Origin of the sequence: Peptoniphilus faecalis (assembly GCF_012976305.1) — a bacterium.
Classification (GTDB): Bacteria; Bacillota; Clostridia; order Tissierellales; family Peptoniphilaceae; genus Peptoniphilus_A; species Peptoniphilus_A faecalis.
Window position 1 is genome coordinate 115,344 of record NZ_JABDSR010000005.1, and the last position, 48,039, is coordinate 163,382.

General features: G+C 29.9%; 47 protein-coding genes and 1 pseudogene (1 of these 48 cut by a window edge). 12 read left to right on the top strand and 36 right to left on the bottom strand.

Annotated features, from left to right (window positions below; translation table 11 throughout):
- A protein-coding gene (locus tag HKO22_RS04730; RefSeq protein ID WP_169968909.1) for an MATE family efflux transporter crosses the window boundary here: on the bottom strand, nt 1–799 show its 5' portion. It extends 554 nt beyond the left edge of the window; 799 of the gene's 1,353 nt are visible here — the first part of the coding sequence; it begins with the start codon at nt 797–799; the stop codon falls past the left edge of the window.
- A complete protein-coding gene (locus HKO22_RS04735; protein ID WP_169968911.1) occupies nt 792–1,415 on the bottom strand; it encodes an NAD(P)H-hydrate epimerase in 624 nt (207 codons plus the stop codon). Before HKO22_RS04735 ends, HKO22_RS04730 begins: the two co-directional genes overlap by 8 nt.
- Nucleotides 1,416–1,778: 363 nt before the next feature.
- Here HKO22_RS04735 and HKO22_RS04740 point away from each other — a divergent pair, with 363 nt between their 5' ends.
- The 5 genes from HKO22_RS04740 (at nt 1,779) to HKO22_RS04760 (ending at nt 6,520) form a co-directional block, all read left to right on the top strand.
- Nucleotides 1,779–2,414 (top strand): helix-turn-helix domain-containing protein, encoded by a 636-nt coding sequence (locus HKO22_RS04740; RefSeq protein WP_075660033.1) that lies wholly within the window; start codon nt 1,779–1,781, stop codon nt 2,412–2,414.
- A gap of 56 nt (nt 2,415–2,470) precedes the next feature.
- On the top strand, nt 2,471–3,910 hold the full coding sequence (locus tag HKO22_RS04745) for an MBOAT family O-acyltransferase (RefSeq protein ID WP_169968913.1): 1,440 nt from the start codon (nt 2,471–2,473) through the stop codon (nt 3,908–3,910).
- 8 nt (nt 3,911–3,918) lie between these two features.
- On the top strand, nt 3,919–4,947 hold the full coding sequence (locus HKO22_RS04750; RefSeq protein ID WP_075660031.1) for a hypothetical protein: 1,029 nt from the start codon (nt 3,919–3,921) through the stop codon (nt 4,945–4,947).
- A 174-nt stretch (nt 4,948–5,121) separates the two neighbouring features.
- Entirely contained in the window at nt 5,122–5,994 is an 873-nt protein-coding gene (locus HKO22_RS04755; protein WP_075660030.1) for a LysR family transcriptional regulator, read from the top strand.
- A 1-nt stretch (nt 5,995) separates the two neighbouring features.
- Nucleotides 5,996–6,520: a phosphatase PAP2 family protein gene (locus tag HKO22_RS04760; protein WP_169968915.1), complete on the top strand. Its 525-nt coding sequence runs from the start codon at nt 5,996–5,998 to the stop codon at nt 6,518–6,520.
- A 36-nt stretch (nt 6,521–6,556) separates the two neighbouring features.
- Here the strand turns inward: HKO22_RS04760 and HKO22_RS04765 are convergent, their stop codons facing one another.
- The 22 genes from HKO22_RS04765 to HKO22_RS04865 form a co-directional block, all read right to left on the bottom strand.
- Nucleotides 6,557–7,255 carry a hypothetical protein gene (locus HKO22_RS04765; RefSeq protein WP_075660028.1) on the bottom strand — a complete coding sequence of 233 codons (699 nt, stop codon included), beginning with the start codon at nt 7,253–7,255 and terminating at the stop codon, nt 6,557–6,559.
- Between the two features lie 41 nt (nt 7,256–7,296).
- Nucleotides 7,297–7,893 carry a C39 family peptidase gene (locus tag HKO22_RS04770; protein ID WP_169968917.1) on the bottom strand — a complete coding sequence of 199 codons (597 nt, stop codon included), beginning with the start codon at nt 7,891–7,893 and terminating at the stop codon, nt 7,297–7,299.
- A gap of 69 nt (nt 7,894–7,962) precedes the next feature.
- The gene (locus HKO22_RS04775) at nt 7,963–8,685 is read right to left on the bottom strand and encodes a TIGR03915 family putative DNA repair protein (RefSeq protein WP_169968919.1); all 723 of its coding nucleotides are present in this window, start codon (nt 8,683–8,685) and stop codon (nt 7,963–7,965) included.
- Between the two features lie 10 nt (nt 8,686–8,695).
- Complete coding sequence (locus HKO22_RS04780; RefSeq protein WP_169968921.1) at nt 8,696–9,922, bottom strand: putative DNA modification/repair radical SAM protein; 1,227 nt, start codon at nt 9,920–9,922, stop codon at nt 8,696–8,698.
- Nucleotides 9,923–10,066: 144 nt separating this feature from the next.
- Nucleotides 10,067–11,665, bottom strand: coding sequence for a Na/Pi cotransporter family protein (locus HKO22_RS04785; RefSeq protein ID WP_169968923.1), 1,599 nt, complete (start codon nt 11,663–11,665; stop codon nt 10,067–10,069).
- A gap of 140 nt (nt 11,666–11,805) precedes the next feature.
- The gene (locus HKO22_RS04790) at nt 11,806–13,020 is read right to left on the bottom strand and encodes an MFS transporter (RefSeq protein WP_169968925.1); all 1,215 of its coding nucleotides are present in this window, start codon (nt 13,018–13,020) and stop codon (nt 11,806–11,808) included.
- A gap of 341 nt (nt 13,021–13,361) precedes the next feature.
- Entirely contained in the window at nt 13,362–13,952 is a 591-nt protein-coding gene (locus HKO22_RS04795; RefSeq protein ID WP_169968927.1) for a hypothetical protein, read from the bottom strand.
- 57 nt (nt 13,953–14,009) lie between these two features.
- Nucleotides 14,010–14,495 carry an acyl-CoA thioesterase gene (locus tag HKO22_RS04800; protein WP_169968929.1) on the bottom strand — a complete coding sequence of 162 codons (486 nt, stop codon included), beginning with the start codon at nt 14,493–14,495 and terminating at the stop codon, nt 14,010–14,012.
- 133 nt (nt 14,496–14,628) lie between these two features.
- A complete protein-coding gene (locus HKO22_RS04805) occupies nt 14,629–15,933 on the bottom strand; it encodes a cation:proton antiporter (RefSeq protein ID WP_169968931.1) in 1,305 nt (434 codons plus the stop codon).
- Nucleotides 15,934–15,983: 50 nt separating this feature from the next.
- Nucleotides 15,984–16,625, bottom strand: a complete 642-nt coding sequence (locus tag HKO22_RS04810; RefSeq protein ID WP_169968933.1) for a TetR/AcrR family transcriptional regulator — start codon at nt 16,623–16,625, stop codon at nt 15,984–15,986.
- Between the two features lie 416 nt (nt 16,626–17,041).
- Nucleotides 17,042–17,560 (bottom strand): ClbS/DfsB family four-helix bundle protein, encoded by a 519-nt coding sequence (locus HKO22_RS04815; RefSeq protein ID WP_075660019.1) that lies wholly within the window; start codon nt 17,558–17,560, stop codon nt 17,042–17,044.
- 317 nt (nt 17,561–17,877) lie between these two features.
- On the bottom strand, nt 17,878–18,375 hold the full coding sequence (locus HKO22_RS04820) for a hypothetical protein (protein ID WP_144015210.1): 498 nt from the start codon (nt 18,373–18,375) through the stop codon (nt 17,878–17,880).
- Nucleotides 18,376–19,063: 688 nt separating this feature from the next.
- Nucleotides 19,064–19,336, bottom strand: coding sequence for a type II toxin-antitoxin system RelB/DinJ family antitoxin (locus HKO22_RS04825; RefSeq protein ID WP_075660016.1), 273 nt, complete (start codon nt 19,334–19,336; stop codon nt 19,064–19,066).
- Between the two features lie 430 nt (nt 19,337–19,766).
- On the bottom strand, nt 19,767–20,696 hold the full coding sequence (locus HKO22_RS11065) for a helix-turn-helix domain-containing protein (RefSeq protein WP_075660015.1): 930 nt from the start codon (nt 20,694–20,696) through the stop codon (nt 19,767–19,769).
- Nucleotides 20,689–22,089, bottom strand: a complete 1,401-nt coding sequence (locus HKO22_RS04835) for an ATP-binding cassette domain-containing protein (protein WP_075660014.1) — start codon at nt 22,087–22,089, stop codon at nt 20,689–20,691. The genes HKO22_RS11065 and HKO22_RS04835 overlap by 8 nt, the downstream gene beginning before the upstream one ends.
- Nucleotides 22,083–22,778 (bottom strand): energy-coupling factor transporter transmembrane component T, encoded by a 696-nt coding sequence (locus HKO22_RS04840; protein WP_075660013.1) that lies wholly within the window; start codon nt 22,776–22,778, stop codon nt 22,083–22,085. The genes HKO22_RS04835 and HKO22_RS04840 overlap by 7 nt, the downstream gene beginning before the upstream one ends.
- Nucleotides 22,778–23,359, bottom strand: coding sequence for an MptD family putative ECF transporter S component (locus HKO22_RS04845; protein WP_075660012.1), 582 nt, complete (start codon nt 23,357–23,359; stop codon nt 22,778–22,780). Before HKO22_RS04845 ends, HKO22_RS04840 begins: the two co-directional genes overlap by 1 nt.
- A gap of 9 nt (nt 23,360–23,368) precedes the next feature.
- A complete protein-coding gene (locus HKO22_RS04850) occupies nt 23,369–25,090 on the bottom strand; it encodes an ABC transporter ATP-binding protein (RefSeq protein WP_169968935.1) in 1,722 nt (573 codons plus the stop codon).
- Entirely contained in the window at nt 25,087–26,835 is a 1,749-nt protein-coding gene (locus HKO22_RS04855; protein WP_169968937.1) for an ABC transporter ATP-binding protein, read from the bottom strand. The genes HKO22_RS04850 and HKO22_RS04855 overlap by 4 nt, the downstream gene beginning before the upstream one ends.
- Before the next feature lie 461 nt (nt 26,836–27,296).
- The gene (locus HKO22_RS10985) at nt 27,297–27,425 is read right to left on the bottom strand and encodes a hypothetical protein (protein ID WP_268935709.1); all 129 of its coding nucleotides are present in this window, start codon (nt 27,423–27,425) and stop codon (nt 27,297–27,299) included.
- A 100-nt stretch (nt 27,426–27,525) separates the two neighbouring features.
- Entirely contained in the window at nt 27,526–27,960 is a 435-nt protein-coding gene (locus HKO22_RS04860) for a RidA family protein (RefSeq protein WP_169968939.1), read from the bottom strand.
- Nucleotides 27,960–29,177, bottom strand: a complete 1,218-nt coding sequence (locus HKO22_RS04865; protein WP_169968941.1) for a pyridoxal phosphate-dependent aminotransferase — start codon at nt 29,175–29,177, stop codon at nt 27,960–27,962. The genes HKO22_RS04860 and HKO22_RS04865 overlap by 1 nt, the downstream gene beginning before the upstream one ends.
- A gap of 115 nt (nt 29,178–29,292) precedes the next feature.
- Here HKO22_RS04865 and HKO22_RS04870 point away from each other — a divergent pair, with 115 nt between their 5' ends.
- Both HKO22_RS04870 and HKO22_RS04875 read left to right on the top strand, forming a co-directional pair.
- Entirely contained in the window at nt 29,293–30,234 is a 942-nt protein-coding gene (locus HKO22_RS04870; RefSeq protein ID WP_169968943.1) for a LysR family transcriptional regulator, read from the top strand.
- 122 nt (nt 30,235–30,356) lie between these two features.
- Complete coding sequence (locus HKO22_RS04875; protein WP_169968945.1) at nt 30,357–30,518, top strand: hypothetical protein; 162 nt, start codon at nt 30,357–30,359, stop codon at nt 30,516–30,518.
- Nucleotides 30,519–30,683: 165 nt separating this feature from the next.
- Here the strand turns inward: HKO22_RS04875 and HKO22_RS04880 are convergent, their stop codons facing one another.
- Together HKO22_RS04880 and HKO22_RS04885 are read right to left on the bottom strand one after the other, a co-directional pair.
- Entirely contained in the window at nt 30,684–31,544 is an 861-nt protein-coding gene (locus HKO22_RS04880) for a MerR family transcriptional regulator (protein WP_075660005.1), read from the bottom strand.
- 172 nt (nt 31,545–31,716) lie between these two features.
- Nucleotides 31,717–31,872, bottom strand: a complete 156-nt coding sequence (locus HKO22_RS04885; RefSeq protein ID WP_169968947.1) for a hypothetical protein — start codon at nt 31,870–31,872, stop codon at nt 31,717–31,719.
- Nucleotides 31,873–32,097: 225 nt separating this feature from the next.
- On the opposite strand from HKO22_RS04885, the gene HKO22_RS04890 reads away from it, so the two are divergent.
- From HKO22_RS04890 to HKO22_RS04900, 3 genes are all read left to right on the top strand, one after another.
- Nucleotides 32,098–33,231 carry a cation diffusion facilitator family transporter gene (locus HKO22_RS04890; RefSeq protein ID WP_169968948.1) on the top strand — a complete coding sequence of 378 codons (1,134 nt, stop codon included), beginning with the start codon at nt 32,098–32,100 and terminating at the stop codon, nt 33,229–33,231.
- 942 nt (nt 33,232–34,173) lie between these two features.
- The gene (locus HKO22_RS04895; RefSeq protein ID WP_169968950.1) at nt 34,174–35,142 is read left to right on the top strand and encodes a hypothetical protein; all 969 of its coding nucleotides are present in this window, start codon (nt 34,174–34,176) and stop codon (nt 35,140–35,142) included.
- 15 nt (nt 35,143–35,157) lie between these two features.
- On the top strand, nt 35,158–35,628 hold the full coding sequence (locus HKO22_RS04900) for a hypothetical protein (protein WP_169968952.1): 471 nt from the start codon (nt 35,158–35,160) through the stop codon (nt 35,626–35,628).
- 624 nt (nt 35,629–36,252) lie between these two features.
- Here HKO22_RS04900 and HKO22_RS04905 read toward each other — a convergent pair.
- The 10 genes and pseudogenes from HKO22_RS04905 to HKO22_RS04950 all read right to left on the bottom strand — a co-directional run bounded on the left by HKO22_RS04905 (nt 36,253) and on the right by HKO22_RS04950 (nt 46,836).
- Nucleotides 36,253–36,927: a DNA alkylation repair protein gene (locus HKO22_RS04905; RefSeq protein WP_169968954.1), complete on the bottom strand. Its 675-nt coding sequence runs from the start codon at nt 36,925–36,927 to the stop codon at nt 36,253–36,255.
- A gap of 68 nt (nt 36,928–36,995) precedes the next feature.
- Nucleotides 36,996–38,750 (bottom strand): recombinase family protein, encoded by a 1,755-nt coding sequence (locus HKO22_RS04910; protein WP_169968956.1) that lies wholly within the window; start codon nt 38,748–38,750, stop codon nt 36,996–36,998.
- Nucleotides 38,751–38,805: 55 nt separating this feature from the next.
- Complete coding sequence (locus HKO22_RS04915; RefSeq protein ID WP_169968958.1) at nt 38,806–38,943, bottom strand: hypothetical protein; 138 nt, start codon at nt 38,941–38,943, stop codon at nt 38,806–38,808.
- A gap of 410 nt (nt 38,944–39,353) precedes the next feature.
- Nucleotides 39,354–39,765: pseudogene (locus HKO22_RS04920) on the bottom strand (sigma-70 family RNA polymerase sigma factor).
- Between the two features lie 217 nt (nt 39,766–39,982).
- Nucleotides 39,983–41,404 carry an ABC transporter ATP-binding protein gene (locus HKO22_RS04925; RefSeq protein ID WP_019118516.1) on the bottom strand — a complete coding sequence of 474 codons (1,422 nt, stop codon included), beginning with the start codon at nt 41,402–41,404 and terminating at the stop codon, nt 39,983–39,985.
- Nucleotides 41,392–42,144: an energy-coupling factor transporter transmembrane component T gene (locus HKO22_RS04930; protein WP_456238486.1), complete on the bottom strand. Its 753-nt coding sequence runs from the start codon at nt 42,142–42,144 to the stop codon at nt 41,392–41,394. Before HKO22_RS04930 ends, HKO22_RS04925 begins: the two co-directional genes overlap by 13 nt.
- Nucleotides 42,074–42,664: an MptD family putative ECF transporter S component gene (locus HKO22_RS04935; RefSeq protein ID WP_019118518.1), complete on the bottom strand. Its 591-nt coding sequence runs from the start codon at nt 42,662–42,664 to the stop codon at nt 42,074–42,076. The genes HKO22_RS04930 and HKO22_RS04935 overlap by 71 nt, the downstream gene beginning before the upstream one ends.
- A 10-nt stretch (nt 42,665–42,674) precedes the next feature.
- Nucleotides 42,675–44,408, bottom strand: a complete 1,734-nt coding sequence (locus HKO22_RS04940; protein ID WP_019118519.1) for an ABC transporter ATP-binding protein — start codon at nt 44,406–44,408, stop codon at nt 42,675–42,677.
- Nucleotide 44,409: 1 nt separating this feature from the next.
- The gene (locus tag HKO22_RS04945) at nt 44,410–46,140 is read right to left on the bottom strand and encodes an ABC transporter ATP-binding protein (protein WP_169968962.1); all 1,731 of its coding nucleotides are present in this window, start codon (nt 46,138–46,140) and stop codon (nt 44,410–44,412) included.
- Nucleotides 46,141–46,197: 57 nt separating this feature from the next.
- A complete protein-coding gene (locus HKO22_RS04950; RefSeq protein WP_019118521.1) occupies nt 46,198–46,836 on the bottom strand; it encodes a TetR/AcrR family transcriptional regulator in 639 nt (212 codons plus the stop codon).
- Between the two features lie 295 nt (nt 46,837–47,131).
- Here HKO22_RS04950 and HKO22_RS04955 point away from each other — a divergent pair, with 295 nt between their 5' ends.
- A complete protein-coding gene (locus HKO22_RS04955; RefSeq protein ID WP_169968964.1) occupies nt 47,132–47,488 on the top strand; it encodes a plasmid mobilization protein in 357 nt (118 codons plus the stop codon).
- A 1-nt stretch (nt 47,489) separates the two neighbouring features.
- Nucleotides 47,490–48,039, top strand: a 550-nt coding sequence (locus tag HKO22_RS04960; protein WP_169968966.1) for a relaxase/mobilization nuclease domain-containing protein, incomplete at its 3' end; no start/stop codon positions are given.

Genomic DNA, 48,039 nt, shown 5'->3' on the forward strand with positions numbered 1-48,039 from the left:
TCTTTGCTTGAAAAATTACATTTGTAAAGGATAAAAGTGCTGTTTGAACTCCCGTCGGTATTCCAACTTCAAAAATTCTCTTTGCTTCAAACTTGTGAAGTTTTATTTCTTCTTTTCTAAGTTTGTAAGAGCCATCTGTTTTTAAAAGTGAATAAGTAACAAGAGCTGCTGATGCTACTTGTGATGCAAGAGTTGCAATACCAGCACCTAGTACAGACATTTGAAGCCATCCTACTAAAATTAAGTCGAGAACAATATTTACAACGGCAGAAACGCATAGAAAGTTAAAAGGTCTCTTTGAGTCGCCTGTTGCCCTTAAAATAGATGCACCCATGTTGTAAATCAGAATTGGAATAGTTCCCAAAAAGAAAACTCTCATGTAAATTATTGCATCCCTAAAAATCTCTTGCGGCGTGTCCATTATCCTAAGAAAGAAGGGCGTCGTGAAATAACCAAAAATTGTTATAAAAAGCCCTGACATTAGTCCAAGAAAATAAGAAACGCCAACAGATTTTTTTAATCCATCCCTATCATTTGAGCCATAATAAAGGGATATTATTACAGACGCACCAGTAGTAAGCCCTAAAAAAAGTCCAATTAATAGATTTGAAACTGGTCCCGTTGCACCAACTGCTGCCATAGGGTTTTTCCCTGCAAATCTTCCTACAATCATAAGGTCTGCTGTATTATATAATTGTTGCAAAAAATTTGTAAGAAGAAGGGGAATTGCAAATTTTATAAGTCCCTCTGCAATAGAGCCTTCTGTCAAATTTATATTTCTGCTGATTTTTTTACTCATCTTTGTACCTCACAATTCCAATATATACTTTTTTAAGCTCTCCCACATTGCTATTTAAAAGCTCTCCCTTTTTTATATCAGATATTGCATAGGTAACATTGCAAGCCACACAATTTCCATATTCTTCACCTGTATCTGCATCCATTCCAGAAGGTATATCCACGCCAATTATATAATTTCCATGAATATTTATAATATCAATTAAACTTCTGTAGAATTTATTTAATTTTCTATTAAGTCCTGTGCCAAAAATTGCATCCACAGTAATTTCATTTACTTCAATAGATTCAATTAATTCATTAAAATTATCGCCTTCAATGTATTTTACATCTGTAAGTTTTTTTATAATCTCTAAATTTTTGGAAAAATCCTCTGTTTCTTTGTCTCCAACTACAAAGACTTCAACAGTTTTTCCATTAAGTATTAAATGTCTTGCGATTACAAGTCCATCACCGCCGTTATTTCCCTTACCGCAAATTATTGTAAAGGAATCGTACTGATTAATTTCACGAAAAATCCCCATACCTGCATTTTCCATTAAAATAAGAGAATCAATTTTAAACTCCTCTATTGTTCTCTTTTCTAGTTCAATCATCTTGTTTTTTGAAATTGTCACAGTAATCCCTCCCTGTGTTTATTATATGCTATTTATTAAAAATTGACACCACATTATGATAATTTTTGAACTTTATTTTATTCTCTTTAATTTCTAAATTATATAGCAATTAATTATTTATTTATCCTTAATAATAAATTTTTGCAAGGAGAATATAATACAACAAAACTCTCGCAATTGCAAAAATCTTTCCATTTTTTTCAAAAATTATTTTTATACCCTTAATAAAAATATTTAAATAAAAATAATTTTATTAGTTGATATTTAATATCAATTGAGTTATAATTAAATTAAATTTTTAATGAATAAATAATTAAGTTAAGTTTTTATAGAAAAAATAAAATTATATTAATAGGAGGAATTATGACAAATTATCTTAAAATTGCAGAGAAAGCAAAGCCAGAGTGCATAAATTGTGCCCAAGAAATTTTTGAAGCTATTTCAAAAAATTCTACTACAAAGTCTCTTGATAAGGTTAAAAAACAAATGGACAACTTAAATACATTCTTATATACATACTTTCTCATTACTTATAATAAAGACCTCACAAATATTCACGACGATTTTACTTTAAAAATCAAAAATGTCCATGATAAATCTTCTTTAAAAAATATTGCAAATCAGTTGATTGAAGCTTATTCCAATTCTCTACTTGATGAAATGGAATTTTCTAGAAATGAAATTATAGACAATGCCCTAAAGATCATTAATAAAGAATACGCAACGGGGTTAAATTTAGAAGATCTTGCAAAAAAACTTCACCTTTCCAAAAATTACCTTTGTTCACTTTTTAAGGAAGAAACAGGCTTTACATTTTGCCAATATTTAAATACATTAAAGACTAATAAGGCAAAAAAACTTCTTTTAGAAGATAAAAAGACTTTAGAATACATTAGTTATGAATGTGGGTTTTCTTCACAACCTCATTTTACTATGACCTTTAAAAAGTATACTGGTAAAACACCTCGTGAATACAAAATGAGCCTAGTGTCCCAATAATCTAATTATTGAAATCCTCCATGCTTTGCTATATTATATAGTAATTGGAGGATTTTATGCTTTTTAACTCATTTGAATACTTGATTTTCTTGCCCATAGTTGTGTTTTTTTACAACTTATTACCAAGAAAATTTAAAAATATATTTTTGCTATTGGCAAGCCTCGCATTTTATAGTTTTTGGAATGTTAAATACACATTCCTAATGCTCCTTTCAATATTTATAACCTACATAACTGGAATATATATTGAAAAAAATAGGGCAAATGTAAAAAAAATGAAGCTTGCTGTCTTTTTATGCTTTTTTATAAATTTGGGCATACTCTTTATTTTTAAATACTTTAATTTTTTTGCCAATATTATAAATAGTTTTTCTGACAGTAATTTTAATATTGCAATAGATGTGCTACTTCCAGTTGGGATTTCCTTTTACACTTTTCAGGCACTTGGCTACACCATTGACGTGTATAGAGAAGACCTTCACGCAGAAAAAAATCTCGTGAACTACGCCCTTTTTGTATCTTTCTTTCCACAACTTGTGGCAGGACCCATTGAGAGAAGTGTAAATTTACTACCTCAATTAAAAAGCCCAAAAAAATTTAGCTACGACAATCTCATTAGTGGTCTAATCCTATTTACCTATGGAATGTTTTTAAAATTAATTATCGCCGATAGAGCTGCAATTCTCGTAAATGAAGTCTTTGGAAATTATGAAAGCTTTTCAAGAGAAATTTTAATTATTTCAGGCATTTTATTTACACTACAAATTTATTGCGACTTCTATTCCTATTCTATAATGGCAAAGGGATCGGCAAAAATCCTCGGCATCGATCTAATGGATAATTTTAAGGAGCCACTCCTTTCTAAATCCATTACTGAGTTTTGGAGAAGATGGCATATTTCTCTATCCACTTGGTTTAAGGACTACCTATACATTCCCCTTGGTGGAAATAGAAGGGGCAAGATGAGGAAATATTTTAATTTAATTGTTGTTTTTTTAGTGAGTGGACTTTGGCACGGCGCAGAACTTTCCTTTGTGCTATGGGGTCTTATCCACGGAATTTTTAATGTACTTGAAAATATTTTTGGTCTTAATAAAAAAAGCCTTCATAAAAATATTTTTGTAGATACCTTTAAAAGAATTGTAACTTTTATAATAGTTGTCTTTGCCTTTATTTATTTTAGAGCAGAAAATATTCACCAAGGCAACGAATATCTACTTGCAATTTTAAATAATGAGAAAAGCCTTGATTTATTAGGAGAATTGTCAAAAACTTCCTTTGGAATTTCAAATATTTATCCTCTAACCTTTGGTGTAATTATTTTATTCATCTTCGACATTTTAAAGTACAACAAAATAAATTTAAGTGAAGGTCTTTTAAAAATAATTCTTCCAATAAGGTGGTTAATTTACCTCGCCTTTATCTTTATAATAATAATTTTTGGCGTATATGGTCCAGAGTTTTCTGAATCCGCCTTTATATATTTTCAATTCTAGGTGATAAAATGAAAAAATTTCTAAAATTTTTAAAATCAATAATATTTATTGCCATAGTAATTTTTGGCATCATAGAACTAAATAGCCTTTTCATGAGAAAATCTCTTTCAAAGCCTTGGGATATGGGAAATAAAATAGGCGGCTTTTTTAACGAAGCTGAAGACTATAATGCGATGTTTTTTGGTTCAAGTCATACTTACTGCTCCTTTGAACCCCTTGTAATTTATGAAAATACTGGTGTTAAATCCTATGTATTGGGGTCTCAAAAACAGCCTCTACAAGTTACTGCAAGTTATGTAAAGGAAGCCCTCAGAATAAAAAATCCCAGCGTGATTTTTGTCGACATACAATCATCAATTTATAAAATTCAAGAAGATTCTAGCGTCGTAAATTCTTATTCAGACTATTTGCCAATGTCTAAAAATAAATTAGAAATGATCCTTAAAAAAGTTCCTAAGGAGTTTAAGGCAATGTCCATTCTTCCCCTCATTAGCTATCATAGCAGATGGGATGAGTTAAAGTATGAGGATTACAACTTCGACAAAACTTCCTACAAAGATTACCTAAAAGGCTATGTACTTTTAAAGGGTCAAAGTAAAGATTTTAGAGAAAATATATTTGAAGATGAAGATAATTATTTAAATTCAATTACTTCCTTTGATGAAAAAAATTATTTAAAGGAAAACCTAAAGGCCTTTGACGAAATCATAGACCTAGCAAATAGAAATGGTGTAAAATTATATTTTGTCAAGACGCCCGTTTACGATTATAATTTGTATAAAAAAAATATAAATACAATTGAAAAATATTTAGAGAAAAGAGACGCAACCTTTATCGACTTCAACAAATTTTATGACGAAATAAAATTAACTAAAGATGATTTCTACGATCCTCATCACTTAAATGTTCAAGGTGCAGAAAAATTTAATTTGTTTTTTATCGACTACATGAAAAAAGAAGGCATCTTCCAAGAAAATTTGGCTAATGATAAAGCTTGGCAAGAAAATATTAAAATTTATGATATAAATAAATCTTGATAGACAGAGGTTTTTATCTTCTGTCTCTTTTTTTGAAAATCTTTTTTAATATTGATAAGCACATTTATTTGTAATATTATATAAAATGAGTTTAATAAATAAAATTATAACCTTTTTTCTATATTTCTTGCTTTTTATTAAAAATAATAATAAAATATGCTTAAGGAGGCTAATATGACTATAAGGGATTTGGAAATATTTATTGAAGTTGTTAAGACGAAAAATATGTCAAATGCTGCTAAAAATCTAGAAATTTCGCAGCCTACCGTCTCTCATGCAATTTCACAAATAGAAAATGAGTATAATGTAAGACTATTCGATAGGGTTTCTAAAAAATTGTACATAACTGATGTTGGCTTAAGGCTTTATGATTTTGCCCTAAATATATTGGAACAATTTGAAAACACTTTGATTTTTTTGCAAAGTTCATCTACCGCCCACAATATTAATCTAGGTGTGAGTTCAAATTTTAGTTCTCAATTTTTGCTTGAAATAGTAGATGAGTATGAAAAAAAGGAAAACGATGTTAGTATAAGAGTATATGTTGACTCTCGTGAAAAAATAATTGAAAAATTAAATGCTGGTATAGTAAACCTTGCGATAATAGACGGAGATTCTGGAGTTGAAAATAATCTAGTCGAGCCCTTTTTTAAAGATGAGATTTTTATAATTTCTTCGAAAGATTCTGAAATAAAAGACAAAAAAGTACTTGAACCAGATGATTTAAAAAACAAAAAATTTGTATTTGGAGATTTAGACAGTGTTTCTAAAAAAATACTTTTGGGTTATCTTCGTGAAAAAAATATTCCAATAGATTTAAAATTTATTTGTCAAAATAAAGACATGGTTTTAAATATTGTAAAAAATAGTGATGTACTTTCCATTGGTGCAAATTCATCCTTTAATGACGATAATATAATTAAGCACAGAATTTTAAATTTCTCTATGAGTAGAACTTATTACTTAGTTTATCATAGTGATTCTTTTCTTAAAAATAATTTGAAAAATTTTGTGAATTTTATAAAATACAAATTTAAAACAAAATAGCATGGAAATTAAATTTTTAGAAGCTTTACAAATTCTCTACTCTCCAATTTTAAATTATCTCATGATTTTTATAACTTATCTGGGCAATGGAGGATTTATTTGGATTGTTGCTGCAATATATTTGCTCTTTCAGAATAATAATAAGTTGAAAAGAGAGGCTTTTACCTTAGCATTAGCGCTAATTATTTTTTCAATCTTTGGTCTTCTAATTTTAAAACCAATAATAGCAAGACCAAGGCCTTTTACAGTATCTGATGTAAATCTTTTAATAAAAGAACCGCTGGGATTTTCTTTTCCATCAGGACACACTGGATCGTCTTTTGCAGCAGCATATGTGATTTATTTTTACAACAAAAAAAAAGGTGTGCTCGCACTTATTTTGGCAGCACTCATTGCCTTCTCTAGAATGTATCTCTTTGTTCATTATCCAACGGACATAATCGCCGGAATAATTCTTGGATTAATATCTGGAAAATTGGCAACAAATTGCACAAATAATCTTTTAAAAAGGGCGTATAATAATTAAAAAATTTAAATTCTTTGCAAAATACCCCGTAAACTTTTACGGGGTAGAATATTTTTCTGCAATTTTTATATTTAGTTCTTCACCAAGACCTCCATAGATCTCCTGGTACTCTTCGTAAACATTTTTTAGTCTAGTTAAATTAAAATCAATTGCTTCTTTATCATCTAACATATCCAGTTGATTTAGTGGAAATCTGTCAAACATCATTGAGATTTCTATCTCTAGGTCATCTCTCATAAACTGCAATTTTTCGCTACTTATGCGAAGTTCTCTCGGCCTTTCTCTATTTAAAAATTTCAAAAGTCCCTCTTTGTCACAATTTTTGAAAAGTTCTTCTGCCCTGTCAAATTCTTCCACAGGAAAATCGTAAAAAGCTGGACTATAATAAAATATTACTTCTCTAAAAATATCCTCAATTTCTTTTCTCTTTTCATCAGTAATTATAATTTCATCTTCTCGTGTGAAGTTTTTTTTATCTTCCAATTCAAGTTCTTTAAACTCTTTTGCAAATTCTTCTTGAGCCTTATTTTTTGCATCTACGGGAGAAAGTTTGTCCAACAATTTTATATTTCTTCTAAGTTTTCTAATATTTAAATTTAAAGTATCTACATAATTTTCCAATTCGCCAAAAATCTCATTATATCTCTCATAAGTCTTTGGAATTAAATTTATAATTGTGTCTTCTTTTACAAAAATTAGCTCCGACACTAAAAATTTCAAATAATTTCTCTCCATAACATCACCTTTTCCTTTAGGCCTAAACTTTATTATATTCATCACAATAAGTCAATGTTAAAAATATTGTAAGAAAAAATAGGAAAGTTCATCAATCCTTTTAAGTCATTGTAATCTATATAGGAAGGAGTTTTATTCCAACCGTCATAGACATGTAAAATTTTGATTTTCATACCCTTAAATTTATAAATTGAATATCCAAAAATAACCAAAGAATGTCTTTTATAATATCCGTTCCCGAGATTCATGAGAACTGGGCGAAAATTATCTATTTCATCTTTTACATGGGAATAAAAATTACCCATGTAAATTCCCCTTGATTTTAGATTCATATTATTTTTTCTAAAATAAGTATTTGCAATGCGTGAAATAAAAAAGGGAATCGTGCCAATATTTTTGAAATAGCCATTTTTATTTGCAATTTTAAAAACCTCTTTGTAAATTTCAAATTTATCAAGGTCCTTAAAACAATAACTAATAATTCTCGTCAAACTTGCAATAGTACAATTATTGCTTCCATCTTTAAAATCTCTTTGCAAAAAGTTTTGCATTTCAATTTCCCTTGATTCCACAAAAACTGCCTTGGGATAGTTTTTTTCTATATAGTCCTTTAGATTTGCAATTCTATTCTTTTTCATCTCTTCCCCCAATCTTTATATACCCAGTTTACAATAAAAAAAGCTTTATGAAAAATTCATAAAACTTTCTCAAAGTCTATTTATCTCTGGAAGGTAATTCCAATATTTTTTAGGCATATTCTGTACCCTAAGCCTTTCATTTTTCCGTTCCTTAATAGCAATTGCATCGTAAAAAATTCGCCAAAGGTCTACATAATCGTCTTCAATTTTAAAATCTTCTTTCATTTCATAATCAAAAAATTCTGCCCTAACTCCATTGTAAATTACTCCTCGATTTCTCTTTATGTCTACAATTATAAATTTTGTTTTTACAAGTCTTCTTTTAAAATGATTAAAGATATAATACAAGATATCATTTTCTGGACTAAATTTTGCAAATAAAAAGCCATCTTTTTCATCGAATCGAAGAAGTCCCTTGTATGAATGAATTTCCCCTAAAACTCTTTTTAAAATATTTCTAAATAAAACTACATAATCATCGGCACTTTCGATGTAATAAAATCCCTTTACATATAATTTTTTCAACGTCTTGGCAATGGCAATTTCCTTTTTTTCATTATTTGATGAAAAAACCATAAAGATATTTTCGTAAAAGGAATAGGAAAAATTTTTTATTATGGAATTTTTTACACGTTCTGCCTTGTCCTTTTCTGTTACACATTTTATTCTATCATTAATAAAATCCTCTTGTTCAGTTTTTTTGACAATATCTTTCACTTCTTCCAAAACTTTATAAGAATCAAAAATTACTGTGAGAAGTCCCTGGAAACTTCCATCATATACATAAATCATATTTCCCTCTCTATAAAAATGTGAGCTGCTCTGAATTTTCTCTCTCCAAAATTATGGAGCGAAGAGATTCCCTTGAGTCAAACTTTTTGCCATAATATTTCCCCGAAACTGTTATAAAATTTATAGCCCTTTTTGTAGAAATTCTAAGCTTCTTTAAATCTTCAAAATTTAGAGCAAAGACCCTTCGTGCTTCAATAATTTTTTTCACAGTTTTTGGACCAAACCCTGGAATTTTTAAAAGTTCATCTGCCCTCGCCTTATTTATTTCAATAGGCTCTACAAAATTTTCAATTGCCCAATCCATTTTTGGATCCATATTTAAATCAAAATCTTTTTTTCTCTCGCTTAAAAGTTCTGTCGCACGAAAACCATAAAATCTAATCAAAAAATCTGCCTGATAAATCCTGTGTTCTCGCAGAAGTGGTGTAGCAAACTTTGGCAAATTAGAATTTTCACGAACTGGCACATAGGCAGAATAATAAACTCTTTTTAGAGAATAGTCATCGTAAAGAGATTGAGACCTCATCATTATATCTCTGTCGTGAATGTCGCCTGTACCAACAATCATCTGCGTAGTTTGTCCCGCTGGCAAAAACAAGTTTTTTCGCCCAAAATTTTTATATTTTTTCTTTTCAAGGAAATTTATCTTTAATGTTTTTGACACAAAATCCATGGGCTTAGTTATTTCAGCAATTTTCTTTTCTGGTGCAAGAAGTGCAAGGCTTTTTTCAGTTGGAAGCTCAATATTTATACTCATCCTATCCACATATCGCCCAAGTTCTTTGATTAAATATTCACTAGCACCTGGTATTGCCTTCATGTGAATATAGCCATTAAAATTTTCATCTTCGCGCAACCTTTTTGCAACTTCAATTAATTTTTCCATTGTGTAGTCACAGGATTTAAAAATTCCAGAAGATAAAAACAGTCCTTCAATGTAATTTCTCTTGTAAAAATTAACTGTAAGATCTACTACTTCCTCCACTGTAAAAGCTGCTCTCTTTGAGTCGACGCTCCTTGCGTTTACACAATACTTGCAGTTATAGATGCAATGATTTGTAAAAAGTATTTTTAACAGTGATATGCATCTACCATCTTCGCTCCAAGAATGACAGATTCCACTCACATCTGCGTTACCAAGTCCTCCCCTATTCTTTCTATTTGAACCAGAAGAGGAACAACTAACATCATATTTAGCGGCGTCTGATAGTATTCTTAGTTTTTCCATTAATTCCATATTACCACCAAATCCATTCTATCATTAAAACCCATGTTTTGTAAACATATATTTTTATTACAAAATAGTTTTTCTATTTCTCTGTTTATACAAGCTAAAAATTCACATAAAAAAATCTGCTACCATGAGCAGATTTTTAAAATATTAAATTGCAAGTTTTCCTGCATTAGAAATATAAGATGAAATTCTTTCCAATGCTGCGAGAGTCTTTTCATATAAAAGTCCACTTTCAGGATTGCAGATTTTTTCTCTCATCCTAATCATGTGATTGTTTCTAAATTGAGAAGCGTCTTTTTGCACTAATTCGTTGGATTCACGCAGAAAAGCAACCCTTTCGTCTTTATCCAATTCTGCAATTGCCGAGTTAAACATTTTTTCGATTATTTCATTTATTTCCTTTAATTCTTCAAAGGTTTTATCTGTAAATTCAAGTTTTTGATCTTCTTTTAATTTAGCAACTTCGGCGATGTTTTTGGAATGGTCTCCAATTCTTTCCATGTCTCTAGATATCCTTAGATATGCCGCAAAATTTGCTGAAGTCTTTTCATTCATTGCAAGTCCAAGAGAGTCAATTATAAAGGCTGAAATTTCTTTGTTTAAATAATTTATTACTTCTTCCCGTCTAAATATTTTATCATATACTTCTTCGTTAAAATTTTTGAGTAAAGCAACTGAACTTTTATAATTCTCATTGCAAATTTCAAAAAGTCTTTTTATTTCTGCTTTTACATCAGTAAAGGTTGCAGGTGCGTCTTTGACAATATTTTTGTTTATATATTGTAAAGACATTTCTTCTTGTTCCTTATCTATACCAGGAATTAGTTTAAAGGATAGGTCTGCAAGCTTTTTAGAGAAGGGAAAAAGCATAAGTGTAGTAGCCACGTTAAAAGCTGTGTGCAAGTTGGCAATTTGTGCTGCTGGCAGATCTCTTGAAAAATTCATTATTATTTTATCAATAGGAACGACAAAGGAAATTGTTACAAATATTATTGTACCAATAATATTAAATAGCACGTGGACTAATGCAGTTCTTTTTGCATTTTTAGATGATCCAACTGATGACAAAACAGATGTAATACATGTACCAATGTTAAATCCAAAAATTATATACATTGATGATTTAAGTGGTATTACTCCTTGATTTGCTATTGCCTGCAAAATACCAAGAGATGCAGATGATGACTGAATTATTGCAGTAATAATTGTACCAGCAAGTACGCCAAGTATTGGATTATCAAATTTTGTCATTAGAGTTACAAAGCCAGGATACTCTCGTAGAGGCTCCATGGAATCACTCATAAATTGCATTCCCATAAATAAAAATCCAAGTCCAATTATTGCTTGACCAATGTATCTTTTCTTTTTATTTTTTGAAAATGTATTTAACAAAAACCCAACAAAGGCAATTATAGGTGCAATTGTAGAAATATTTAGTGCAACTAATTGTCCCGTTATTGTTGTACCAATGTTTGCCCCCATTATAATTCCAACTGCTTGATAGATTGTCATGAGTCCAGCATTTACAAAACCCACAACCATTACCGTAGTTGCAGAAGACGACTGAATTATCGCAGTTACAAAGGTTCCAACGAGTATTGCCTTAAAAAAACTCGATGTCATTTTCTCTATAACAATGCGAAGTCTGTCACCTGCAACTAGCTCGAGGCCGCTGCTCATCATTTCCATACCATATAAGAATAAAGCAAGACCTCCCAATAGTTCAATAAAGTAATTAATTGACATAAATCCTCCCAATTTTTTATTCAATTTAATCTTACAATATAATTGAACTTTTTTAAAGAAAAAGTAAAAAAAATGTAAATCTTTAGTAAAGATTTTAGAGTATTTATGCAATAAAAAGGCGATTCCTCGCCTAATTAAAATTATTTTGTATTTACAACTTTTAAATATAGTGGAAGGGCAAGAAGCTGCGTCGTCATAGAAATAATTATCATAATAGGAATAGAAATGCTATACACTACGCCAAGTAACCACGAACCCAAGAACCAGAAAAATCCAAAAGAAGACTCAAAAATTCCATATCCAGTGGCTCTATTTTCCTTTGGTACCATGGAAGTTACTGCCGCCTTTAAAATTGATTCCTGTGCACCCATGCCAATTCCCCAAAGGACCAATCCAAATAAAAGTGCAGGAATACTTTTAAATCCAAAGATAAAAATTGAAAAAGGTGCAGAAATAATTGTGGAAATTACTAGAGCCTTTACTCCATTTTTGTCGTATATATGACCGAAAATCAGTGCTGCAATGGCATCCACAAGCATTGCTCCTGCATAAAGTAGTGGAATTGTTCCACTGTTAATTAAATTTGATGTTTGTATATTTCCTGCTGTAAAATTTTTAGTTATGTGCATAATTATTATTGAATAGTCGATGAAACCAAAGGCAAAAAAAGAAATTCCCGCAATATAATATATAAAGGACTTTTTCATTTTAAAGGGTTCTTCCCTTTTTGACTCTGGCTCAAAACGCTCTGGGTTTGGAAATTTCATCTTCGTATAAAATAAAAAAAGGATTGTAATGAAACCAGGAATTACCAAAAATGCAAAGCAAGTTCTATAAATTTCAAAAATGCTGCCCTCTGTTTTAAATAACATAACTAGATATAGAAAAACTGGACCTAGAAATGCACCAATTTGATCTAACATCTCTTGTATTCCAAAGGACTTTCCCACGCCTTCCTGCGATGCAGCAAAGGACATAATAGTATCTTTAGCTGGTTTTTTTATTGCTTTCCCCATTCTTTGCACCACAAGTAAAAGTGATGCAGCAAGCCAACCATTTTCGCCCACAAGTGCAAGAGCAGGAACAGCCAAAATATCTAGTACATAACCAAAAATTACCATTGTCCAATATTTTTTAGTCTTGTCAGTAATTTTTCCAAAAACATATCTCATAGAATAGCCAACTAGTTCGCCAAGCCCCGAGATAAAACCAATAGTCCCTGCCGATGCTCCAAGTACAGTGAGATAAGCTCCTCTAATGCTCGATGCACCTTCATGTGTCATGTCTGAAAATAAGCTTACAATGCCAAATAAAATTATAAATAACATTGCAGTAGAAATTCCTTTTTTCTTCAAAATAATCTCCCCTCAAAGTCTTAGTTTTATTATTATATCATCATATTATAAATTTTCTTCAAAAAATAAAAAAAGTTTGCAAGTTTAATTTGCAAACATAGATTAATTTTTATCAAAATTTGTAAGACTTTTATTAAATTTATGCAATTATATAAATAGATAGAGCAAATATTATCGTCAGTATAGTGTCAATGTACAAAAATGTCTTTCTTATTTGTATCTTTTCAATTTAACCAATCAATAATATTTTTTCGCAAAATATTGCAATAATTTAAAAATAATGACCACACTTTTCCTTTATTTTAAAGTTTCAAAATCTTTTAAAGTTTCATTTTTATTTTCTATATTATTTGAAAATTATTAGAAAAATTTTTATGTTTAATACTTTCACTTTGATAATTAAAATTTTCTTCTGTATTTTTAATAGAAATTCCATTTCTGCCATAAATTAGAAATTTTAAAATTTCTCTAGTTTCTTTATTTTCTATTTTATTTAAATCACAAAGAACATCGCCAAGTTTACCATTATCCAATTTATTCATAGTAATTAAATTTTTCTTGTAAATTTCATAATTTGGATCCAGCCAACCTACATTTAAAACATAATATTTTTCTCCGTCATAAATTAAACTTCTGTCATCTTTTGCCGAAAACACAGATGCTAAAAAGATAAAAAAAGAAGAAATACAAGCACAAATTATTAGAAAAATCAATAGTATGACTTTTATATATCTATTAAGCTCAATTCTTGTCAATTTATAGAATGAAAAAATTTGAAGTCCTATAAAAAATAAAAAATTAAATCCAAGTATAAGATTATTAATTATTGGAATTAGTTCGACTCTTTTAATAATTGCAAAAACACCAAAGCTAATAACAAAGGATGTAAAATATATTAAAATGCCTATAATATTTTTGTTTTTTAAATCCATAATAACCTCGAAACTTTTAAATTTTAAAAAAAGAGATTTAAAGCAATTTCTTTTAAACTACATATTGTCCTTTACTCCAACTGCAACCATCCTTGCCTTTGCACGAACTTCTCCATCAGCTTCCATTACCATATTTACTATGACTTTTCTTTCGCCAATTTCCTCAGCAGTTGCCCTAACAGTAATTTCCACGTCCATTGGAGTTGGTTTTTTGAAATCAACTTCAAGTCTTGCAGTAATAAAACGACCTATTACTGTGTCTTTAGTCAGTTCAAGACCTAAATCATGATGCTTAAACCATGCCGCAGATGCAGTTCCGTGACAATCGAAGATCATTGCAATCATTCCGCCAAAAAGGTTTGCAGGAACGCCACCAGTATATACAGAATCTGGAGTTACCTTTGCGATACACTCTCTTCCATCTTCAGATGGATAGGATTTTAGGTGCATGCCTTCGTGATTTTTAGGACCGCAACCCCAGCAGTATTGAAATCTTTCACCATAAGTTTCTTGAATGGCAATATTTTTATTTTCTTTATTCATTTTATTCCTCCAAGTTTATAATTAATTTTGCTTTTAATATTTTTATTGTACCACATTTGAGTTTTAAAAATAAAAAATCTCTTGGAAATATGATTTCTAATTTTATTTTACCTTGTCTTTAAGTTATTTTAATCTAATTTTCTGCTTTTTTATTCTCCTCCGATTCATGATCTTCTAGTTTAATAGTTTTATACTTAATTCCTGCTTTCTTCTCGCTCTTTGTATTACCCAATTCTCCAGCCCATTCAAATCCTTTTTTGGCGGTTATTACCGCAATAATTTCGTTAATTACGGCTGCTGCTGCAATGGTTCCTTGAACAATTTTTGAACACTTTGGAGCTGGTGTAGCTAAAACTGAAACGGCGATCCCAGTAAATACCAAGGAAACGCCAGAGTGTGGTAAAAGTGTTAAGCCAAGATATTTCTTTACAGTTTCAGGACATTTTGTAATGCTCGCTCCAAAATATGCTCCAAAATATTTTCCTGCTGCTCTTGTTATAATATAAATTACAGTAAATAAACCAGCTCCAAGAATCAAGTGGTAATCTAAAGGTGCTCCTAAGTTTAGAATTACAACAATCATGGAGATGCTTAAAATAGGGCTAAAGCTATGCATGATCTGTACAAGACGTTTTTTTGAAACCATATTGGAAAAGGTTGCGGAAAATGCCATGCCGATTAGCATAAAATTCAAAACAGGTCGAGGCAAAATCAATATATTAAAAATAAATCCAACAGAAGATGCTACTATAATCATGGCAATCAACAAAATCAATGTAGAAGATTTGCTTCGCTCTTTTTTCAATACTAAGCCAGCTAACAAACCTGTTACAATGCCTATAAGCAAAGGCAGTATTACAATAAGAGTAATCATGTATGCTGGTAAATCGCCGGCAGAAAGATTGCCTGCAACTATTGCAATAGTCGTGAAAAAGACTATACAACCTACAATATCATCTAAGGCTGCCATGGGGATTAAGGCTTCGGTAACTGGTCCTTTTGTATTAAATTCTCGTACAATGGATAAGGCTGGAGCTGGTGCTGTTGCAAGTGCAATTCCGCCAAAAATGAATGCCAAATATATTGGGATATTCGCTTTGTAGAATACTATGCCGAAAACCAGTGATACAATTAAAAAAGTGCCCAAGGATTGTGTCAGTGTTGTAATTACAATAGCCCTTCCAGACTTTTTTATTTTATTCCAGACAAGCTCAGTCCCAATCATTAAACCGACACCACATTCAAGAATATGATTAATTGTCTGATACCACTGCGCATCTAAAAGTTCTTGATTTATAAGTGAAAGTGCATGCGGTCCTAAAAACATTCCAGCAATCAACCATCCCAATATTGATGGTAATTTCAATTTAGAAACAAGCTTACCCACAAAAAATGCAATTCCTATTGTTATAAGTAGCCTAAAAAATAATATAATCATTTCGCTTCACCTAATCTTTCTAAAGAGAGTCTATTACATATAAAGTTTTTTTAATTTTCACCATTTTTCTTTGTTGATTCCTTCGCTAAACCATACAATATGATGTCAAAAATTGTAGATAATTTTCCCTCGTGGTCATCAACAAATTCTCGATAGTCACCTTTTTGTTCTGATTTTTTTTGAAAATAGTTATTGAACATTTCACTGACACCTAAAAAATATTCCAATGCTATCTCTTTTGTAATCCCCTCTCGCAATGTGAGATAATCCAAAAGAGCAAGATAATACTCACTAAAATACTCATCAAAACCACTGCGCAACTTAGCAAGTTCATGAATCAGATGCTTTGGCGGTTGTAAAACTGTATTGAAAAAAATATTAGCATAATGGGGGTTGTCTTGAAAAAATCTTTGTCTAATCATAAGGAAGTTTTTCAAGCCATCTTTAGCACTTTGAATTTCAAAAGGCTGTGCCTTCAAAGCCTCTGTCATTTCATCATAGCAAGCTTTTACGCAAAGCAAATAGAGCTCATCCTTCCCTTTAAAATTGTGATAAATCAATCCCTTGGAAATCTTTCCTATTTCACAGATGCTATTGACTGATGCCGCATCGTAACTTTTGCTGCCAAATTCTTTAAGTGCGGCATCAATAATACGCTCCTTAGTTTTTTGAGTTTTTTCTTGTTTTTTCATTCTAACCTCCATTATTTATTATTGACTACGTGGTCTATTATAGTAAAACATAGACCGTTCAGTCAATAACTAAAAAGTAAACTTTTCTTTTATTTATAGATTTGTCCCTTCTTTTATAGAGAAAAATTTGAAATTTCTTATTAGTTTTCACACAATTATTTATAATAGATGTCAATAAAATAATGTAAAAACTGAGGAAAGATTATATTTACTTTTTAATCTCAAATGAAATAATCTCTGTAGTTTTCACAGCAAAAAATCTTTTTTATTTTGGTGTTATTGTTTTTAATAAATGGAATAAATTTTTTGTCCTTTTTCCTTGATTTTAAGCAAAAAAAAACAGTAAATCTATTGATTTACTGCCTCATGAATTTTCTTATAACTTATTATTTAATATTTGAGTTAAATAACTGTAATCATAACGCTATCTTCTTCCATTTTCTGATCTTTGTTCTAAATGTTCCAAAGGGTGCAACAGTGTTAACATGAATAAACTTATATACTTCCCATACTGCTGTTTTAGTCGCTTCATCAGCCCACTTTCGCATATGTGGTTTAAATAATTCTTCCTCACTTAATGAATCGATCATATCATAGATAGCATTAATATTTCCATTTAATTTAGATTTCAACTCTTGCAGAGATAAATGAGCGTAGGTATCTGTAAACCACTGATATAATTCGCCTAATTGATTCCATTTGAATTTATCCGATGGCGTCTTTACTTGAAGTCCCCTTCTTTCATCTTCTTCCCATTTAAGGACTAAAGTCGTCCATCCCACCTGATAAGCAAGGTTTTCTGCTGGCGTTCTGTCAACTTCACTAACTCTCTTGTCCTTTAAAGTTTCTGGAATGTCATCGAATTCTGAAATATATTTCTTAAATGTCTTATTTATTTCAGCCTTGAGTTCCTCTTTATCTTTATACACTCGCAAAAAATCACCTCTATAAGTCTTAATTTATAAGTTCCTTTATTTAAACTAAAACTATTTTATCATTTATAAATTGTGAAAAGCAATAATGCCGCTACCAATTTGATAGATGCTAAAATTCATTATTTAACTTTTTAATTTTTTAATAACCAATAATCCAATTAGAACAGTTAACCAATAACAAACCTCACCTAGAAATATTATTAATAACATTTCTTTTGTATGAGTCTTATTTATATCATATTTCAAAAAATAAAAAACACCCATAATAAAAAGTCCAATGATATTATACATTAAGGCTCTTAAGAGCGCATTTTTCATTAATGATATCCCCTTTTACTCCAATGTAAACTCGTAATATATTCTCCGTCAGTGGTATAAAAATCTCCATAGAATCTTGTGTAATGTTTTCCTGTTCTATAAGGACTTGAATACACATCTACGCTTGCTCGAACATTCCATGGCATAATTCCACCTGCCCCTAGTAATCCAGCAGAAGTAGCTGTCAATACAAATTTCCCACGATCATTGGAATAAGTAACAAATACATCACGTGTTTCTTCATCAGATTCTGTTAGTTCTAAAATTTGATCAAAGCTATAGCTTTCTGAATTTATAAGCTCTTGATCTGAATTTCTGTTTTCAAAGTAAACAATGCCAACTGATCTATCGACAGTTATAATCTGAGTTTCTATTAATACCCCTTCATCAGTAAAAAAATTAGAAGTAGTTTTGATTTTATCTCCTCTAGACATCAAATCTTCTTCAACTTTATATTTTTTCCATCTTCTACAAAGTTGCCTCACTATGTTTAACATAATCTGAATACTCAGAGGCTTGAGCATAGCTTGGAGATAAAATTGTAGCTATCATTACAAATGCCATCAATAGGCTTACTATTTTTTATTCAATTCTTTCTTCTTTTTATTGATATGGTTTATCACTTTTATTTTCACACTTCAGACCTTATTTGTCAATATCTCTTTAGAAATTACCATAATCATTCTGTGTAGCTACTTCTTTGTCTTTAAAGTCCTCTTTACTTTTTTCTGTAAACATATTATTTATATTACAAATTAAAAGCAAAAATAAATCAAAAATAGATAGTCAAGTTTCACTGCCTCAATAAATAAATGTGGTCATTGGTCTTTGCGTTGACTGCACCCTTTCGGATGAATATTAAATTTAAAATGTTTATACTATTACTTCTAAAAATTGAAAATGAAAATAGGACCTGCTTTTGTAGATGCTATCAGTCCTATTTTTTAACATAATATGTTGCTCTGCCTTTGCCCCTTCTTTCAATTATATTTTTATCTATCAATTCCCTTAAAGAATTTTCTACAGATAGTCTCTTATAATCATAGACATATTCACTATTATCATTTCTACATCTAATAGACTACCAAGAGCCATAATTTTTGTAATAACTCCGTCAATCTTTCTCTTTCCATACCAACTCTATTGAGCCTAAAGACTGACTTAAATCTGCTAGTAAACTTTATTTTATACTTCAAGAGCTTTTTTCAAATCATCCATATTATCATAAAAGCTCACATTCATATCTTTAGCTATCATTCTTCCTTCTTCTATAGCTTTTATAGTTTCATCTTTGGGAACATTTAATTTTAAATCAAAAGGAATTCCTCTTTCTCTAATACTAGCTCTTAAAAAGATATTAATTGCAGTTGTCATATTTAAACTTAAATTAGAGTAGGTTTTTTCTGCTGCTTCTTTTATTTCTTTATCTGTCCTTATATTTAAATTAGTTGTAGCCATAATATCATCTCCATTAACTTGATTATGATATAAAATTCGTGCATAGTCTATACATTGTCATTATATTACGGTTCGTAAAATAGCTCCTTAGTACTTAGGCGCAACTACATTTATAGGAATATGATTTCTATGTCTATTTTAATTATATTCTCAAAATAAAAATAGTGCTGATGATTTATAACCAACACTGTTTTTAATAGACCTTTTGTTTTTATTTATCTATTTATATCCCTTCCTGCTATCTATTCTATAAAAAATCACAACAATTGCTTCTGTTTTGATAAGATAGCTTCCCCTCACCGATTAGTATTTCTTTTAAATTTCACTTTCTCAGATTCTTTGCCATCTTCTATATGAAACTTTACCTCTATATACTATTTAACATCACCTTTAAAAAAAGTTTTATACTTCACAAGCCTTGTTTTATATTTCAAATTTTGTTATGTTTTCTATATTTACTTGGGCTTAGACCTGTGAATTTTTTAAAGGACCTTGCGAAATTAGAAGGGTTTTTAAATCCCACTTCTTCACACACATCAATTATATTTTTATTTGTTGATATTAAAATTTCCTCTGCTTTAATTAATCTCATATTATTTAAATATCTCATGGGAGTATACTGAAATATACGCATAAACCTATTGTTTAGGTATGATTTTGAAATTTTAAATTCTTTGCAAATTTTATTTAGGTCGATGTCTTCTTTCATATGAGTTTTAAGGTAGCTTTCTATCTGATAAATCTCTTCTTTCATCGCATCCTCTTTGTAATATTTTGTCCTGTTTTCTGTAACTTTTTCCTTTGCTATCCTATACATAAGTTCCAATACTTTTAGTCTTATTAAAATCATATCTCTATTTTTTAAGGCTTCTATTAATTGATTGGAAAGAAATGTTAGCTCTCTGCTGTTGAAAATATAACCAAAGTCTTTAATATTTTCTACATTTTTTAAAAATTTTGAGATGATTTCATAACTCTTGGCTTTATGATCTATATGTTTTGGTGATATGGCTATATTAAAAGCAATCGTCCTATCACTTGTACAATAGGACTTAAAGGATTTGGGAAGGGATTTTCCCACAAATATTTCCCTTGTTATCAAAACTCTTGTGTTATTTATATGAGTATAATAATTGCCTTCATATGAATATCCAATTCTATATCCATATGTGCCCTCGCTTTCCGAATTTTCAGCCATATATCTATGCTTAAAATCTATAAATAATACAGTAATGCCTGGAAATATGGCATAGGATCTCATTTTATTTTCTGGATATTCAATTCCCTCATAATCAAAAATATTTTTATCCTCTGTTGGCGATACTTTAAACCCCCAACTTTCATATCCTTTTTTATCCACTTACAAATTTCACCACATTTTCTTGCACCATTTTTATAAACTCATAGTCATGAGTTATTATAATAATGATTTTTCCATCTTCTTTCATTTCTTTTATTACTTTTATCAAATTTCTCATATTTTTAAAACAAAGCCCCGATGTAGGCTCGTCTAATATTACAATACCCTTTGGACTTGCCTTTGCAAGTGCAAGAGCAAGCCTTTGTTTTTCTCCTCCCGATAAACTCTGAGGGTGAAAGTCTTTTTTGTCCCAAAGCTCAAATTCTCTTAAAGTTTCCTCTTTTAATTTTTCATCATTTGATACAATGGAAATCTCGCTATATACCGATTCTGTAAAAAGTTGATAATTTACATCTTGCATCACAAGAGATATGTGATCGCCGTGATTTTTTATTTTTTCTTTACAATAGTATACTTCTCCTTTTTGCCCCTTATTCAGTCCGCAAATATTTCTAATAAAAGAAGATTTTCCGATTCCATTTTCTCCAATTATAAAATGAATTCCCTTGCTAAAAGATATTGAAAAATCAAATATTTCTTTTCCTCCGCTATATTTACAATAAAAATCTTTGCAAATTAATTCATCTTCCTCGTTATATGATTTATCAAATAAGTTTTTTTCAGTATAATTATCATTTTTAAAATCCCTTTCTTCTATATTTTGTAAAATCCTGAGATGATGCTTTTTTATCAAAACATCATCTACATTATTTTTGTCATATGAAAAAATTTTGTTGTTCTCAATTACAAAAATTTTATCCAAAATATCCCTTAAATAATAAAGCCTATGCTCTGCAATTATTATAATTTTACCCTGTTTTTTTAAAATTTTTATATCTTCAGAAAGCCTCTTTATAGACTCTCTATCCAGTGATGCGGAAGGTTCGTCAAATAGGTAAATCTCGTTATCCATGACAGAAACAGAGGTTATGGCAACTAATTGTTTTTCTCCCCCTGATAATTTAAGTAAATCTTTATTCAGAAGTTTTTCTGTCGAAAGCAGTTTGGTATAATATTCTATCCTATTAAAAATTTCCTCTTTTTCCATTTTTCTATTTTCCAAGGCAAAGGCTATTTCATCAAGGGAATTTATTGCATAAAATTGATTTTTTGGATTTTGAAATACTGTCGATATTTTCTCGCTTCTTTTTGTAATATCACTTTCCAGTAAATTCTCGCCATTTAATTTTATTTCCCCACATATTTTTGCACTTGTTATCTCTGGGATTATACCGTTTATTAGTTTTATAAGAGAAGATTTACCGCAACCTGATTCTCCCGTTATTACATTTATGCTACCTTTTTCAAATTTTAAATTGATATCGTCTAGGATTTTTAAATTTTTACCCTCATCATTTTCATATTCCAGAGTCAAATTTTTAAATTCTAACATAGCTTCACCTTAATAAACAAAATCGTCAAAAACAAAGAAAATAAAATTAGTATATAATCATAAAACTTTAGGCTTGCATTTGAAATACTACTTCTTTCTTCTCCTACTCTCATACCTCTTGTCATGGCAGATATTGATACATTATCGGCTGTTTGAGAAGTTATCATAAGAAGTGGAACAAATTTGTATTCTATAATTCTTGCCGGATTTTTAAAAAAATTTTTTAATGTAAGCCCGTGCATATACATCGCCTCGTTAATCACCTTATAGTCTTCTTTAATGGAGTAGAAAAATCGAAACATAACAGAAATCGGAATTATAATAAAATCGGGAAATTTCATCCTTGTTAGAGAATATACAAGGTCGCTCATCTTTGTGGTTGTCACTCCATAATACCCCATCATCACGCCCGGAATAATTCTAAGTATTATTCCACAATAGAGAGTGAGTACCATAGCAAGAAAATTCCCCTGAAAATGTGGCAAAAACTTTTGCCCCAATAAAGCAATTACTGTATAGAAAAGTCCCTTGAAAAATAGGGACTTTTCTCTGTCAAAAAGTGCTAAGATATAAGGAAATACAACTAATAAAATACCAAGGAAAGGATATTTTTGACTTACGGAACCTTCTACCACAACAATTCCAAGTACTATGGTTAATATGAACTTTGTCCTGAAATCCAGTTTCATTAAGCCATTCCCGCTTTTTTAAAATGCTTATTCAAAATTTTAATCCCGATAGTGCAACCCAAGTAGCCTCCTATCATTCCAAGAATAACAATCGGTAAAAAGGACCACATCGGCATGACGCTCATTAATTTATTTACGTATTCTTTTCCATAACCCTGTGCAATTAAAGACTGTATATAGGCATCTCTTGCAAAATATAGCGGAATAAGATTTGCCGCCGCAAATAACATAAATACTAGATAAGAAAGTCTTGCGTGTTTTATAGATTTATAGTCTCCCTTTTTCATAATATATTCGGAGATAAGTGAAAATACTATAATAAGCGGAAATACTATGGCTCCATGACCTGACATTGAAAACACCAGCCCAAAAATTATTCCCATGATTAAAATCATTCCAAATTTATTTATCTTCGTTGAGTACAACATAAATACAGGACCTGATACAATACCGCAACAAAATGGTACAATAGGCATGGCAATTGGAATAAAACCAATCATACCACCTAACCATGTAGCCGCCACTACAAGTAGCGAGAATACTCCTGCATTAACTAAATCACGAACTGTAAATTTTTTCATTTTTCCTCCTTAAAATACAAATTCTTCTGATTTTTTTGAAGAGTCTATCATCTTTTTATAGGTTTTGCTTGATTTTAGCAGTTCTTCATGCACACCAGATTGTTCAATTTTTCCATTATTCATCACAATGATTTGATTTACCTTTTCTATTGATTTCATTCTGTGAGAAATTATCATAAGGGTTTTATCTTTTGTAAGTTTATTTAATGACTGCTGAATATATTTTTCATTTTCTACATCAAGGCTTGCCGCAATTTCATCAAGTAAAATGATCTCTGCATCCTTTAGAAATGCCCTTGCAATGGAAATCCTTTGTCTTTCGCCTCCTGATAGATTTGAACCATTTTCTCCGATCAATGTGTCATACCCTTGAGGCAGTTTTTCTACAAATTCATCACAATTGGCAAGTCTTGCCGCTTCTATTACCTCTTCATCAGATGCGGACAAATTACCTATTCTAATATTGTCCATTACCGAGCCGTTAAATAATAATACCTCTTGAAACACTATTGATATATGCTTAAATAAATCTTCTGTCCTTATTTTTTGTATTTCTTTGCCATCAATAATTATTTTTCCGCTGTCATAATCATAAAGTCTGGACACCAATCTTAAAAGAGTGGTCTTTCCACACCCAGAAGGCCCTACAAGAGCTGTTGTCTTTCCTTGAAGTGCTTTAAAAGAAATATCATCTATTACTTTTTTCCCGCCAAGATAAGAAAATTCCACATTTTCTCCTGAAATATCGAATTGATTTAACTCACTAGCACTTCCTACTTGAGTTGGCGCCTCTTTAAGTTTCCTTATTTTTTCAACAGGAGAGTCGATATACATCATTTCCGCATAATATTGATTAAATGCTGCGACACCGTCAATAAGTCTTGCTGCCGCAAATAAATATCCTGCAAAATAAAGTATGTTAATATTACCTGAGATTAATTCAGTAAGTCCAAAATATACCACAAATCCGAGAGCAAAATTCCCTACAATTCCGGTTAAAGTTATTGGCACAACTTGTCCGATTTCTGAAGAAATATGATATTTCTCAAGTTCTCTTACAAATTCCAGTGCATCTTTTTTCTTCTTTTCAGATAAATTATAGGATTTTATTTCTGTGGATAAATCTATTAATTCCTGAAACATTTTAGACGATTTTCTTTGTTCTTTATAATATATTTCAGTTGCCCTCGTCTGCCTTTTTTTTGAAAGAAAACTTAAAAGCATGGACACCAAAATTGGAAGCATCACCGCAAGTCCAAGTTTTATATTTCCCACTAGAAGCAAAACTCCTATAATGGCGAAGTTTATCATAAAACCGTAAAATCCCGGAATGGCATGACTCATGGCATGTTCAACAGTTTCCACATCCTTCATTATAGTTTGCGACAGGTCTGTTAGACTATGCCTTGAATAAAAAGATAGTGGAAGATCCTTTATCCTCTCGGATATTTCTATCCTAAGATTTGCCGATTCTTTATAAGTTTCGTTATATGTCGTTATATAATCCTTGTTAATTACATAAATCATAAAAAGTCCGATTGCGACAAAAACAATAATTGATATTTTAAAGTCAAAATTTCCTAATCCGAGAAGTCCCTGAATGACATACATTAAAAACATAATGGGCATCATATAGGATAGGCTCTTCAAGGCAGAGTATTTTATCGCAACAATTGTTCCTTTAGCACCTATTTCAGTCAATGCAAATCTATTTTTTATATAATTTTTCATACACTAACCTCCCATTCATTTGCAGATTCGTATAAATCGACAAAAGCTCTGTATCGAGTTTCCCTTTCCATGAGTTCCTTGTGATTTCCTCTTTCAATGATTTTTCCCTTTTCTACAACAAGTATTTCATCTACTCCACGCACAGATGAAAGTCGGTGGGCTATCATAATAGTTGTTCTATTTTTTATTAGCTCTGAAAAAGCAAGTAAAAGTTCGTATTCATTTTCAGGGTCTGCTGCAGCTGAGGCCTCGTCCAATATGATAATTTTTGGATTTTTTAAAAAGATTCTAGCAATTGAAACTCTTTGGATTTCACCACCTGATAGATTTATCCCTTCCGCTCCTATAACAGCTTTGTAGCCATCTTTAAATTTATCAATAAATTCATTGCATCTTGCCTTTTTAAGAGCATCATAAACTTCTTCGTCCGATGCATTTTCTCTTGCAAGTTTTACATTGTCAAAGATTGTAACGCCATTAAAGAGTTTTGGGTTTTGAAAAACGATTCCTATATTATTCATGAGATATTCTTTCTCATAAGAAGAAATATTTTTATCTCCTATCCTAATTTCACCGGAGTCCACCGGATAAAGTCCGGAGATTAGTTTAGCAATCGTCGATTTACCGCTTCCCGATGAGCCTACCAAAGCATAGACCTTGTTTTCCGATAATTTAAGAGAAAAGTTTTCGAGTATTTTATTTTCTCCGTCATAAGAAAAATCTACATTTCTAAATTCTATATCCGTAGTTTCCATTTCCCTATCTTGTCCGAAGTTTATCTTCTTTTGCTCCATCTCTTTAAATAAATTCTCAAGATTATCAACTGCCATATTTGCCTGAAATTGGTACATGGATACATACATTATCTTCATAGTATTTGAAAAAAACAGTCCCATAAAAAGAGTGAAAAATAAAACTTTGGCACTCCACAACGCCGGACTATCCCCTCGTGAAACCATAAATAAAGCTATGAAAACAGGGCTTACTATAAAAATATTTAAAATCCACTGAAAAGCCACATAGGGAATTCTGCAAGACATGGAATATTTGTATACCATTTCTTTGTACTCCATGATTGAATCATATAGTTTTTTAAATCCGATGACTGGTGCATTGAAAATCTTCACTACGGGCATACTGCGCACATATTCAACTGCTCCTGCGTTTAACTCATCAAGTTTCTTCATGTAAGCATCCATAAATTGGGTTTCTCCCATCATCTTTTTCATTATAATTAGAGATATAAAAACAATAATCACAAAAAATATTCCAAGATATATATCAAGTGTAAATACCAAAGCCAGCATCAATAATGGTGTTAAAATAGCAGCCGTTTGATCTGGAATCAGATGGGCGACAATCATGTGAGTCTGTTCCACATTATTGTCTATTATTTTTCTGACTTTTCCCGAGTTATGTACATCAAAAAAAGTATTTGAAGCCTCTAAAAGATGTCTTATACCCTTTTCTCTTAATCTTGTTTCCAGTCTAAATCCCGCAAGATGACTCATCCACGTTCCTGCAAGATATAAAAGTCCATGAGAAACAAACAAAAGTAAAATAATCGTAGCAATTTTTAAAGCTTCCTCAAGACTTTCTCCTAAAAAAACATCTTTAAGTAGCAGCCATATTAAATAATAAGCCGTAAATTGCATTATAATACCTGCCATGGTTAAAATTACAGATAAAAATCCATGCATTTTTCTCTCTGGCATATAAGAAAATAATTTCTTGTATAATTTCAAATTTAAACCTCCTTGAAATAAATAGATAAATATTGCGTTTATTGCTAATTGTTATTGATATTTTTTATCATTTATATGGTAGCATATCTTTTTAATCTTTTCTATTCAAAAATCTTCTTCTATTCAATTATTGTTTGAATATTCAATTCATTATTTTTAAATTTTATAATGAACATGGTCAATAAAAATTAGATGCTTATTTGAAAAGGCATTAAGAAAGTTTTTAAAAATTCCAACACTTAAGATTGTCATGAAAACTTGCGAGCCTGTCTGATTTTAATAGACTAATCTTATACTTATAAAGTTAATAAAAACTCTTTAGAATTATCATGATAATCTCAAAATAAAAAAGCTTTTAAGATTCATTTTAAAATCCTAAAAGCTCTTAACTTAAATGCTTTTTATCTTATACTTTATTTTCATCCTTTAAAATTGATTTTTACTCTACAATCTTCCATTGTTTAATCTACAATTTTTGTCAAGTCCAAGGCCCTTTCGTGATATCGAAGTGGACAGTCTGGAAATAAATCCCAATCCATTTTTGATGTAATAGCTTCAGTTAATCTTAAAGAACCTCCAGCATTATCCATAAATAATCTCTTTCCATAAGTTGGATCATAATTTAAATAAGCAAACTTTGACCTAAGTTTACCTAAAAATTCATCACTAAAAACTCTTTTATACTTATAATTATCCTTGCAATAATTTCTCGCAATATGCAATTATTTGTATTTCTATAGGAGCATTGCCTGGAAGAGATTGAACTCCAATAGCTGCTCTTGAGCAAATTGCCCTTTCTCCATACTTTTTAACAATATAGTCTGATGCAAAATCTGCAAGTTTGGAATGGGCTGTAAATCCTTCTTCTGCATTCACATAGACTGTCATTGTAATAATATCTTTAATTTTTTCATTGCCTTCAAGAGTGTTTTCAATCGCTACAATTGCATTTTTAGTCGCTTGCACAACTGCATCCCTATATTTAGAAATATCTTCAGAAACCTTTACCCTTCCTTCTAGCATTAATTTTCCATCTATTCTTGGAGTCATTCCTGCTGAATAAATTAAATCTCTCGATCTTTTCGCTGGAATATATTTACCTTGAGGAATTGGATTTTTTTCCATTATTTCGCCCTATACCTTTCTATCATCTCAATTATTCTATCAACTGCATCTGATGCTTTCTTTGGATCTTGAGAGAAATTAAGCCTAATACAATCATCAAATTGTGGGCCAAATTCTGTCCCAACAGTAACTATAACATTTGCATGAACCCTTAAAACTTTAACAAAATCTCCAATATTAATATCTAGTTTTGGAAGTTTAGGAAAAATATAAGATCCCCCTTCTGTTGGTCTAATCTTAACGCCTTCTACCTTTCTAAATTTTTTTACTAAATCGTCACGAATATCTTGATGTACTTTGATTCTCTCTTCTAGCCATCCCTTAGGCTCATCAAACCAAAGCTCTAACATCGCTTGATTATAACCTGGGGCACGCAAAGAAACAATTGCTTGAAGCTTCTCCATTCTATCAATAATTTTTTCTGATCCATAGGCAATTCCAAGTCTAAATCCACTCATTGATTCAGTTTTAGAAGGACCCATTATTGTAATTAATTTATCAAAATCAACATCTTCATTAATCATGTGATAATATTTGCGGTTATCAAAAATTTGTCTTGAATAAAGCTCATCTGCAAGTAAAGTTACATTGTACTTCTTTGCCAAAGCTGCAATTTTTTCCAACTCTTTTTTAGAATACACAGCTCCTGTTGGGTTCCCTGGATTTGTAAAAAGAAATACTCTAACGCCATCTTTAAAAGCAGCTTCAAGTGCATCAAAGTCTATTCCCGAACTTCCTGAAGGAGCATTTAAATAATCAAGTTGAATTGGATAAATATCCGCTTCTAAAAATTCCGCCAACTTCCTGTTGTCAAAATAATCTGGCTCTAATATGGCTACTTTATCATCTGCTGCAATAAGTGATGACATAGCGAGAAATAGAGCTCCTTGTGTTCCTGGCGTTATAATAATATTTTTATTAGGATTAATTTCAACCCCTGTGAATTTTGTGATTTTTTTTGCAACATTTTCTCTAATATACTTGTGGCCTCTGTACTCCGAATAAGCTTGCTTTCCACCATCTTCATAGGATTTTATAAATCTATCAAGAGAACCTGGAATTGGGGGATGGGCATCTACATCTCCATGAGAAAAATCAACAAATTCTCCCTCTAGCTTTTCCCCTCTAAGATCTAAAATAGCACTATCTTGTAATGACTCCTGACCAGGCGCATTATCAATTCCCAGTTTCTTAAATTTTTCTTCAATTCTAGTCATGTTTACCTCCTCTTCTGCAAATCTACTATGTTATAATCATATCAATAAAACCTTTTTCACGTCTAATACTGATTATTGTATGATGTTATATTAATTTAATTATATAGGAGTTCTTATGTTTAATTATAATGATTATATTTACGCTGTTTATTTAAATAAAAGTTTTTCAAAAGCTGCGAAATCCCTTTTTATCTCTCAACCAGCCTTAAGTAGTACTGTTAAAAAAGTTGAGGACGAATTAGGCGTTATCTTATTTGACAGAAAATCTAATCCAATTGAGCTTACTGAAGCAGGAAAAATTTATATTAAATCAATTGAACAAGTTATGAATTTAGAAAAATTAACTAGAGAAAATCTTGCGAAAATTTCAAACTCCAAGCAAAATACTTTTACACTTTGTGGACCTACCTATTTTTGCACTTACATTTTTCCTGATTTAATTGAAAAATATTCAGAGATAGATCCCGAAATAAAAATTAAAGTTGTAGAAATAGGAACTGGCGAGATTGAAGATTTTTTAAAATGCAATTTGGCTGATTTAGGTGTATGTGTGGAAAATTTAAATTTAAAAATTTTTAATAAAGATATATGGTTTGAAGAAGAGTTAATTCTCGCTGTACCTAAATCAAATCCCGTAAATTTAGGCATTGAAAAATTTACCTTAAAGCCTGAAGAAATTATGAATTTAGGTATTAAAAATAATAAAAATTATTTAGATTTAAAAGTTTTTAAAGATGAAAAGTTCATTTTCTTAAAAGAGGGAAATGATCTTCACGATAGAGCTATGAATATTTGTTACGAGTATGGATTCATACCAAATATTTTAATGTATATGGACCAGCTTCAAACTTCTTATGAAGTGGCTAAGGCTGGAAAAGGCATTGTTTTTATAAGGGACAGAATGGCTGAATACGATAAATTTAATGATTCTTTATATTTTTATAAGATAAAAAGTAAGTATTCTAAAAGAAATGTAAATTTATTTTTTCTTAAAAATAAAGCCCTTTCCAATAAAGAAAAAAAATTTATTAAATTCCTAAAAGATTTTCAGATTTAATCCAATATATAAAAAACTAAATAATCTTGCAAAGGAAAAAATTTACATCTTTGAATAGTGTGTACTATAGGTGGTTATATGACCTCGCAGGAGCTGAAATAAATTCAATTGAAGCTATATAAATGTACCTAGTTTCAGAAAATGACAGTCTATACTTCGTAAATAGTAAGAACAAAGCTGTTAAATATAAAACAGATGCCCTTTGCGATCTCACAATAATAGGCAGCAAGTCTCGCTCAATCCCAGCTGCGGCATCTATTCTTGGAGATATAATAAATATGTAATAAAAAGTTGTGTCAAAAAAGGCACAACTTTTATTATAATATTATGTTAATTAGAATTCTTACATAAGCTTCTATATTCCTCATAATTTAAGATATTTCAATTTCTTAATTGTATATTAATTAAATCATACCTATAGTCCACAACCCTATTCCCAAAATACATTTTTATCTAGAATAAGAACTTTTTTCTTTTAAATATTTTTTATTGGCTTGTATTAATTTCTTATAATATTCATCATAGGATTTACTAAATTTTCTAATGAGTGGAATTGCAATCTCATAATATCCATTGTCCACCATGTATTTTTGAAATCTATCTTGTATTTTCTTAACCTCACTATTCAAATACTCATCACTTTTTTTATATTTTTCATAGTCAAAAATAAATTTTTCATTATCTTTAAACCATTTTTTTATATTATTCACTGCTTCAATCTTTGATTCATTAATTTTTTCTAAATCTGCCATAGAAAAAGATTTAGTTAATTTTTCAATGTATTTACCTTCGTCATTAGACAATTGAAATTCTGGTAAATTATCTAAGTACTCTATATATTTTTCAAAGGCTTTTTTCCCATCTTCTTCTAGATTTTCATTTAAAAATATCTTGTAGGCTGAAAATAAAACTTGTCCAAAATAGCCCGGAAATTTATCCATTAATCTTTCATAAATAGTTTTATTAGTTTCTAACAAATCAAGTTTTTTATTTATCGTAGCTTGCTCTTCTCCCTTGATTATAAGTTCAAGAATTTCTTTCTTTTTTTCTTCAATATTTAATTCAAATTCCTTATTCCTTAAAATCGTAGATAATGAAGAATCTTGTGAATGTAGTATTCCTTTAATTTCAGCTACACTTAATCCAACTTTAGAAAGTACAGAAATTTTTTTTAAAATTTTAATATCTTTATCACTGTAATCTCTATACCCATTCTCAAGTCTTTTGGGATTAATTAGTCCTCTTTCTTCATAATATTTAATAGCCTTTCTTGTAAGACCCGTCCTGTTTTGAACTTCACTTATAATCATAATATCCCTCCTCTATTTAAAGGATATCACCGTCCCTAAGGGACTAGTCAAATACTAAAATTTATTATTTAACTTACCGGCAAATATCACTTTTCCAAAAATAATTAGATATTTCTATAATTCTTTAACTTAAAAGATGAATAACAGTATTTTTTCATCCTTATCTTTTCCATTATAATGATTTTAATACATTGTAATAAATTACATAATTTAAAACTGAGTTTGCACTTATAAACTCTTCGATTTCTACAAAGCGATTTTTATTCTTTTTTATTTGCTCCATGATTGAAAAAATTCCTGAATCATCCTGAGCTTTGAATTTTGGCAAATCAATATTGTCCCAAATATATTGATACTATTAGTTAAAACTATTTTAAAATCAAAAAACAGTACTTGGTTCGCTTAAATGATAAGTGGCATGTCGTTTACTATTTTGTTTATACTATATACTTTTCATTCTTATCCATTCTCTATTCTTTATTTAAACAATAAAATTATGGGTATTAAAAAGGCGTAAAAATTAATCATAAATTTTAAATAAAAAGGGGTTATTATGTCACAAGAGAGTTATGATATTTCAAATATCTTAAAAAATCGTGGAAAGGCAATTATAAAGACAAGCATAATTGCTATTTTAATCAATGTGTTTCTCGCAATATTTAAGGCAATTTTAGGTTTATTTGTTAATTCTATTGCGCTGATTTTAGATGCTGTGAACAATTTATCTGATGCTCTTTCTTCTGTTGTAACTATCATAGGCGAAAAAATTGCCAGCAAGGCTCCAGACAAAAAGCATCCAATGGGTTATGGAAGGATTGAATACATATCTTCGATGATTATTGCTGCTCTTGTTCTTTACGCTGGAATTACTTCTTTGGTTGAATCTGTGAAGAAAATTTTAAATCCAAGTCCTGCATCCTATACAATACTTTCTATTGTAGTTATTGGTTTGGCAGTTGTCGTAAAATTTATGTTGGGAAATTATGTGAAAGAACAAGGCAAAAAAATTAATTCTACTGCATTAATTGCATCGGGTTCTGATGCTTTATTTGACGCAATTCTCTCTTTTTCTGTGTTTTTGTCTGCAATTATTTTTACAATTTGGGGAATTTCTCTTGAAGCTTATATTGGTATAATTATTTCAATTTTCATGATTAAGGCTGGAATTGAAATAATGCTATCAACTGTTGATGATTTAATTGGTCACAGAGCTGATCATGAAATGGTAGAGAGAATAAAAGAGTTAGTTAGTGAAGAAGAACAAGTTCTTGGAGTATACGACTTAGCGCTTTTTAATTACGGTCCTAATAAATACTATTCTTCCCTTCATGTTGAACTTCCAGACAAAATGCAAGTCGATGAGGTTGACATGTTGACAAGAAAATTACAACACAAGATTTATAAAAAAACTGGAGTAATTTTAATTGCTCTCGGTGTATATTCTTTTAATACTAAAGACAAAAAAGCTACAGAAATTAGAAAAACTGTCGAAAAGAAAATTTTATCTCATGATTGGGCTCTACAAGTCCATGGATTTTACTGCGATATCGATAAAAATTCTTTAAGATTTGATGTTGTTTTGAGCTTTGACATTAAAATAGAAGATGCCCTTAAAATAATAAATAAAGAAGTCAAAGGCCTTTATCCAGATTATAAAATTCAAATTGTTCCTGACCTTGATTTATAAAATTAACTTTTAATCTTAAAAACGTGGTTATAATTTGACCCACAAAGTTGTAATAATACCAGAGTGAGTATAATATTTTCTCTGGTCTTTTTATTCTTTATTACCCAGTTGTAGAAAATTTTTACGCTGCATTTTCTCTTTCTATATTTTTCCATAGAACTTGTTTTAATATTTATGAGTTTTTAGATTTAGCATAAAATCTCCAACCCCTTGACTTCGCCATTGTTCTGTTATTAATCTTCTATCCTTGATATCAATAATATCGTCTCAACATGACTTGAGCGGTCAGTATGGATAAAATTCAATGTTTTTCAAAAGCCTCGTATATGGGAATATTTCCATAACTAACATGTGATTTATTATAAGTCTAGAATCTTATTATCTAGTGAAAATTTTAAAAAAATTATTCGTTATTTATCATATTTTCCTTTAAATGAGTTTGTTCTATATGCGTGAAATTTAATTTACATTTCTTATTCTAACACCTTCAAAGTAAATTTTATATTAATTTCTATGAATTTGTATTTATTGTTTGCTTAAATATTTAATTGTTTTTTTTGATTTGAAAGCTGCTAAATTATTATGATTTAATAATTATGGAATAAGCATTATAATACGCTTTATGGCTAATTTCTTCATTCAAAAAACACTTCTTCGTTCTGTATTAAGGAGGTTTATATTGTACTGTTAACTATATTTTAGATCTACTTTTAATTCTTATTAGTCTTATATATGAACTTCAAATGCTGACTTAAATGTAATATATGAACTCTATGTCTATATATTTATTTAATAATTTATATATTTATTTAATAATTTATATATTTATTTAATAATTATAAAACATTTTTTCAATGTGATTGTTTAAAAAACATTGCTTTTGGATATATATAAAATAAAAGATTATTGTTGTATTTTCATTATCTTGAAAGAAGAATAAATATGAAAAAAATATTTGTGTTTTTATTTACATTGGTTTTATGTGTCCTATCTTTGAATTTTTTCAATTCATGTCATGCATTAAGTGAAAATTTTAATTACTTTGACAACGTTATTTTTGAACCTTTAGATAGCAATGTTATAGAGTGGACTCCTGAAATTGGTCGTAATGACGAACAATTTGTTGATTCTATGATACAAAATAAAATTTCCTTTATACCTTTAGAATATAGGATAAAATATTTTGATGCACTTGAAAATTATTCTAAAAAAATGATTAATATCCCATCTAAAAAATCCAAAATTCCTGAAGTACATATAAATACAGATATTCCATTAGAAATTTCTAAATTTCATAAATCTGAAGCAACTTCCGATTATATTTTTGCTTTGAATTGCTTAAAAACAGATAATGAGGTTCTTAAGCAAACCGTAAATGCAGCTTTCCCTTCTATACCTAAGGAATTAAAAGAACAATATTTTAATTCTTTATCCCAAACATCTAGTATCTCGGCTATTAGAGGTATATTTAGGGTAAATCGACTTCCTATTTATTATCATTTTTATAATCATTCTCTTACTTCTTCTCCTTCTGACCTAAGATTTAATATTGTAGGTTATTCTGCTCAACTTGTAAATAGATATGATGGATATGGCATTGAATCAAATATAAAACAAGGAATGTATGTTTCCCAATTTAATTTAGATGTGGCAAACTTTGGTTATTCTGGAAATGACGAGTTAAATCAAGATGAGTTCGCTTTAAACTCAGATTTAGGGCTTGCAATTCATGGTACAACAAACTTACGTTATCATAGAATGTACTATGGTAAAACATTTTTTCGCCTATATGATGTCTATGATTTTAACACTATGTACAATTACCTTATTCAATTTTTAGACCCCATAAATAATACTCATACATTTAATGTGTATATTGATGGACTTGTAATTGAACGTAATTTAGAATAATCCTAGGATATATACATGAATAAAATCAAATTTCCTCATATAAACTATTATAGGCTTATTAAAATAGGAATTTTTCTATTTTTAATCAGTCCTCTAAACTCGGCTTTGGCTATGTTTTTTCAGGGTCCTACATATCAATGGCCATTTCGAATTTTCTTCATTCTGCTTTCAATTATAGGCTTAATAGTAGGATTTATTCTCTTTTGGTACTTACTTTTCTCAACTTTGTTTTTCTTTTTGAAAAAAGATAGAGAAAACGCAAGAGCCCACTTGGTCTACTTTTTGGTCTTAGCTTTATTGCCCCTTATCCCTATTTTGCATAGTCTATTTTTGGAATTCAGCCAATCCGGTTTACACTCTCTACATGAAATAGAAAAACTTTTTTATCCAGCAGGAGGAAAAGCTTACACAGAATTTTTGCCTGTTCTTTTAGAAGAACTAAAAAAAATCCTCAATAATCCATCCTATATCATTCCTTACGATTAATATTTAAAACAATAAACTAACAATTAAGCAAAGGATAAAACTTATATTTTGTACTTTGCTTATTTTCTTATTTATGATAATTTATAAAAATGATTGGGACACAAATAAATAAAAAAAGACCTAAGGGTATTTCTTAAACCCAAAAGTCCTTATAAATTGTTTATTTAATTTTGTTAAGAAGAGCCACAGATTCTGAATGGCTTGAGTGGTCAGTATGGATAAATTTTGAAACTTTTCAAAAGCCTCGTATGTGGGAATATATCCATAACGAATAAGTTAAGCTATCCATTATAAGTCTAAACTTTCCTTGTTTAACAAATTTGGAACTTAATCTAAGTATATTATGAAGAATAAGGTCATATAATTCAAATCTATTTAGAAATAATTCCGCATCGGACATATTTTTAAATTAGCGTTTTAACATTCCCATTATCATCTTACTTTACCAGTAAAACTTCAATTTCCTGTTTTCTTGTCGAACACACAACAATTTTAATATTTATTAAGACTAACCTGATGATAGCATACATCGAAAAGTTGATTTTAACACTCCTTGCATGGTAGAAAATGCAAAAAATATGTCCTAGGAGGTGTAAGTTAAAGTTCAATATCAACTAAATTTCGTCATCCTTTAAGTGACTTTAAATATTCTTTTTGTTTCGGTGTAATGCGCTTACTTTCACGTGCTTTCTGTATTGCCTTATTATGAGTCCATGTGTCTAGGCGCTGATCTTCAATGTGTTTTATGGTTGCATCCCATTGCTTTGCCAAAGCCGTTGCAAAGAACCATGCAATCATCATCTTAACGTAATACTCATCGTTATTAACAGAAAGAGGTATCTCCAAATACTCAGGTTTAAAGTCATCATCAAGAAAGTGAGACATTAACATCTCAAGACCAAAACGGCAAGTATATTCTTCTTCCGATTTGGACCATTCTTTAATTTTTTCCAAAAGTGCTTTTTTATTTTTTTTGAAAATCTTTGGAGACATAATATCGCAAACAGCCCAATTATCTACATAAGGCAGAAATTCATCGACTGCCTCAATACAGGCATCATAGTCTTTCATTTCAGAAATTAGGAGTCCGTGAAGTATATTTTCATCATAATATTTATGGGGTAAATCTCTTAGAAATTTAGATGTTTCCGGCTCCCCTATAATTCTTTTAGCAAGCTTCCTAGCCTCCGGAATTCTAACCCCTATAAATAGGTCTCTCGGAATATTTGGTGTCAATTTAGCTTGAAAATCAGCATATGAAATATCCTGCAATGCCAATAATTCTTCTTTAATGTTCACTTCTTTCACTCTCCCTATAATTCTAATTTGTCGCTCTACTATGAATCTTTGTCATTAACGCTATAGTCTCAACATGCGTTGTCTTTTGCTTGGGAACATAATTTTTTATCCTCGTCATTCTTGTGGGAGCACAATTTATTAATGTCATTGTCTTTGGCATTTTTTCTTTTATCTTTAAAGTTATTAGAATCTTGACTATCTTTAACTCCTGTTTTGAAATAGAATGTTAAGTCATATGGATGAACTGTTCCGTCTTTGTCAATTCTACCCACCACAACTTTATCAACTATGCTTTCAAATACTGTTCTGTTAAATTCCTCTATAATTTCTCTATTTTCTAAGACCTTTTTAAATTGCTTTAGTCTTTCTTTAATAGAGTTTTCATCTTTGATAGTTAGCTCTAGTGTTTTCTTTTCATCAAGTAATTCTTCTTTTTGTTTCATAAGTTTTTTATACTTTTTAGCATAAACTTCTTCATCTATACTATCTTCTAAATGGAGATCAACTAACTTTCTTTCTTGACTAATGATTCTATTTAAATGATTTTCTATCTTTTTCAGATCCTTGACTAAAGTATTATCATTTATTTCTTCTTCAACAATTTTTAAAAAGTCATCTATTACTGTTGAATCTGCATGGCATAATTGCCTATAGCTTTCAACAAAAGCTTTTTCTATTGCCGCTTCTTGTATTCCCTTTGAATGAGGACAATATTTCTTACCTTTTTTTGTTGATTTTACACATTGCCAGTTAATTTTTTTATAAATTGAACTAGTGTGCCATGTTCTTCTTGAAAGTATTTCACCACAAAATCCACATTCCAGCATACTTGAAAAAGCGTATTGTCTTGATAGTTTCTCTCTTTTTCTATCCTTATTAGCAATGGCGTTTCTGTTTTGTGCTCTCCTGAGTCTAATCTCCTGTGCCTTTTCAAAGTCTTCTCTTGATATAATTGGCTCGTGATGATTTTCAATGTGGTATTTATCAGATTCACCAAAGTTTGCTAGTCTTCTTTTTGTTATGGGATCAACTGTGAAGGTCTTTCCCATTAGTATATCGCCAATATACTTTTCATTTTTAATTACTCCTAACACTGTAGTGTCAGACCATTTTGTTTTACCTCTCGGGGTGAGATATCCTTGTTCTTCTAGTTCTCTACCAATGACTGAGCCACCATTGCCCTCTAAATATCTTTTAAAGATATACCTAACAATTTTGGCTGCTTCTTCATTTATAGAGATACTTTTTGTTGTAGGGTCATAATCGTATCCAAGACAACTTTGAAAACCAATAAGCTCCCCCTTTTCCATTTTAATTTTCAGTCCTTTTTTCACATGGGCTGAGGTATTTTCTACTTCTTGTTGAGCTACTGAACTTAATATTGTTAGTAATAGCTCTCCATCCATTGTCAAAGTATCTATATTTTCTTCTTCAAATACTACACCAACATTATTTTCTTTTAGGAGTCTTACATATTTTAAGGTATCTAATGTGTTTCTAGCAAATCTTGATATAGATTTAGTAATTATCATATCTATATCTCCATTTTGGCAATCACTTATTAGTCTCATAAAATCTGCTCTTTTAGTAGCAGTTGTTCCTGTTGTTGCTTCATCTGCATATATACCAGCCAAAGTCCAGCTCTTATTATTTTTTATTAGATTTGTATAATAATCAACTTGCGATTTATATGATTCAAGCTGGTCTTTACTATCTGTACTTACTCTACAATATGCTGCAACACGTTTTAAATCTAAATCTAGTGCATTTCTATTTCTTGCTCCAGTATTTGAAGCTTTTATTACTTTTACTTTAGTATTCATTTTACCTCCTTCCCATTTTGTATCTTTCTACAGTGTTAGTATATCACAAGAACAATTACTTTCTATCTCTCTTCTTATAATCATTTTCTAATCTGTTTTTAATTTTTGTATATTCCTTATCATTAATTAATTTAAGATCATAAAGTCTACATAACATTGCTACTCTCAAACTATAAATCTTTATTGCTTTCATAATAACCTCCTATGTAAATTTAAGTTTTTTGACATTGACAAGTGCCTTGGATTAGCAACATAGGAATCTCACCTCCGCCTCTGTTCAGGATGAGCCGGCTTCAACCTTAGAAGTATCATTATCCTCATTTTCTTCATAGCGAATAGGGTATCCCTCCCTATATTCAAACTTTTACTTATCACTCCCTTTCTTCTTCCCTTGCTTTTTGCTTAGCAGTACTTGTTTTGCCGAATTATTCAGCAGAAAGATCTTGGCGGATAGGTTATTACGCTCCAAAAATGATTAATGTCTTGTCCTGGTCTATTCAATTATTAAGGTTCAAATATTATTTTGTTTTTTAAAAATAGAAAGAGGACAAAACTCCCCCCTCACTTTATAAAGGAAAATTTGCCCTCTTTGGTAACCAAAAACTATATTTCTTCTATAAATTTCTTTAGTTTTTCTAAAATCTTATCTCGCCTTTTTATTAAAGCAGGATGTGATATATTTTGAGTCTTTGCTACTGCACGAAGTGTTTCATCATTGAAATATAATCTTTCAATTATTTCCCGTTCATCTTTATTTAACTTTGACATTGCATTTCTTAGTGCTTCAATCATCATTTGTGTAGCTACAACCTTTTCTACATCAACGTTTTTATCTTCTAGATTATTTTCAAAATTCCCATCGTGATTTAGGGACGAAAAAAAAGAGCAAGTGTTTTTTCTTATCCACCTGCTCTAAATATTTTTCATGTTCTCTTTCTTGCCAGTAGACTTTGTATATCTGCTTGCTTACTTTGATTTTTTGCCCACCGACATAAAGGTAATATTCTTTTGTCATTTATGTTTCCTCCATTCTTTTTTTGTCTTTTTTTAGACAAAAAAAGGAGGACTCCTGCTCTTGGGCATGGTTAGTCCTCTAAAATGAACGAAACTATTTTTAATAAAGATTCTTTTTGGATTTGCTATATTATTTTTAACAGATATATTATATAAATATCGTCTTTCGATGTTTAAGTCTATTTTCTCCTTGTTTTAATATATGATAAGTTGAAATATTACATTTGCTCAATAAATTCAAATATTTTTTCTTCATTATTAAATAAGACAAACCTATCATAATTATTTTTATCTAGAGTTAAAGCAGAATTACAACACTTAAAAAGAAATTCCAAATCATGAGTTATAATAACTATTGAAATCTTTTTAGAATACTCATTTATAAGCTTAGCCATGATTTCCATATTCTTATAATCAAGTCCTGATGTTGGTTCATCTAATATGATTACTCGTCTATTTGATAGAAAAGCAGTAATTACAGCTAGCCTTTGTTTCTGACCTCCTGATAATTTTTGAGGATGTGATGTTCTTTTATCCCAGAGATTTATTTCCTTTAAAAGTTTTTTAATTTCTTCTTTATCAGATGATATAGACAGGAGTTCATTTTCAACTGTATCTAAAAATATTTGTGAATCTACATCCTGCTGAACTAGGTAAGAATTTTTTAGTCTTTCTTTTTCTCGTACACCTATACTTGTATCTTGATTTTTTCCAACAAGTCCAGTTATTATTCTTGATAGAGATGTCTTACCCGATCCATTTTTCCCAAGTATTCCTAAAACTTCTCCCTTCTTTAAATCAAAAGAAATGTTTTCTAAAATGCTTTTCTTACCAACACTTACATATATATTATTAAAAAATTCTACAGAATCTTTTTCAAAAAAATTTCTTTCAGTTTTTAAGTTTCTTTCTTCTAAAGTCCTAAGTCCTAATTCTTTGGCTAGATTATTATTAAAATTTTCTCTTGTAAAAATTTCATTGATTGTTGCACCTTTCATAAACACAATTCTATCAAATAAGTTTTTTAGATAATAAAGTCTATGCTCGGCTAATATTATGGTTTTACCCATAGATTTTAATTCTTTTAAAATCTCTTTAAAGCTTTCAATAGAATCATAATCTAGAGAAGAGGATGGTTCATCAAAAAATAAAATTTTACTATCTTGAATAAGAGCTGAAGCAATAGCTACTCTCTGTCTTTCTCCTCCTGATAGTGAAAAAATAGATTTATCAAGCAGTTTTTCTATTTTAAGCAATTTACTTATAGACTCTATCTTTTCTATAATCAAATCTCTTTTAATTCCCAAGTTTTCTGCCCCTAAGGCAATTTCATCATAAACATTTGTACAAAAAAACTGATCTTTGGGATTTTGAAAAACAATGGATAAAATTTTTGAAAGTTCTCCTTTTTTATATTCATTTATATCTCTTCCTAAAATTTCAACCTCTCCATCTAATTTTCCTTCATAAAAGCTTGGAAAAAGACCCGTAATTATTCTTATTAGTGTGCTCTTCCCACAACCAGAATTGCCTGTTAATACAATAAACTCTCCATCTTTGATATTAAATTTAATATTTTTTAAATTCTCATTTTCTCCATAAGAAAAAGATTTAATATTAACACTAATCACATTTTCCATAAACTTGCTCCTAGCATAATAACTGTGCTAATCCACATAAAATAATCAAATTTTGAAAATTGCAAATTATATATGGATGTTTTTTTACAATCTATTTCAATCCCCTTTAAAATAATTGAACAGGTTAATACATCGCTTATTTCAAGACATTTATAAAGTAAAGGCACAAAATAAAGCTCAAAAGTCTTTATTGGGTGAAATATACTAGTCTTAAATCCTCTTATCTTTTGTCCATCTTTTATTTCTTGGAGTCTTATTTTTATTTCAGGTATAAACCTAAAGAATAAAGCAATAGGAAGTCCAAAGCTTGTAGGCATTCCTCTATTAGTAAAAGAAGCTACAATAAAAGATGCCGAATATAGACTCATGACTCTTGCCATAATAAATATAGGAGCGTAAAGAAATATAATTCTAAGCATGAGATATATCGAGCCAATAAAGACACCACCCAAATAATTTTCTAAAATCCTTATTAAAATAAAAATTACAATCAAAAATAAAGTAAATTTAAAACTTAACTTTAGTGAATAAATGGATAATGATAATAAGCTTAATAGTAGACATATAATATAAAAAGCTTCATCTCCTATTGTGAGTATTATAGAAAAGACTATAATTAGCCCAATTATAGTAATTGGGCTAATTACTTCCTTTTTCTCTTTTTTACTTTTAACCAAGAACACTTTTTTTATTCCTACCAGCAAAAAACTTATTATAGATATATGATCCAAATTTTGCACCAATGATTGATGCAATTATGGAAATAACAAAACAAATTCCAATATTTGCAGGTGTGTAAAAGTTTCTTAAAAAGTCAAAGTAGTCCGCTCCCATCATTTCAAGCATCGCCTTAGATTTTGAAAAGAAAAACACAATTATCATAGGATGAAGTGAATATACAAACATACCCGCTCCAAAAGCAAGACCAACCTTACTATTGCCTCTATCATAATTTTCACTACTTCCCACTACAAGTTCAGCTAATATTCCAGCAATGGTATTTATAATTATAATAGGCCACATCCCCATAAGAGTGTAGAATAGTCCTATCAAAAAGAAATATAAAAATGCGGTCCCCCTCACCTTTACACTCCTTGCCAAAATTACAAATACTGGTGCTACTACAATCGTAGCAAAGGCACAAGACAAATATAAACTAGGCATTACACCTAAAGCTCCTGTAGCATAACCAAGTCCCATTGTTAACACAAATCCTATAACTGAAAAAACAGCAATTTTTACAATATTTTTTAAATTCATCTTCTCCTCCTTATTTAATTTTCCAATTTTCAGCTTTTTCTCTGATTTTAATGAAATCAGAATATATGCCTTCTTCTTTAATTAATTCATCATGTTCACCTTTTTGAACAATTTGACCCTTTTCTAAGACGATGATTTGATCAGCGTTTTTTATGGTATTTAATTTATGGGCTATCATAATCACCGTCTTCTCTTTCATTAATGAGTTAATCGCAATTTGTAATTTGTCCTCATTTTCTGGATCAACATTTGCAGTTGCCTCATCTAAAATTATAATTGGTGCATCTTTAATAATTGCTCTTGCTATTGATATTCTTTGTTTCTCACCTCCCGAAAGATTAGCACCCCCTTCTCCTATTACTGTGTCATATCCCTTTGGCAAAGCCATAATAAAATCATGACACGCAGCTTTTTTTGCAGCATTTATGACTTCCTCATGACTTGCATTAGGATTTCCAAATTTTATATTGTTTTCAATAGTATCATTAAATAGATATACTGATTGAAAGACTATGGAGATATTATCCATCAATTCTTCTAAACTAATATCTTTTATATTTACTCCACCTATTGTAATATCTCCACTATCTACATCCCAAAATCTAGCAATGAGCTTTGATAGGGTTGTTTTCCCAGCTCCTGATGGTCCTATAAATGCCACAGTAGTTTTTTCAGGAATTTTAAAAGATACCTTATCGATTATTTTTTTATTTCCATAGGAAAAAGAAACATTATTAAATTCAATATTTCTTTTACTTGTTAACTTTAGACCAGACTTCGATTTCATCTCACTAAGCGACATAATATCATCAACTTTATCAATAGAACTTGCTACTATTCTTAGCTCTGACATTGAAGATCCTGCCTCCTGAATCTGAGAAAATATCATATAAGACATAATCAATGTCATCAAAGAGTTTGTTAAATTCATAGTTTGATCAAAATAAAATCTAATAGCCAAATACATCAATATAAATGATGCAACATTTAAAATTAGAGAAGAAAAAATTGTAAAAGGAGTAAATCTTCTCTCTACTTCTAAATTAGTTTTTTTACTCTCAAAAATAGCATCTCTTGTGTTTTTATCTCCCTTACCCGTTAAATTAAATGATTTAATAACAGGCATGGCTTGTATATGTTCTAAAACTCTATCAGATAAATTAATTTGGGCATTGGCTCTTTTGGGAGCAACTTTAGCTGAAACTTTTTGCATTCTATCACTAACATAAAGGTATATTAATGTTGCTATTGCAACTACAATCCCAATTCTAATATCAAAAATAAAAACCATGATAGTAAAAACAAAGGCTGTTAAAAATCCAGTAAGCATGGTTATGAGAATTGAAGGAACAGTGTTTTCTGTTTCGCTTAGCCCTGTTGTTAATATCCCTGAAATATTTTCCATTTTTGAATTATTTAGTAAACCCATTGGAATTTTTTTCAACTTATCTGTCATTTTAATTCTTGCATTTGCAACCATAAAATAACCTGCATGAGTTTGTCTTAACTGTGCGTAATAATTTGTTATCATTCGTCCAAATATAGATGCAAGAATAATAGCAAAAGACATTAAGGATGTTCTTAATTTTTCTCCATTATTTACAATACTTAACAAAATAAAATAAACGGCTCCCATTTGCAAAACATAAAAGAATGCATGAATTACTGATATAACTAAAGATTTATTTAAGTTTGACTTCTCCTTAGCTGAAAACCTCCAAATTTTACTTAAGGTTTCTAACATATTAATCCTCCTTTCCTATACTTGTTTTCCAAAGCTTCTTATAAGTCTCTGAAGAATTTAGAAGATCTTCATGCTTACCAGAGTCTTCAATTTTTCCATTATTTACTACAAAAATCTTATCCGAATCTTTTATTGTATATAATCTGTGTGCAATCACGATTACAGTTTTATTTTTAATTAATTCATTTAAAGAATTTTGAATTAAATATTCATTTTCTGGATCCATATAGGCCGTTGCTTCATCAAATATAACTATAGGGGCGTTTTTTAGCATTGCTCTAGCTATAACGATTCGCTGCCTTTCGCCTCCAAAAAGACTTTCTCCCTGTTTTCCAACCCTAGTTTCATATGCATTTTCCAAATGAGATATAAATTCATGACAGCCAGCTTTTTTTGATATCTCCTCAACTTCTTTATCGCTCGCCTTAGGGTCACCCATTCTTATATTTTCCCTTATAGTATCATCAAATAAAAAGTTGTCTTGGGACACAAAAGAAACCTGATCATAAAGTTCTTCTAAAGGAATGTTTTCATAAGGAATATCGCCCATCTTAATCACACCCTTCTTTACATCCCAAAATCCTGCAATTAATTTTGCAATAGTAGATTTTCCACCACCTGACAAACCTACAAAAGCATTTTTAGTTCCTTCTTTTATTTGTAAGGAAATATCTGATAAAATTTCTTGACCATCTTCGTACTCGAAACTCACATTATTAAGCTCTATATCATGATTTTTAATAACAATTTTTTCTTCACTGTGAATTTGCTCAGTCGAATTAAGAACAGACTCCACATTTTCTACTAAAGTGCCTACTTGAGCTCCTATAGTTGTAAATCTCATCATAGTATTTAGTAATCCTTGTAAGGAAAAGGATAAAATTATGGAAAGTAGATATCCTGTTAAGGATAAAGATCCATTCTTATAAAAGATATATCCCAATGGAAGTATAGCTAGAAGAGTAGTTGGGGTGATTGCTTTTGACATTGACATTCCAAATTGAGTTTTTGTCATCCAGTCATAATAATATTTAGCATTAGCATAAACTTTGTCGGTGATTTTTTTATAAGTTTTATCCGTCTGATTATATGACCTTATCACTTCTAACCCATTTACGTATTCTACAAGAGAAGAATTCATTTCTCCTCCGATTTTCATCGCACCAGCAAAATTATCTCCATAAGATTTAAAAACACTTGCCATAAAAAACATACCTATTGGAAATGATACGAGGGATAAGAGTCCCATTCTCCAGTCTACAAACAAAAGATATAAAAATACAAAAACAGGACCTAGTAAATTTGCTGTCATTTCAGGGAACATGTGAGCAAGTGGACTCTCCATACTTTCTACCTGATCAACTATTTTTTGCTTAAAAGCTCCACTTGGAGTTTCGCTTATTGTTCCAAGAGAAAGTTTAGGAAGTTTCTCTATCATTTTTATCCTAATATCAGCAAGTATAGAAAAAGTAGCCTTGTGGGAAATAGATAGAGACCATGCATATAATAAAGTTTTTAAAGCATAACCTAGTAGTCCAGTTAAACACCATAAGATATAGTAATTTTTATCAGTATCATTTGATATAAGTCCTTCAGCAATTTTTCCTCCACTTATAAAGGGAAGTATTCCAAAAATAACTCCAAGACTTGCGAGTAGCACTGACAGATTTAAACTTGACCTATGATTGTTCGCCAATTTCATTAGTTTTTTAAATTGATTTTCTTTTTTCAAAATTTCCACCTCCATAAAAAGATAACTTAGTTATCATATTTTTAAAAAAATTAAGGATTATAATCCCCTAATCTTTTTCCAACCATCATTAAAAAATCCCGCTATAATCTTTGCATTATGAACTGCTTCTTCCTTACTATTAGAATGTACTACTAATTCTGATAGTGCATAAATGTAAGCATGGTTTATAAGATGTAGTCCCTCATCAGTAATAACGCTCCTATATCCATTCTTATAAATTAGATTTAAAATTTTTTTATGATTTTCATCTTCAAATCCTATAATTTCATCAATAAAGTTCTCGTATTTTGTACCATATGAAGAAAAAATCAAAAGCTCAAAAATATCTTTATTATCATAAAAGAAAGATACGGACTTTACAGATGCTTCTTCTTTCATTTTCAGTATTTCTAATAACTTATTTTTACTTAACTCTTCATCAGATTCATAAGTTTTAAGACTTTTGTCTTCATAATTTTTATAAATATCAAGAATCTGACTTGCAAAAGGTTCTACCAAATTTGTAAACAAATTTTCCTTATCATCAAAATGACGGTAAAAAGCTCCTGTAGTTACCCCAGCTTCTTTGCAAATCTTTCTTAAGTTAGATTTCTCATAACCATCTTTTAAAAAGTTTTTTATACCACTTTCTAAAATTTTGCTATGAGTAGCATCATACCCACTTAAACTCAACACTCATTCACCTTCTTCCTACTACAAAACCTAACCATGATAACTTAGTTATCATTATATATACTCATCTTCTTTTTGTCAATACGAACAGTAGAAAATCATACTTAAGTATGATATAATTATTAATAATTAAATATACGCTTAACGCTTATAACTTTAATAGCAAGCACAGTAAGTGTACGGACACTTACGAAAAAATTAATGGAGCAGCCCTTTACGGAATGCTCCATTTTTTTAATTTTTACCTTGTTAGGGAGAACCCTAAGACCCCGAAATATATTTTATAAAGGAGAATAAAATGGCAAATAGATTTAGAAATGAAAGAATAGAAATAAAATTAACTAAGGAAGAAAAGGAAATCTTTGAAAAGAAAATGAAACTTGCAAATTGTAAAACCATGTCCCACTTTCTTAGAAAGTGCGTATTAGAAAAAGAAATTTATGTTGTAGATTTAGAACTATTTAGAAACCTACAATGGCTACTTTCAAATGCAACAAACAATATAAACCAGATTGCAAAAGCAACTAATACAACTGGTGTTATATACAAAAATGAAATTGAAGCAATGAATAAAGAAATAGAAAAATTATCAAGAGAAATATTGCAGATCCATTCCCTACTTCTTAATAAATCAAAAGAAAGTTCTGGTGATTAGTATGGCAATTACGAAAATACATCCTATAAAATCAACTCTAAATTTGGCAATAGACTATATAACTAAGAGTGAAAAAACTGATGAAAAAATCTTAGTATCTTCATTCAAATGTCATCCATCTACTGCCCACATTCAATTTATGAAAACACGAGAAGATAATGATACTAAAGGTACAGTTTTGGCTAGACATTTAATTCAATCTTTTCTACCAGGAGAGGTTGATCCTATAAAAGCTCACGAAATTGGAATGGAATTATGTAAGAAAATTTTAAAAGAAGATTATGAATTTGTTCTTGCAACTCATATAGATAGAGGGCATATTCATAACCATATTATTTTTAATAACGTTAATTACAAGACTGGTAAATGCTACCAGTCTAACAAAAAAACTTACCATAAAATCAGGTATCAAAGTGATGAATTATGTAAAGAAAATAAGCTTTCAGTAATTGATAAATATTATGAAGCTTACAAAAGAAAATATAAAACTACTGGTAAGTCTTGGTACGAATATGACCAAAACAAGAAAGGAAATTCTTGGAAATCTAAAC

What these genes read in the sequence shown, in the direction of transcription:
- HKO22_RS04740 (WP_075660033.1), top strand. Translation starts at nt 1,779, where the DNA reads ATGACAAATTATCTTAAAATTGCAGAGAAAGCAAAGCCAGAGTGCATA.
- HKO22_RS04745 (WP_169968913.1), top strand. Translation starts at nt 2,471, where the DNA reads ATGCTTTTTAACTCATTTGAATACTTGATTTTCTTGCCCATAGTTGTG.
- HKO22_RS04750 (WP_075660031.1), top strand. Translation starts at nt 3,919, where the DNA reads ATGAAAAAATTTCTAAAATTTTTAAAATCAATAATATTTATTGCCATA.
- HKO22_RS04755 (WP_075660030.1), top strand. Translation starts at nt 5,122, where the DNA reads ATGACTATAAGGGATTTGGAAATATTTATTGAAGTTGTTAAGACGAAA.
- HKO22_RS04760 (WP_169968915.1), top strand. Translation starts at nt 5,996, where the DNA reads ATGGAAATTAAATTTTTAGAAGCTTTACAAATTCTCTACTCTCCAATT.
- HKO22_RS04765 (WP_075660028.1), bottom strand. Translation starts at nt 7,255, where the DNA reads ATGGAGAGAAATTATTTGAAATTTTTAGTGTCGGAGCTAATTTTTGTA.
- HKO22_RS04770 (WP_169968917.1), bottom strand. Translation starts at nt 7,893, where the DNA reads ATGAAAAAGAATAGAATTGCAAATCTAAAGGACTATATAGAAAAAAAC.
- HKO22_RS04775 (WP_169968919.1), bottom strand. Translation starts at nt 8,685, where the DNA reads ATGATTTATGTATATGATGGAAGTTTCCAGGGACTTCTCACAGTAATT.
- HKO22_RS04780 (WP_169968921.1), bottom strand. Translation starts at nt 9,922, where the DNA reads ATGGAATTAATGGAAAAACTAAGAATACTATCAGACGCCGCTAAATAT.
- HKO22_RS04785 (WP_169968923.1), bottom strand. Translation starts at nt 11,665, where the DNA reads ATGTCAATTAATTACTTTATTGAACTATTGGGAGGTCTTGCTTTATTC.
- HKO22_RS04795 (WP_169968927.1), bottom strand. Translation starts at nt 13,952, where the DNA reads ATGGATTTAAAAAACAAAAATATTATAGGCATTTTAATATATTTTACA.
- HKO22_RS04800 (WP_169968929.1), bottom strand. Translation starts at nt 14,495, where the DNA reads ATGAATAAAGAAAATAAAAATATTGCCATTCAAGAAACTTATGGTGAA.
- HKO22_RS04805 (WP_169968931.1), bottom strand. Translation starts at nt 15,933, where the DNA reads ATGATTATATTATTTTTTAGGCTACTTATAACAATAGGAATTGCATTT.
- HKO22_RS04810 (WP_169968933.1), bottom strand. Translation starts at nt 16,625, where the DNA reads ATGAAAAAACAAGAAAAAACTCAAAAAACTAAGGAGCGTATTATTGAT.
- HKO22_RS04820 (WP_144015210.1), bottom strand. Translation starts at nt 18,375, where the DNA reads ATGTTAAACATAGTGAGGCAACTTTGTAGAAGATGGAAAAAATATAAA.
- HKO22_RS04825 (WP_075660016.1), bottom strand. Translation starts at nt 19,336, where the DNA reads ATGGCTACAACTAATTTAAATATAAGGACAGATAAAGAAATAAAAGAA.
- HKO22_RS04835 (WP_075660014.1), bottom strand. Translation starts at nt 22,089, where the DNA reads ATGTTAGAATTTAAAAATTTGACTCTGGAATATGAAAATGATGAGGGT.
- HKO22_RS04840 (WP_075660013.1), bottom strand. Translation starts at nt 22,778, where the DNA reads ATGAAACTGGATTTCAGGACAAAGTTCATATTAACCATAGTACTTGGA.
- HKO22_RS04845 (WP_075660012.1), bottom strand. Translation starts at nt 23,359, where the DNA reads ATGAAAAAATTTACAGTTCGTGATTTAGTTAATGCAGGAGTATTCTCG.
- HKO22_RS04850 (WP_169968935.1), bottom strand. Translation starts at nt 25,090, where the DNA reads ATGAAAAATTATATAAAAAATAGATTTGCATTGACTGAAATAGGTGCT.
- HKO22_RS10985 (WP_268935709.1), bottom strand. Translation starts at nt 27,425, where the DNA reads ATGGATAATGCTGGAGGTTCTTTAAGATTAACTGAAGCTATTACATCA.
- HKO22_RS04860 (WP_169968939.1), bottom strand. Translation starts at nt 27,960, where the DNA reads ATGGAAAAAAATCCAATTCCTCAAGGTAAATATATTCCAGCGAAAAGA.
- HKO22_RS04865 (WP_169968941.1), bottom strand. Translation starts at nt 29,177, where the DNA reads ATGACTAGAATTGAAGAAAAATTTAAGAAACTGGGAATTGATAATGCG.
- HKO22_RS04870 (WP_169968943.1), top strand. Translation starts at nt 29,293, where the DNA reads ATGTTTAATTATAATGATTATATTTACGCTGTTTATTTAAATAAAAGT.
- HKO22_RS04875 (WP_169968945.1), top strand. Translation starts at nt 30,357, where the DNA reads ATGTACCTAGTTTCAGAAAATGACAGTCTATACTTCGTAAATAGTAAG.
- HKO22_RS04880 (WP_075660005.1), bottom strand. Translation starts at nt 31,544, where the DNA reads ATGATTATAAGTGAAGTTCAAAACAGGACGGGTCTTACAAGAAAGGCT.
- HKO22_RS04890 (WP_169968948.1), top strand. Translation starts at nt 32,098, where the DNA reads ATGTCACAAGAGAGTTATGATATTTCAAATATCTTAAAAAATCGTGGA.
- HKO22_RS04895 (WP_169968950.1), top strand. Translation starts at nt 34,174, where the DNA reads ATGAAAAAAATATTTGTGTTTTTATTTACATTGGTTTTATGTGTCCTA.
- HKO22_RS04900 (WP_169968952.1), top strand. Translation starts at nt 35,158, where the DNA reads ATGAATAAAATCAAATTTCCTCATATAAACTATTATAGGCTTATTAAA.
- HKO22_RS04910 (WP_169968956.1), bottom strand. Translation starts at nt 38,750, where the DNA reads ATGAATACTAAAGTAAAAGTAATAAAAGCTTCAAATACTGGAGCAAGA.
- HKO22_RS04915 (WP_169968958.1), bottom strand. Translation starts at nt 38,943, where the DNA reads ATGAAAGCAATAAAGATTTATAGTTTGAGAGTAGCAATGTTATGTAGA.
- HKO22_RS04925 (WP_019118516.1), bottom strand. Translation starts at nt 41,404, where the DNA reads ATGGAAAATGTGATTAGTGTTAATATTAAATCTTTTTCTTATGGAGAA.
- HKO22_RS04935 (WP_019118518.1), bottom strand. Translation starts at nt 42,664, where the DNA reads ATGAATTTAAAAAATATTGTAAAAATTGCTGTTTTTTCAGTTATAGGA.
- HKO22_RS04940 (WP_019118519.1), bottom strand. Translation starts at nt 44,408, where the DNA reads ATGTTAGAAACCTTAAGTAAAATTTGGAGGTTTTCAGCTAAGGAGAAG.
- HKO22_RS04955 (WP_169968964.1), top strand. Translation starts at nt 47,132, where the DNA reads ATGGCAAATAGATTTAGAAATGAAAGAATAGAAATAAAATTAACTAAG.